Below are 45824 nucleotides of genomic sequence, written 5' to 3' on the forward strand. Positions count from 1 at the left end.
ACATTTTCATATTTTTAATCTATGTCAAAGATATGAGCCCTGATGGAAACGGCATCCTTTTGTGCCGGGGTTCGGCACAAAAGATATAGTGGACAGCAGGAAATAGCTCCTGAAAATTATCCTAAAAAAAAGCAACATTTCAATTAAACCTTTTTTCAAAACACATGTCTAAGCTTTTCAGGCTTGAAAACACTTGTACATACAAATGTTAAATAAATATTAAGCCCCTTTGTATTCGCATCAAAAAACTAAATTTGTAAACCACTAATTTCATATCTTAAACACATTTACCTTAAATTTTATGAAAATAAAACACCTAATTTACGCCCTTATAATTCTAGTACTTGGAGGTTTTATCACCTATCGTGTGATATCCAACAAAAAGAAAAACGAAGAATCTAAAAAATTCGGCGATAAAGACAGGCCTGCCAGTGTAACGGGAATTGTGATTAAAACTTCGGTTTTTGACAATAATTTATCGTTATCAGGATCAATTGAAGCCAATGAACAGGTAGAAATTCACAGTGAAATTTCGGGAATTGTGGAAGGAATTTACTTTAGCGAAGGTAGTAATGTAAAAAAAGGTCAGGTACTTTTTAAGGTAAATGATATTGAATTGAGAGCTCAGTTGAGACAAGCGCAGACAAAAGAAGGGCTGGCAGGCGAAAATCAAAGAAGAGCTAAATTATTGTTACAAAAAGAAGCTATAAGCCAGGAAGAATTTGATGTTGCCAACGCAGATTACGCTTCCGCGAAAGCACAGACGCAATTAATAAGTGCTCAAATTGCCAAAACTTCTGTAAAAGCCCCTTTTTCAGGAAAAATTGGTTTGCGCTCTATTTCACCCGGAACGTATATTACACCAACGGTTTTGGTAGCGAAACTTGTAAATACCGGTAAGCTAAAAATTACATTCTCCATCCCTGAAAAATATGCTGCTCAGGTAAACTCTGGTTCTGTTATCGACTTTTCTGTATCAGGATCGGATAAAGTCTATAAAGCAAAAATTTACGCCATTGAACCGGAAGTTGAAGTAGCAACACGTACTTTAAAAATTCGTGCCATCGCAGAAAACAGTGACGGAAAACTTTTTCCGGGAACTTTTGCTGATGTAAAACTCCCTTTGAACATCATTAAAGACGCAATCACAGTGCCTTCAGAAGCTATTGTTCCGATAAAGGACGGTAAAAAAGTTTACATTGCCAATATGGGCAAAGCGAAAGAAATTAAAGTAGAAGCAGCTACAAGAACTGATGCTTCAGTTTTAATTTTATCAGGATTAAAAGCAGGCGACACTTTAATAACAAGCGGTGTTATGTCTTTAAAAGATGAAGCTCCCATAAAAGTTAAAGTAAAATAATTTTTAAGTTATGAGTTTGGAGTTATAAGTTCTGAAATTATATTATCATTTCAGGAATACTAATCCATGATTCACAACTAACTAATTTATAATTCAACAAATGAGTTTATCAACCACAAGCATAAAAAGACCTGTTTTAACCATTGTACTGAATCTTTTGATTATTTTATTTGGTTTTATTGGTTATACTTTTCTGGGTGTTCGGGAATTTCCTTCGATCGACCCTGCGCAGGTTTCCATTCGTACCAATTATACAGGAGCCAATTCTGATATTATTGAATCACAAATTACTGAGCCTCTTGAAAAAGCAGTAAATGCTATAGACGGAATCCGAAATATTACGTCATCCAGTAATCAGGGAAGCAGTAATATTACCATCGAATTTAACTTAGACAAAGATCTGGAAGAAGCTGCAAATGATGTTCGTGACAAGGTTTCCCAGGCAGTCCGAAATTTACCGCAGGATATTGATGCGCCGCCGGTTGTTTCTAAAGCTGATGCAGACAGTGAATCTATTATTTCGATGACGCTTCAGAGTGACACCCGAAGCTCGCTTGAATTAAGTGATTATGCAGAAAATGTTATTTCACAGCGGCTGGAAACGATTCCGGGCGTGAGCGGTGTTCAGATTTGGGGACAAAAACGTTACGCCATGCGTTTATGGATTGACCCTGTAAAACTAACTGCCTATAAATGCACCGTAGCAGATGTTCGTAATGCATTAAATGCACAAAATGTTGAGCTGCCTTCAGGAAAACTGACCGGAAACAACACCGAGCTGACTGTAAAAACAATTGGAAATCTATCTACACCGGAAGAATTCAACAACATCATCATTCGTACAGAAGGCGATAAAATTATACGCTTCAGTGATGTTGGAGGAGCCGAATTAGGACCGGAAAATATAGAAACACAATTAACATCCTCCGGGCTTCCAATGATTGGTCTTGCGATTGTGCCAATGCCGGGAGCCAATTATTTAGATATTTCATCAGAATTTTACAAAAAATACGAATCCCTGAAAAAGGATTTACCTAAAGATATCAAACTTAATATTGCTCTGGATAATACTCAGTTTGTAAAGAAATCTGTATTAGAGGTTGCTGAAACTTTAGGAATCTCTATTGTACTGGTAATCATTATTATCTACCTGTTTTTCAGGGACTGGGCAATCGCTTTCAGACCTTTGATTGACATTCCGGTATCGTTAATTGCTACATTTTTTATTATGTGGATGCTCGGATTTTCCATCAATGTATTAACGCTTTTAGCCATTGTTTTGGCAACGGGTCTTGTGGTTGACGATGGAATCGTGGTTACCGAAAATATCTTCAAAAAAGTTGAAGAAGGAATGTCTCCAATTGAGGCTGCAATTAAAGGTTCTAACGAAATTTTCTATGCTGTAATTTCGATATCTGTAACACTGGCAGCTGTATTTTTACCAGTAATTTTTCTTGAAGGTTTCGTAGGACGCCTTTTTAGGGAGTTTGGGGTTGTTATTGGCTCGGCGGTATTGATTTCGGCTTTTGTATCCTTGACGTTAACACCAATGCTGAATGCATATCTGATGAAAGGCGGAGAACAGAAAAAATCCAAATTCTACATGAAGACGGAGCCATTTTTCGAAAAAATGAACAGCTCTTATGCAGAAAGCCTCTCTAAATTTATGGAGCGAAAATGGATTAGTTTTCCAATTCTTATTGTCTGTTTTGGAATGATATATCTGTTTTTTACCATACTTCCAAAAGAAACAGCACCGTTAGACGACCGTAGTTCTGTTACAATGAGAATGACAACGCCTGAAGGATCTTCTTATGAATATACAGATCGTTTTATGCAGGAGATTTCAAGGTTGGTAGACGATTCTATTCCGGAGAAAAAAGTAAGTCTGGTTATTACGTCACCGGGATTTGGTTCCTCATCTGTAAATAGTGGTTTTATCAGGCTTTCGCTAAAGGAACCAGACGAAAGAGTTCGTTCTCAAAAAGATATTGCTGATAAACTAACCAAATGGACCAAGCAATATCCGGACGCCAAAACCTCTGTAATCCAACAGCCCACTATTGCGGTTAACAGACGTGGAGGTTTGCCTATTCAATACATTGTTCAGGCGCCGACTTTTGAAAAACTAAGGGAGAAAATCCCGCTTTTCATGGAAGAAGTGGGTAAAAGTGATGTATTCTCCATTAGTGATGTTAATTTAAAATTCAACAAACCTGAAATCAATGTAAGTATCGATCGTGAAAAAGCCGAAAGTTTAGGAATTTCTATAATGGATATTGCTCAGACTTTACAGCTTTCGTTAAGCGGACAACGTTTTGGGTATTTCATTAAAAACGGAAAACAATATCAGGTTATCGGTCAGTTTGATCAGGAAGACCGTTCTAAACCGCTTGATCTGACTTCGATTTTTGTAAAAAACAAAAACGGAGAACTGATTCAGATGGATAACGTCGTAAATATTGAAGAGCAAAGCAATCCTCCTCAGTTATACCACAACAACCGATACATGTCGGCAACGGTTTCTGCAGGACTGGCACCCGGAAAAAGTATCAGCGATGGTATTGAGGAAATGGACCGAATTAAAGCAAAAGTTTTGGATCAGAGTTTTACTACTGATTTGAGCGGGGAATCGCGAGATTTTGTCGAAAGCAGTTCCAATACTTCATTCGCCTTCGGATTAGCGTTATTGTTGATTTTCCTAATTTTGGCGGCTCAGTTTGAAAGTTTTATTGATCCGTTAATTATCATCTTAACCGTACCAATGGCTGTTGCAGGAGCTTTATTTTCACTATGGCTGTTCAATCAGAGCTGGAACATTTTCAGTCAGATTGGTACTGTAATGCTTATTGGACTGGTAACCAAAAATGGTATTTTGATTGTCGAATTTGCCAATCAGCTGCGTGAACAGGGTAAACCAAAATTAGAAGCTATAATGGAAGCTTCAGAAGCACGTTTGCGTCCTATTTTAATGACCAGTCTGGCTATTGCGTTGGGAGCTTTACCAATCGCAATGTCGCTTGGAGCAGCTTCTACGAGCAGAATTGGTATGGGAGTTGTTATTGTGGGAGGAACTATTTTTTCTTTGGCATTAACCCTTTTTGTGATTCCGGCAATTTATCTGATGTGGTCGAAAGCGCGAAAACATTATCCTGAGTTCGATCATATTGACGAATACGAAAAAGAAAGTACAAAATAGCGCTGAAAAACATGAATTTTAAACTTAGGATTCATTGATTTCAGCAAAAGAAAATAAATATGAATAGTAGAAATTTATACCGCATTTTACTGATTCTCTTCTTTTGTATTGGCAAAACCAATGCACAGGAAGTCCTGACTATTGAAGAGGCTATGAAAATAGCTTTAGAAAATAACTTTGAAATTAAAATCGCCAAAAACAATTCGAAAATATCGGAAACCAATGTAACTGTAGGAAATGCAGGAATGCTCCCAACTCTTACAGCTTCAGTTACAGACAACAACAGTGTTCAGAATTCATCCCAGACACGTCAGGACGGGACTTCTGTCTCTCTGGATAATGCAAAGAACAATAATTTAGGCTACGGGGTAAGTCTTGGCTGGACGGTTTTTGACGGAATGAAAATGTTTGCCCGCTTAGACCAGCTGAAAGAACTTCAAAAATTAGGTGATTCAGAATTAAAAAGAACAATTTTAGTTAAAATTGGTCAGGTGAATTCGGCTTACTTTGACCTGGTGCAGCAGCAGCAGCAATTATCTGCTTTAGATACTACAATTGTGATTTCGACCAAAAGATTAGAGTTGGCACAAAACCGATTCAGCATTGGAAAAGCCTCTAAATTAGAAGTTTTGAATGCTCAGGTAGATTTGAATACCGATCAGGTTACTTTGTTAAGACAAAAAGAATCCTATGCTAATGCTAAAATTTTATTAAACCAGCATTTGGCCCGAGATCCGAAAATTGACTTTACGGTTGCAGATACGGTGACAGTCGATAATACTTTGGTTTTGGCTGATTTAATGGATCTGGCACAAAAACAAAATCCTGCCTTAGAATCACAAATCATCAACAAACGAATTGCAGAATTGCAGCTGAAACAGGTCAAAGCTGACCGTTATCCTGTGGTAAACCTGACTTCGGGCTATAATTTTGCAGAAACTCAGTCCAGTTTAGGATTTACCAGTCAGACTTCTTCAAGAGGTTTAAATTATGGTTTTAATGCGACACTCAATATTTTCGATGGCTTTAATCAGCATCGAAATGAAAAAGTAGCTAAAATCGAAATCGAAAACTCGCAAATTGCCATTGAACAGCAAAATCTGATTTTAAACACACAATTGAGCACTGCTTTTCAAACGTATTTAACCAATCTCGAATTAATTAACCTGGAGGAAGACAATGAAGCTATTGCCAGACAAAACATGCAGATTACTTTAGATAAATTTAAAATCGGAACCATTACAACGCTTGATTTCAGAACTGCCCAGCTAAATTACGTGAATGCGAAAGTACGATACAGCAATGCACAATATCAGGCAAAATTATCTGAAATTGCATTAAAAGAATTAGCCGGAAATATCAGTTTTTAGTTTTAATTTTGCTGAAAAATATTTTTTAAATGACTTCGTATAATCCAAAAGACTGGTTTAGTTTTATTTTTCAATTTAACAAAGCCGATACATTTCGAAAGTTAATTCCTGTAATGTTTTTTATTGGAATTTACAGCGCAGGGATCGCCTATCTTGAAATTGAATACTGGGAATTGCCTGAAAACAGTCATGTCAAAAATATTTCTTTAATGCATAGTATGTTAGGCTTTGTAATATCCCTATTACTGGCATACAGAACCAATACAGCTTATGACCGATGGTGGGAAGGGCGCAAAATGTGGGGCGGTCTGGTCAACAGCAGCCGTAATTTGGCTATAAAACTTTCGGTTATTTTAACAGACGAAAAAGATAAATCTTTTTTCAGAAAAATGATTCCCGGATATGCATCCATTTTAAATAAGCACTTAAAAGATGAGGAAACGGGAAAACAGCTTTTTGATGACGTTGATTTAGAAATTGATCATCATAAACACAGGCCAAATCAGATTGCTAAAATTATTTTTCAAAAAATTCAGGATCTTTACTCCACAAACAAAATTTCAGGCGATCAGCTTATCACATTAAATAATGAATTAACTTCCCTTACAGATATTTGTGGCGCCTGCGAAAGAATAAAAAACACACCAATTCCCTACTCTTACAGTGCTTTTATCAAAAAATTTATTTTCATATATGTACTTACACTGCCATTTGGATATGTATTTTCGCTAGGATACTTCGTCATCCCTGTCGTAGTTTTTATTTTTTATGTATTGGCCAGTTTAGAATTAATTGCCGAGGAAATTGAAGATCCGTTTGGTACCGATGCTAATGATTTACCAACTCAAAAAATCGCTGAAAATATCAAAAGACATGTCGAAGAATTGATTTAAATCAAATTTTTCCACATTAATTTACTTCCATCTATAATTTTGATTAAGGAACTTTAGAAAACAAAAAAAATAGTTTCCAACTCCCGCAATCAATCCTTATATTTGTACCCTTATCAAGAATACTGAAATCAACATGAAAATATCTTATAACTGGTTAAAACAATTCATTAAAACAGACTGGACATCAGAGCAAACTTCAGAATTACTTACGGATTTAGGTCTTGAAGTTGAAGTTGTCGAAAAATACCAATCCATAAAAGGGGGCTTAGAAGGAGTTGTTGTAGGACATGTGCTTACCTGCGAAAAACATCCGGATGCAGACCGGTTAAAAGTGACAACATTAGATATTGGTTTAGAAAATCCTATTCAGGTAGTTTGCGGTGCTTCAAACGTTACGGCTGGACAGAAAGTACCTGTTGCAACCATTGGAACAGTTTTATACGATAAAGAAGGAGGAGAATTCACTATTAAAAAAGGCAAAATCCGAGGTCAGGAAAGCCACGGAATGATTTGTGCTGAGGATGAATTAGGACTCGGAACAGGTCATGACGGCATCATGATTTTGGATGAAAAACTGATTCCCGGAACTGCTGCTTCTGAAGTTTTCAAAATAGTAAATGATGAAGTTTTCGAAATAGGTTTAACTCCAAACCGCGCCGATGCCATGAGCCATTATGGAACAGCACGCGATTTAAGAGCCGGCATGCTGCAGCGAGGGGTAAATGTAGAATTGATTACGCCTTCTGTTAGCAATTTCAGAGTTGACATGCGTACTTTAAAAATTGATGTTAGCGTTGAAGAGCCAGCTCTTGCACCAAGATATTGCGGTTTAACGATTTCGGGTATTACTGTAGAAGATTCCCCGGCATGGCTGAAAGACCGTTTAAAAGCTATCGGATTAACTCCAAAAAACAATATAGTTGACGTTACTAATTACGTTTTACACGAATTAGGTCAGCCTTTGCACGCATTTGATGCAGCGAAAATTAACGGAAAAGTAATTGTAAAAACACTTCCGGAAGGAACAAAATTTACCACTCTGGACGATGTTGAAAGAACGTTGCATAAAGATGATCTGATGATTTGCGATGAAAAAGGACCTCTTTGCATTGCCGGTGTTTTTGGCGGAAAAAAATCAGGCGTTTCAGAAGGAACTACTTCCATCTTCTTAGAAAGTGCTTATTTTGATGCCGTAAGTGTTCGTAAAACAGCCAAAAGACATCAACTCAATACTGATGCTTCATTCAGGTTTGAAAGAGGGATTGACCCAACTATTACAGAATACGCGCTGAAACGTGCTGCTCTTTTAATACAGGAGGTAGCAGGAGGAAAAGTTACATCAGATATAATAGAAGTATATCCTAAAAAAGTCGAAGATTTTTCTGTTTTACTAAACTTCAGCCACGTTTATAAAATCATTGGACAGGAAATTCCGAAAGATACCATCAAAAAAATATTAGTTTCCTTAGATATCAAAGTAAATAGTGTTTCCGAATCTGGACTGGGATTAACAATTCCGGCTTATCGTGTTGATGTTCAGCGCGAAATAGACGTTATAGAAGAAATATTAAGGGTTTTTGGCTACAACAATATAGATTTCTCTAAAAAATTCAATGCTACAGTAGCCAATTCGCCAAGAACCGAAGATTATAAAGTACAGAACGTAATTGCATCGCAGTTGAATTCTCAGGGTTTTCATGAGATGATGGCAAATTCATTAACTACAGCTGCTTATGCTAAATTATCTGCTGACCTAAAAGAAGAACACAATGTTACCATGCTGAATCCGTTGAGCAGTGATTTATCGACGATGCGTCAATCGTTATTGTTTTCAGGTCTTGAAGCAATTTCATACAACATCAACAGAAGAAATTCTGATTTGAAATTATTTGAATTCGGAAAAACATACCATAAGTACCTTAATGGCTATGAGGAACATAAACATTTAAGTTTGCTAATTTCAGGTAACAGAAATAAGGAAAGCTGGACAAATCCACAAAAAACGACCGATTTCTTTTTACTAAAAGGATATGTAACTGGTATTTTAAATCGTTTAGGTATAGACAAAATTTCAAATGTTCCGTCTAAGTCTGATGTCTTTTCTGAAGGGACTGCAAAAGTTTACAATAATGAGGTTTTAGTTGAAATCGGAGTAGTTAAAAAATCTATTTTAAAACATTTCGGAATCAAACAAGAAGTGTATTATGCTGATTTTAACTGGGATTTGGTTCTAAAAATCATTACAGGAAAAATCAAATATTCTGAAATTCCTAAATACCCGGAAGTGCGTAGGGATTTAGCATTATTGATTGACCAGAGCACCACTTATGAAAGCATCTATACACTGGCAAAACAGACAGAAAAAGGGCTTTTAAAGGACATAAATTTGTTTGATGTTTATGAAGGTAAAAATCTTCCGGAAGGTAAAAAATCATACGCTCTGAGTTTTACAATTCAGGACAATACAAAAACCCTTACCGATAGTCAGATTGATAAAATTATGTCTAAGCTGCAGCAGACTTTTGAAACTGAGCTTGGAGCAAGTTTAAGATAATTAAATAAAAAAACACCAGCAAGTTGGTGTTTTTTTATTTATGATTGGTTTGTTACTGCTACTTTTTGAAAATCTTTTTGAACAAATTTACAATAACCAAAACGACACAACCCAGAACAAGTCCGGTCACAAATTCTTTTAATATCGAAGGAAGTTTAATTTCTTCAGATAAATGATGGAAAAATGGAATGTAGTGTACAAAGATACCACCTGCAACTAACAGTAAAGCAATTGTACCAATTACAGTCAGACTTTTTATAATCAATGGCAGTGCTTTTACTAAAATATTCCCAATAAATTTTGATATGCTCTTTTCTCTTTTGCTAAATTTAATAAGCTTATAACCCGCTTCATCCATTCTCACAATAAGTGCTACAATACCATACACACCAATAGTTGCAATTAATGCAATTATTGAAGTTACAGCGATTTGCTGCATTAAAGGCTCTTCCACCACAGTACTCAAAGCAATAATTACAATTTCTACAGACAATATAAAATCAGTTAAAATAGCAGATTTTATTTTGCCTTTTTCCATAGCCAGAATTTGTTCTTCAGTATAAGTTTCCTCCGTTATACCTTCCGGTTCATGATGCTTGTGAGGAAATATAAATTCATAAATTTTCTCTGCACCTTCGTAAGCGAGGAATAGCCCTCCAAGCACCAGAATCACAATAATTGCAACTGGCAAAAAGGCACTTAATAAAAAGGCAATCGGCAGAATAATAATTTTATTAAGTAATGAACCTTTGCTAATTGCCCAAAGCACCGGAAGTTCCCTGGAAGAAGCAAAGCCCGATGCTTTCTCTGCATTTACAGCTAAATCATCGCCTAAAATACCTGCTGTTTTTTTTGCTGCAACCTTGCTCATTACAGCAACATCATCCATAATTGCTGCGATATCATCTAATAGTACGAAAAAACCTGATGCCATTATATTTACCTTTTTATTAATGTTAGAGGTGCGAATCTACTACTTTTTATGTTATTTTTTTTAACATAATCGGATTAAATTAGCTGCACTGCCCTAACAAGAACCAAAGAATTATAAAAACGATTACAGTACCAAAACATCCTCCTCCTAATTTTTTTGCGCCATAGCCGGCCAGCAAACCTCTAAATATATTGTTCATAATAATTTATTTTAATGTTACTGTAAATTTGAGAATTTAAAGCACTTAATTTTTTATAAGACTTTCAAAAAATCTTTCATTATTCACGGATTAAAAAAAAACACCAACATTTCTGCTGGTGTTTAAAAAATGCAACCATTTATATGTTTATTCTACTACAGGCTGTGACTGATTCCTAAAAACCAGTTTACCATCGAAAGCATCAATCAAAATAATACTTTCTGTCGTAATATTTCCTGCAAGAATTTCTTTTGACAACTGGTTTAAAACCTCACGCTGAATTACTCGTTTTACGGGTCTCGCACCAAACTCAGGATCATATCCTTTATCTGAAAGATATTTGATTCCCTCAGGAGTTGCATCCATTGTAATGCCTTGTAATGCCAGCATTTTACTAACACTTTTAAGCTGTAAACTCACAATTCTAGAAATATTATCAACTGTCAATGGCGTAAACATTACAATTTCATCGATACGGTTGATAAATTCCGGGCGAACAGTTTGTTTCAATAATCCTAAAACTTCAGTTTTTGCAGTTTCAGTTGCGGCTTCAAGACTTCCTTTCAGGTTTTCAAATTTCTCTTGTATAATCTGGCTTCCCATGTTAGAAGTCATAATAATGATGGTGTTTTTAAAATCTGCCAGACGACCTTTATTGTCTGTTAAACGGCCTTCATCCAAAACCTGCAATAGAATATTAAAAGTATCCGGATGTGCCTTCTCAATTTCATCTAATAAAATCACAGAATATGGTTTCCTGCGGACAGCTTCTGTCAATTGACCACCTTCATCATAGCCCACATATCCGGGAGGAGCACCTACTAAACGGCTCACACTATGGCGTTCCTGATATTCGCTCATATCAATACGCGTCATCGCATTTTCATCGTCAAAAAGATATTCGGCCAGGGCTTTTGCCAGCTCTGTCTTACCAACTCCTGTTGTTCCCAGAAATAAAAACGTTCCAACCGGTTTTTTCATATCCTGCAATCCTGCACGGCTTCTTCGAACAGCATCGCTCACAGCTTCAATGGCCTCTTCCTGTCCCACAACTCTTCTATGCAGTTCTTCTTCAAGATGAAGAAGTTTTTCTCTTTCTGTCTGAAGCATTTTCATCACTGGAATTCCTGTCCATTTTGCTACAACTTCCGCAATATCTTCGCGGGTTACTTCTTCCTTAATCAATGAAGTTCCTGATTGGTATTCCTGTAATTGTTTTTGTAAACCGTCTAGACGTTCCTGAGCTTCTTTTATCTTTCCATAACGAATTTCAGCCACTTTTCCGTAATCTCCATCACGTTCTGCACGTTCAGCATCGTGTTTAAAATCTTCAATTTCTAATTTAACTGCCTGAATCCCATCCACAATATCTTTTTCAGATTTCCATTTGGTGTAGATTTCATTGCGTTCTTCTTTAAGATTTGCCAAATCCATGTGCAGAATTTTAAGCTTAGCTTCTTCTTTTTCACGTTTAATAGCTTCAATCTCAATTTCCAACTGCATAATTTTACGATCCAAAACATCCAGTTCTTCCGGTTTTGAATTGATTTCCATACGTAATTTAGAAGCCGCTTCATCCATCAGGTCAATGGCTTTATCCGGTAAAAAACGATTAGTAATATAACGTTGTGAAAGTTCGACTGCTGCTATAATTGCTTCATCTTTTATCTGAACTTTATGATGCGTTTCGTATTTTTCTTTAATTCCGCGAAGGATTGAAATCGCACTTTCAGTATCCGGCTCGTCCACTAAAACCTTTTGAAAACGACGCTCCAAAGCTTTATCTTTTTCAAAATATTTTTGATATTCGTCTAAAGTCGTGGCTCCAATCGCTCTTAATTCTCCACGAGCCAAAGCCGGCTTCAGAATATTTGCCGCATCCATTGCGCCTTCACCCCCACCTGCACCTACAAGAGTGTGAATCTCGTCAATAAATAAAACAATATCTCCCTCTGCGGCGGTAACTTCCTTAACAACCGATTTTAAGCGCTCTTCAAATTCTCCCTTGTATTTTGCACCGGCAATCAAAGCGCCCATATCCAGAGAAAAAACAATTTTGTCTTTTAGGTTTTCAGGAACGTCTCCATCTACAATTCTGTGCGCCAAACCTTCTGCAATAGCGGTTTTACCAACTCCGGGTTCACCCACCAGCATTGGGTTATTTTTTGTTCTGCGCGTTAGAATCTGCAACACACGACGAATTTCTTCGTCACGTCCAATAACCGGATCAAGTTTTCCTGTGCTGGCTAATTCGTTCAGATTTTTAGCATATTTGTTCAGGGCATTATAAGTTTCCTCAGCTGAAGCCGACGTTACTCTTTCGCCCTTTCTAAGCTCTTCAATGGTAGCTTTCAAAGCTTTTCCGGTAACGCCCTGATCCTTTAAAATTTGGGCAACTTTGCTTTTTGAATCAAAGATCGCTAAAATCAAATGTTCAATAGAAACGTATTCGTCGTTCATTTTTTGTGCTATGATTTCAGCTTCATTCAAAGCTTTATTTGCATCTCTGGAAAGCATAATATCACCTCCGGAAACTTTTGGAAAACTTTGAATTGTGCTGTCCAGAATTTGCAAAAACAACGGCACATTTACATTAAGTTTTTTTAAAATAAAAGGTGCCACATTTTCATCAACTTCAAAAATAGCTTTAAAGATGTGTTCGTTTTCTATTTGTTGCTGCCCGTATCGCTGAGCCAGCTGTTGAGAAAGCTGAATGGCTTCCTGCGATTTAGTTGTAAATTTATTAATGTTCATATTTTTATGATTTGATGATTAATGTTTGAAATATTCGATATCATTAAAGTTAAGATTTATAGAGCTCTCTTTTTGATTCAAAAAAATTAACTTTGTATTCAAATAGACAAATTATATTCCACAGTACAAGAACAGACAAAATGACCGTTTAAATCCATATTTAACGATTTAACATGTCAAAAAGTCACAAATCAAGCCAATTATGAGTTTTTTCACTTCAATCTTCGGGAATTCAGAGCATACAGATTCTCCTAAAAACAATATAAACTGGACCAATTTAACTGATGTATTACAGCTAATGGAAATTGAAGCAATATCCAATGAAAAACCGGTTATAATCTTCAAACACAGCACAAGATGCAGTATCAGCCGAATGGCTTTAAAACAATTTGAACGAGAGTTTGATTTAAATGATACTGTGGATGCTTATTTTCTTGATTTGATTGCATATCGAGAGGTTTCAAATGAAATTGCCAGAAAATTCAATGTATATCACGAGTCCCCACAATTGATTTTAATTAAAAATGGAAAAGCTGTTTATGATGTTTCGCACGGCAGTATTGATGCCGAAACATTGAAAACTAAAGTTTAATTTTTTTAAATTTAAAATCAGAAGGGCAAGTTTTCTTTCTGCCTTTTTTATTTCCTTTAAGCTGTATTGAGTGAGCTATTATAAATAATTCATAATATCCATTAAGGTTATATCCTTTTTCAATAAATTTGACAAAAATTAAATCAATTGAAGAAATTACTCTTTTTAATATCTTTTTGTTTATTTTTAGGAAGCCTTCAAGGTCTATTTTCACAAACCCCTAAGAAAATAATAGTTGAAAACTCAGACTTTTCAGATGTCAACGAAGTAGAAATTCCCGGCGCACTTTTGCTGACCGGAAATGTAAAAATAAACCATGATGGCGTAGTCCTTACTTGTAATAAAGCGTATTACTTTCAAAAAGAAAATTACATCAAAGCTTTCGGCAACGTACAGCTTGTGCAAGGAGACACATTATTTCTGAATAGTAAATATGCCGAGTACAGCGGTAATGTCAAAAAAGCTTTCGCAACAGGAAATGCTATTATGACCTCTCCTGATGCAACTTTACAAACTGACACCATCAATTTTGACCGAAACGTACAGGAGGTTTTTTACAATACTAAAGGGACAATTATCAACAAAGACAATACCTTAGTCAGTAAATCAGGAAGATATTACGTAGCCCAGAAAAAATTTCAGTTTTTAACGGAAGTAACACTTACAAATCCGAAATATGTTATGAAATCTAATCACTTAGATTATTACAGCAATTCCGGTCACTCTTATTTGTTTGGTCCATCAACGATCACAAGTAAAACAAATTATATCTATACCGAAAATGGTTTTTACGACACGAAAAAAAACCTGGCTCACTTTCTCCGAAAATCGTACATAAAATATGATGACCGGCGCATTGAAGGCGACAGTTTATTCTACAACCGAAATACCGAATTCGCTTCCGCAACACGAAATGTAAAAATCACAGACTCTATAAACAAAGGAATCGTAAAAGGACATTATGCCGAATTATACAAACTAAAAGATTCAATGTTTGTAACTAAAAGAGCAGTTGCCATAAATCTGGTCGAGAAAGATTCAGTTTATATACACGGCAAAAAATTAATGGTAACCGGAAAGGAAGGCGAAAGAATCATCAGAGCTTTCAATAATGTTCGTTTTTATAAAATTGATATGAGCGGAAAATGCGACTCCCTCCATTCAAACAGTAAAACAGCACTTACAAAATTAATAGGGAAACCAATTATATGGAATGCAGAAAGTCAGATTACCGGCGATCTTATGCATTTGATTGGAGACAACAAGACCCGGAAATTAGACTCACTTAAAGTCTTCAATAATACGTTTATAATTTCGCGGGACACGCTTGGCACAGGATACAATCAGGTCAAAGGTTTAAACCTCTTTGGAAAATTCAGGGACGGGAAATTACATGATGTTGACATAATAAAAAATACAGAAGCTATATACTATGCCCGAAATTCGGCAAACGAACTTGTAGGAATCGACAAAAGTGTAAGCAGCAGAATTAATCTTATTATAGAAAATAACAGAGTTGACAACATCACTCTTTTCAAAAATGTTCAAAGCGACAGCTATCCAGAAGATGAGTTGGCGGAAAATGACCGAAAATTAAAAGGTTTTGTCTGGCGGGGAGATGAAAGAATTAAATCAAAAGACGATATTTTTCCTGCTGAAGAAAACGAACTAAACGATAAATTAGTCAAAGAAGGGAAAGCAGAAGATGCCAAACCAAATGTACCAATGAAAGTCAGAAAGGAAACTTTAAATTACGACAAGAAGAAACCTGCAGCAAAAACTAATAATTCGTCCACAAAAACTAAAAAATAGTTTCAAGTGAAAGTGGCGATATTAAAGCTTAACAATGAATCCGGATTTTATAAAATATCAGGCGCAAACTTCTCCATATCCACTCGGAATGGAAGTTTCACATGCCATAGGCTCTTATATTTACGACACCAGCGATAAAAAATATTTAGATTTTGTTGCCGGTGTTTCGGCCTGTACACTAGGGCATCAGCACCCAAGAGTCAATCAGGCTATAAAAGATCAGTTAGACAAGTATTCACATGTAATGGTTTACGGAGAGTATTCACAAAGCCCGGCCGTGCAGTATTGTAAATTAATAGCTTCACTCTTGCCGAAAACTTTAAACAAAACTTATTTGGTAAATTCCGGTACTGAAGCAATTGAAGGCGCCCTTAAATTAGCCAAACGTGCAACAGGTCGTAGTCAGTTGATTTCCTGTCACAATGCATACCACGGAAATACCATGGGATCCATGAGTGTTATGGGATTCGAAGAACGCAAACAAGCCTTTCGCCCATTACTTCCGGATGTTGATTTTATTACTTTCAACAACGAAAAAGATTTACAAAAAATAACAACCAGAACCGCTGCCATCCTTTTAGAAACTATTCAGGGAGGGGCTGGTTTTATTGAGCCAAATGACAACTTTCTGCAAAAAGTACGCAAACGCTGTGACGAAGTAGACGCCATGATGATTGTAGATGAAATTCAGCCTGGCTTTGGACGCACCGGAAAATTATTCGGTTTCCAAAACTACGATGTCGTTCCGGACATTGTCGTTATGGGAAAAGGAATGGGAGGCGGAATGCCGGTAGGCGCTTTTACGGCATCTGCAGAAAAAATGGATCTGTTGACCGAAAATCCAAAATTAGGACATATCACAACCTTCGGAGGCCATCCTGTCATTGCGTCAGCCTGTTTAGCGACTTTGCAGGAATTAACTGAGACTAATCTGATGCAGGAAACATTAGAAAAGGAAAAACTATTCAGATCACTTTTGGTACATCCTTTGATAACAGAAATTAGAGGAAAGGGGTTAATGCTTGCAGCCATGACCGAAAGTGCCGAAATCACCACTCAGGTCATTTTAAACTGCCAGGAAAAAGGACTCATATTGTTCTGGTTATTATTTGAAGGATGCGCCATCAGAATAACACCTCCATTAACCATTTCTGAAGAAGAAATAAAAGAAGGATGCGCTATAATTCTTGAAGTTATGGATGAAATTTTGAAAACAGAACAAGAAGCTTAATCAGGAGCTATTTCCAGCTATACGTTGCAATCTTTTTTGAAGCTGAAAAATGCTTCAAAAAAGGATTTCCACTTCTATCTGGGCTATGGCTTCCCGTTAAAAACAAAAATCCGGAACACTATTAAGTAATCTTTTACAAATCAAAAGATTAAAACTTAAAACAGAATAATTCTGTCCATATTGTTAATTAAATTGTTCAAAACAATAAATTTCCTTTCCTCACAAAATAATATGGTTGCCTAAATTTATAACAGGCTAATTTCAAAAACACAAAGTATGCAATTAAGCAACGAAGAAGAAGATTATAACCTATCCCTATCCAAATTTGAGTCGATGTTAAAAACCAACAAAGTACTCTTTTTTGATTCTGAAGAATTCGAAGAAATTATTCTTCACTATTTAGACATAGGCAAGGCTAATTTAGCAAAAAAAGCCTTAAAACTTGCATTAGACCAACATCCGAAATCTACAGGCTTAAAATTAGTACAAGTAGAAATGCTGGTTTACGATGACAAACTCGATATGGCAGAGAAGCTTTTGAACGAGTTGTATGCAATTGAACCTAACAACGAGGAAATTTACATCCAGAAAGCCAATATTTGTTCTAAGAGAGACCAACACGAAAAAGCAGTAGAATTGCTAAAAATTGCCCTGCAATATACCGACGATTTTGCTGACGTGTACAACTTAATCGGAATGGAATATCTCTTTATGGACAACCTTGAGATGGCAAAAGACAGTTTTATCAAATGTCTTGAAGAAGACTTGGAAGATCAGTCTGCATTGTATAACGTAGTGTATTGCTTTGAATTTTTAGACCAAAATCAGGAGGCTATTGTTTATCTTAATGAATACATCAACAAAAATCCGTACAGTGAAATCGCCTGGCATCAGCTAGGAAGACTTCATTATGGTGTAAAAGAGTATGAAAATGCAATTCGCGCTTTTGATTACGCAACCCTGATCGACGAAGAATTTCTGGGTGCATTCATGGAAAAAGCAAAAGCTTACGAAAGACTTAAAAAATACGCACAGGCAATAGAAAGCTATAACCGTACCATTGAATTAGATGATGCAACTTCATATGCCTTATTGCGAATTGGAAAATGTTACGAAAAGCTCGGAAATAATGTTCTGGCTCTGAAATATTACAACCAAACTGTTCATGAAGATCCTCTTTTGGACAAAGGATGGATTGCTATTACTGATTTCTACGTTCGTCAGAAAAACTTCCAGAAAGCATTATTTTTTGTTAACAAGGCTTTAGCCATCGACAATCAAAATCGTTTGTACTGGAAACGTTATGCAACCATAAATAAACAAATGAACTTTTTTGAAGAAGCTGAATTTGGTTATAGAAAAGCAGTAGAATTTGGCGATTATGCATTAGATACCTGGTTATTCTGGGTAGATATTCTTCAGTTTTTAGGAGAATTCGACAGCGCCATACAAACATTACTACAGGCTTCCGAATATTTTCCGGAAGAAAACGAAATAGAATACCGTTTGGCCGGATTGTATTTTATGGTACAAGACAATACAAAAGCTAAATTTCATTTAAGCAATGGCTTGCGTTTGAATTTTGACAATTACATTCTAATTGAAGATTTATTTCCTGTAGTATGGACAAAAAAAATGGTTAAAAATTATATTGAAAAACATAGGAAACAATAATGATTGATATTTTAAGAAGACGTTTTGGCTTATTAGGCCGCAATATTAGTTACTCCTTTTCCAAAGGATATTTTACAGAAAAATTTAATAATGAAAATTTTGCAGGTAATAGTTACGAAAATTTTGATATTTCTGAAATCAATCATTTTGAAGAATTACTTAAAAACAATCCGGACTTAAAAGGCTTAAATGTCACAATTCCGTACAAAGAACAGGTTATTCCTTATCTGGATAAGCTTTCAAAAAAAGCAACTTTAATTGGTGCAGTAAATACAATAAAATTCACCAAAAGTGGAAAACTAAAAGGATACAATACTGATTATTACGGATTTAAAAAATCATTAAAACCGTTATTAGAACCGCATCATAAAAAAGCGCTTATTTTAGGCACGGGAGGAGCATCAAAAGGAGTCGCTTATGCACTTGAAGAACTCGATATTCCTTATACTTTTGTTTCAAGAGAAGCAAAAGAAAATATTATTGATTACAATTTAATTAATGCAACAACTTTTGACAATTTTCAAATCATAATCAATTGTACCCCTGTTGGAACAAGCCCAAATATCGAGGCTTGCCCAGATCTTCCCTATGAGTTTTTCACGGATAAACATATAGCATACGATCTGATTTATAATCCTGCCGAAACTCAGTTTTTGAAAAATGCCAAAGATAGAGGAGCAGTAATAAAAAATGGTCTCGATATGCTTATTTTCCAGGCAGAAAAAGCATGGAAAATATGGAATAAATAAACAAGTACTATAAATAAAGAGGTTAAAACAATTTTCATAACTTAGTATTCTCATTTGTAGATGGTTATGAAAAAACAATTACTTTACTTCTGCATTTTTTCTATATATTCATTTGCTGTAAAAGCACAGGAAGGAGATTCCATTCATTCAGAAGGTCCTTTTTCAGAAGCAAGATATCACTACTTCCTGAAAACATTAGTTTTCTTTAACGAATATTTGGACACTGATAGTGGCTCATACAACACTACACAATTACGTTTGCTTTATCCTATTGGTAATAAAGCATGGAATTTAAGATTTGATTTTCCTCTTGTTTCAACAAATTCAGACACTTCAAACCAAACAGGCATTGGAGATATTGGCGCTGGCATAAGCTACATACCGTACATGAAACACAATAACGGCATCTCTTTAAGAGCCAGAGTAATTTCTAACTCAGCTTCAAGTCCAAGTTTTGGAACTGGAAAATGGGTCTTTATACCCGCTTTTTTTTTCGCGAGATATTTAAAAAATAAAAAATATTTATGGATTTCATCATTAGAATATCAAAGGAGTTTTGCTGGCTATAGTAATAGAAATGATGTCAATGTATTAGCACTTGAAAACTCCATTTTTTTATTTTTTGGCAGAAACTGGATTGCTGCTGATGCTGCAGTTCGATATAATAAAACTTTAGACGGATTTCAGAATAATGCTTATTTAGAGCTGGGCAGAAAAATTTCCAACGATGATTTGGTGTATATACATCCCAGCATCGCTTTTGGTAATCAAAAATCATATAATTGGGGTTTAGAAGTCGGTTTTTTGGTCTTGTTCTGATTTGTTATAAGAAAAATAAGTTTAAAAAACTTTTTTAATTTCCTGTTTTCTAAATTTTATAAGGAATCAAAATTTTTATATTTCTACTGGTATAATTAAAAAATCATTAAATCTCAATTATTCTATAATGCGAATAACAAGAATTTTATCCTAAAACATCTCATAAACAAACGATTTATTTTGTATTTAGAAACACCTTTACTATCTTTCGCTCTGTTTAAATAATCCTTATACATTTAAAGATGTTAGAAGAAAAGAATGATAACCTGCAGGAAGCAGATGGAAAGTCAGGAATCGAAAATAACGATTCTGTTCAAGATAATGTAACTCACAAGTCAGATTCTGATGCAACTCAGAAGCAAGATAGAAACGACGAAGTTAATGAGGACAGTAATCACCAAACTGCATTGGATGCAATTACCAATTCCAATGCTGAAGAAAGTGAAGATGAAACTTTAAAAGATCGTCATGATATTCCTATGAAGGACTACGATACTTTTTCAATGGATTCACTTGTTGATGAATTAAAAAAGTTTGTAAATACAGACAAAGTCATGTCTGTAAAAGACCATATAGAAGAAATAAAAAGATCATTTTTGCTTCAGTTTAATCATTTTATTGAAGAAAAAAAAGAAGAATTTAATGCTTCAAATGAGGACCCAAATGAAGATTTTCAGTACCACTCTCCTTTAAAATCAAAATTCGACGAGTATTATAATATATTTCGTGAAAAAAGAAATGCTCACTTTAAAAATTTACAAAGCAATTTAAAATCAAATTTAGAAACCCGACTTGCTATAGTAGAGGAACTAAAAGAACTTATAAATCCACAGGAAAATATTAAAGACACTCTTAAGCATTTCAATGAATTAAGAGAAAGATGGAAAAATGCCGGATCGATTCCAAAAGATAAATACAATCATGTCTGGAACAATTACCACTTTCATGTTGAGAATTTTTATGATTATCTTCATTTAGACCGTGAAGCAAGAGATCTGGATTTCAAGTATAATCTTGAACAAAAACAAAAAATAATTACTCGTGTTGAAGAGTTAGTTAACGAAGCAGATATAAGCAAAGCGTTTCGTGAATTGCAGGATTTACACAGAATCTGGAAAGAAGATATTGGTCCTGTATCCAGAGAACATCGTGATATAATTTGGAATAAATTTAGCGAACTGACAAAAAAAATCCATGACAAAAGAGAACTTTTGTTCGAAAGCCAAAGAGAAAACGAACAGAAAAATCTCGAAATCAAAAAAGAAATTATTGCAACAATTGAAGTTTTGGCTACTGAAAAAGTGGGCTCACATTCGCAATGGCTGGTACAAATACAAAAAGTTGAAGCACTTAGAAATGAATTTTTTGCTACAGGAAAAGTACCAAGCGAAGTAAACGAACAAACTTGGGCTGCATTTAAAACTGCCGTTAGAAACTTTAATACTTTTAAAAATTCGTTTTATAAAGATATCAAAAAAGATCAAAATGAAAATTTAAACAAAAAAATGGCACTTGTTGCAAAGGCCAAAGAATTAAAGGAAAGCACAGACTTTAATGCTGCTACTCCAATCATGAAACAAATTCAGGAAGAGTGGAAACAAATAGGTCATGTTCCTAAAAAATACTCTGACAAAATCTGGAAAGAATTTAAAGATGCCTGCAACCATTATTTTGACAAGTTAAAAGAACATAAAGCCGAAGAAAATAGTGAAGAAGTTGCTGCGTTTGATAATAAAAAAGCATATTTGGATACACTAAGGGCTTTCGAGCTTACCGGGGATCACAAAACAGATTTAGATGCGATTAAATTACACATCGAGACCTGGAAAGGATTTGGAAAAGTCCCTTTTTCAAGACGACATATCGAGGGCAAATTCAATAAAATACTGGATGCTCTTTTTGAAAAACTGAGTCTCAGTAAGAAAGATACAGAAATGATGCGTTTTTCCAACAGAATCGATTCTTTATCAGAAAGTAATGATACACGCAGGTTAGATAATGAAAAGATTTTCATCATGCGTAAAATCGAAGAAGTTCAAAATGAAATATTCCAGTTAGAGAACAATATTCAGTTTTTTGCAAATACAAAAAATGCAAAGAAAGAAAACTCCATAGTGCTTGAAGTTCGCAAAAACATTGCTATCCACAAGGAGAGCCTTGAAGTATGGAAAGACAAATTAAATCAATTGCGTAACCTGAGCCAGGAATAAGGTTTCATCTTTATAAATTCTAAAAGGTGTAATGAAAATTTTCATTACACCTTTTTTAATGTACGTTCAATAACAAATTAATAAAACAAATCTGTAAAATATTGATTATATTTGAAATAGACATTCTTTTATCAATTTTAACTTAATAATTTTATTAATTCTAATAACTATAAAAATGAAATTTACAAGAAAAGCCAATGCCAACTGGAAAGGATCTGGCATGGAAGGAACAGGAGCTATAAGCACTCAAAGTACAACCCTGAACAATGCTCAATTATCTTTTAAAACAAGATTTGCAGAAGGAGTAGGAACCAATCCGGAAGAGCTAATTGCTGCAGCTCATTCTGGCTGCTTTACCATGCAATTAAGTTTCTTATTAAACGAAGAAGGATTTGTTGCGGACGATTTATCTACAGAAGCCACAGTTACCTTTGAAGATGGTTCTATCACCTTAATCCACTTGGAACTGAAAGGAAGAGTACCTTCTATAACAGCCGAAAAATTTTCTGAAATTGCAGGTAAAGCAAAAGAAATTTGCCCAATTTCAAAACTCTTGAAGACCGAAATTACATTAAGCGTTAATTTAATTTAATCCAAGAGTCTGGTTTAGAAATAAAAAAAGCTCCGTTTTTCCGGAGCTTTTTTATTTATTCAGATACTGCTTTGCTTTTAACTACCAGCCTAAAACCTTCACCATGAATGTTTAAAATTTCAACATCCTCATCAGCTTTTAGATATTTTCTGAGTTTTGCAATATAAACGTCCATACTTCTCGAAGTAAAATAGTTATCATCTCTCCAGATTTTTGTTAAAGCTAATTCTCTTGGCATTAAATCATTTTCATGCAGAATCAGCATTTTTAGCAATTCATTCTCTTTTGGAGATAATTTTATTGGTTCCTCATCCTGAAATGTTAAAAACCTTAATTTAGAGTTTAAATGAAACTTACCAACATTGAATTCAAACTGAACTTGTTCTGCTTTTGTATCAGAGGATTTTCTTTGAATAATAGCTTTAATTTTCATTAATAAAACTTCAGAATCAAAAGGTTTGTTAAGATAATCATCAGCTCCGGCCTTGTATCCTTTTAAGACATCCTCTTTCATTGATTTTGCTGTTAAAAAAATAATCGGCACTTCGCTATTTTTTTCTCTGATTTCTTTTGCTAAAGTATAGCCATCCTTATAAGGCATCATTACATCAAGAATGCATAGATCGTAAACATCCTTTTTGAATTTTTCGAAACCTTCCATACCATTTTTTGCCAACGTAACTTCAAAGTCATTTAGCATTAAATAATCTTTAAGAACTGCACCAAAATTAAGGTCATCTTCTACTAAAAGTATTCTTTTATTAATATTTTCCATATTTTAATTTATTAGTGGTATTTTTATTATGAAGGTACTACCTTTTCCCTTTTCGCTTTCTACATAAACCTGACCGTTGTGATCTTCAACAATTCTTTTTACATAAGCAAGACCTAAACCATGACCCTTTACATTATGTAAATCGCCTGTGTGCTCTCTGTAAAATTTTTCAAAAACCCTTTTTTGAGCTACTTTACTCATTCCTAAACCATTATCCTTAACCTTTATCAGAATCATGTCTTTAACGTTCTCTGTAAAAACTTCTATTTCTGGAACATTTGGAGAATATTTTATCGCATTTTCTAAAATATTTACCAGTACATTTGTAAAATGAACTTCATTAACCAGACAAGTAGTCCTTGCTGCATTATAATGTTTTACAATTGTACCATTCTTGTCTTCTAAAATTAAATTAACATGCTCAATTGCATCATCTATGATATCATGAATTACATTAGGTTCTTTACTGATATCTAGTTCTTTTTTCTCGAGTTTAGAGATTCGGAGTACATTTTCAACCTGAGCATGCATTCTTTTATTTTCATCCCTAATCATTTGAAGATAACGATATACCTTTTCCTTGTCTTCTATAATTTTGGGGTTGCGTATTGCATCAAGAGCTAAATTTATTGTAGCAATTGGAGTTTTAAACTCATGCGTCATATTGTTTATAAAATCTGTTTTTATTTCAGATATTTGCTTTTGACGAATTAGCTGATTTAAGGCACTTGTATAAGCGATTATGATAATTAGTGTAAAAATTATAGACAGTATCGTAATACTTACCAACTGCGACAATAAAAATTTCTTTTTGTTCGGAAAAGTAACTGATAATTCATATTTGCTATTTCCTTCATTATCTGAAAAAATAGGAATATTATAAGTTGCATCTTTATCAAAATGAAACCCTTCAGATTTTATTTTTGTGGGACTCCCGCTATTATAAATTCCGAATTCAAATTTTGTCTTAACTCCATGCTTGGCCAGTTCATTTTTTAAAATGTTTCGCAACCTTTCTTTCGTAATCCTTTCATCTATTGGCAATGCAGCAGCATAGTCTTTATATGAAATTTGCAATTGAGCTTTATTTAAAATATCTAAATTGCCGTCTATTTCAATTTTTTTGTCCGGAATAGTACTCTGATTTAAATCTGGATTGTCAATGACACTATTGCTATTGTAAATTTCAGTTAACCTTTTAGAACTAAAACTCTTAAAACCATCCGAACTGAATTTTTTATTAAATACAGATCCATTAATATCATATTTTTCAGAACTAATACTGTTTTTATAAACTATAGTTTTGTTTGTTTTTGTATTTCTTTGAACAAATAAAATTTCTAATAAATCTTCTTTTTGAGGGATTTTCCCGGTACTGTCTTTTATATGATTGATTTTATCATAAAAGCTATACTCTTCCTGTTGTTCAAGCTCATCAGAGACATTGCTGATTACTTGGGTAACGTGATATTTAAACTGTTCATCATTATTTTCAAATGACGAATTGAACCAATATACCTGAACCAGAATTATACCAATTAAGGACAAACTCATTAACAAAACAAGTATTCTAAAAAATAATTTATTCATCGAAGCAAAATTAATATTTTAACAATATACTAAATAATACATTAACCAAATATTAACATTTAAGAATGATTTTGTTTAATATTTAAAATTTTAAGAATTTTAACAACTTCTTCTTTTGCTTTTTTAAGATTATCATTAGTTATAACAAAATTACTTTTCAGGATACGCTCTTCGTCTTTCCATTGCATTTTCATTCTGCTTAAGACCTGCTCTCTGCTTGTTTTATCACGATTAATAACTCTTTCAATTCTTATTTCTTCAGGAGCTGTAACTGTTATGATTATATCACAATCTTTGTATCGGCCGCTTTCAAACAAAATTGCGGCTTCATAAATTATATATTCATAGTTTTTATTCTTTTGAAGCCATTTCTCGAAATCTTTTTTTACCGCAGGATGTATAATTGAGTTTAACTGATTTAGCTTTTCACTGTTATTGAAAACAATCTCCGCTAATTTTGCGCGGTTCAGGACTTCATTTTCAAATAAAAAATCACCAAAAACAGCTTTAATTTCTGAGATTACAGGCTTTGACTGCATTATTTTTTTGGCTTCGTTGTCAGCGATATATACCGGAACACCGGCTTCTGCAAAAAAATTGGCAATAGTTGTTTTTCCGCTACCTATTCCACCTGTCAAACCAATAATCTTTGTCATATTATAATTTGAAAAACATATAAGGAAAAGCTTCCTGAGGTTTTCTCTTTAAAAGAATAATTTTTACAAAAGATTCTAAAAAGCCTGTTCCATAACCATAAAATTGTTTCCAAACAGCAATTACAGAAAGATATCCAATTTTAACACTCTTATTACTAATACCAGATGTAAGAAAAATTATAATGAAATATACAAAATATATTTGTAATAAAATATCAAAATTAAAAATTAACAATAAAAAAGCTAATAATAAGCCTAACATAAAAAAGGCAGGAAAGAAAAAAGTCAATTTATTATGTTCTGGGTACCAACTATTTAGAATAGGTCTTGCTTTCCCAAATTTGTTTACCTGAATTGAGAATTTCTCCCAGTCTATTCTTCGTTTATGATAAACAAATGCTTTAGGGAACAATCTGGTTTCGAAACCTAAATTCCATAGTCTTATAGACAAATCCGGATCTTCACCAGGATGAATATTCCCAAAGCCGTTTGATGCTTCAAAAGCTTTTTTTGAAATCCCCATATTGAAACTTCTTGGCTGGAATTTATCAATTTTTTCAGAACCACCACGAATTCCACCGGTAGTTAAAAAAGAAGTCATAGCAAAATTAATTGCCTTTTGTATGTCTGAAAAGCTATCCAAAGCCTTATCCGGTCCACCAAAACAATCAACATATTCCCTATCTAATTCTTTTCGAACTTCTGTCAGATAGTTTGAAGGAATAATACAATCAGAATCGAAAATAATAAAATAATTACCTATTGCTTTTATCATACCAAAATTCCTGGAATCTCCCGGTCCTGAGTTAGGCTTAAAATAGTATGATATATTTAGCTTTCCCTGGTATTTCATTACCACACTTTTGCAAGGAATTGATGATCCGTCTTCAATAAGAACAATTTCAAAAGCTTCATTATAATCGGATTTCGTTAAACTTTCTAAAAGCTCATCTACTTCATCGGGACGGTTATACACGGGTATAATTAAAGAAAAAACCATAATAGATTATGTGTGGAATTAGGTACAGTTTTTATAATTTCAAATTTTGCGCAAAGATAAGTTTTATTCATAAAAAAACCACCAACTTTAGGTTGATGGTTTTCATTTATAATGATTTAAATAAATTATTTGATACTTTCTACATGAACCATTTCATTTGCTTCTGCTTTATAATCTACTCCTGCTAATTCAAATCCAAACAGATTTAAGAAATCATTTTTGTACCCTTCTAAATCCCCAATAGCAGGCAATGTTTCTGTGGTAGTTTCTAACCATAGTTTAGCCACATCTGCCTGAACATCTTCGCGCATTTCCCAATCATCAATCCTGATTCTCCCTTTTTCATCTGTAGCAATTTCAGATCCGCTATACAATCTGTCTTTAAACAAACGCTGAATCTGCTCAATACATCCTTCATGAATTCCTTTTTCTTTCATCACTTTATACAAAAGAGAAATATACAAAGGAACAACAGGAATTGCCGAACTTGATTGTGTTACCAAAGCTTTATTAACAGAAACATAAGCTTTTCCTCCTATAGATTTCAAACTGTCTGCAATAGTAAACGCTGTAGCTTCTAAATCGTCTTTTGCACGACCAATGGTTCCTTTACGGTAAACTGCCTCAGTCAATTCTGGTCCGATATACGAATACGCAATTGTTGTAGCGCCATCAGCCAATAAATTTTCGTTTTTTAAAGCCTCAATCCACATAGCCCAGTCATCACCCCCCATCACTTCCACTGTATTAGCAATATCTTCCTCGTTAGCAGGAGCTATTGAAACCTCAGAAACTTTTCCTGTATGGAAATCAACAGTTTTATTAGTATATGTTTGTCCAATTGGTTTTAAAACTGAGCGATGTGTAACTCCTGTTTTAGGATTTGTACGTACCGGAGAAGCCAAACTATAAATTACAAGATCTACTTGCCCTAAGTCTGCTTTTATCAAATCTAATGTCTCTCTTTTTACTTCATTTGAAAAAGCATCTCCATTGATACTTTTTGCATATAATCCCGCTTTATGAGCTTCTGATTCAAAAGCGGCTGAATTGTACCAGCCTGGTGTAGCAGTTTTACCTTCAGCTGAAGGCTTTTCGAAAAACACACCAATAGTTGCTGCATCTGACCCAAAAGCACTTGTAATTCTTGAAGCTAATCCAAAACCGGTTGAAGCACCAATTACCAATACTTTTCTGGCTCCTTCAATAGGCCCTTTTGATTTGATATATTCAATTTGATTTTTAACATTTTGCTCGCATCCTTTTGGGTGTGATGTCAAACAAATAAATCCTCTCATTCTAGGTTCTATAATCATCTTGTAATTATTTATTGTATTAATTGAATTTCAGTTTTAATTTTTCAAAAATAGACATTTTATCCTTAACCCTTTTCATGTTTGCATTCATATTGTCTATAAAGCCAGGATTTAAAGCATTTTTCTTTGCAGATTTATAGTAATTGTAAGCAGCTATATATTGACTCTCATACTCGGCCATCCTTCCTAATTCACTATTATATGATGAGGAATCAAAATTTTCGAGAGTCTGCATTGTAAAGCTAATATGCTCTCTCGCATCCTCATACCTGCCGATATCAATAAGCAGATAAGTATAGTTCAAATAAGGTGCAGGATATTTCGGTTCAAATTTCATTGCCAGTTTATAGTGATAAATTCCTTTATCATAATTACTAAGTTTATTGTAGTAAATCCATCCCAAATGATTATGTGCTTTACCAAAATCAGGGTATTGAGATAATATTTCCTCAAGCAATTCCTTTCCGTCGGCAATGTTTCCGTCAGAGATCAGTGAATCCGCTTTTATAAATTGATTTTCGTAATAACTCAGGCTTTCCATTTTTTTGTATTCTTAATTAAGTAATTGCTTTGCATGATTCAATGCTGAATCAGAAATATTTGCCCCTGAAAGCATTTGAGCAATTTCTATAACTCTCTCCTGCTGAGACAATAATTTCAGTTCTGACTGTGTATCATCACCAACTGTAGATTTTGATACTTTAAAATGAGAATCACCTTTTGCAGCAATCTGAGGTAAATGTGTAATGGCAAATATCTGCATTTTACAGCTCATTTCTTTCATTATTTCGCCCATTCTGATAGCGATTTCTCCTGAAACACCAGTATCTATTTCATCAAAAATCAAAGTGGGTAATTTAGAATATTGAGCCAAAATGGCTTTTACCGTCAGCATTATACGTGACATTTCACCACCTGAAGCCACTTTTTTCAGTAAGCCAAAGTCAGCTCCTTTATTCGCAGAAAACAAAAACTGTAATTCATCTTTTCCATTTAGAAAATAGGCATCAGATGGAGTTAGTTCCATTTTGAACTGAGCATTTGGCATTCCCAAAGTTTCTAATATTGAAATTAACTGTTTCGATAAAACCGGAATTGCTTCTTTTCTATTTTGATGAATTTTAGCTGAAAGCAGATCTAACTCTTCTGTTTTTTGTTTAATTGATGTCAACAGAATTGCTATTTCTTCTTCAATATTACCTAATTCCAATACAGAATTTTCCAAGTTTGACTGAATTTGCAACAATTCATCAACATTAGTTACCTGATGCTTTTTCTGCAAATTATAAATCAACTGTAATTTCTGACTGACTAATTCCAATTTCTCGGGATCATTTAACAATTTATCAGCTGCATTTTGCAATTCTTTTGAAACATCATCAAATTCAATAGCTACACTTGTAACTCTTTCAAATAAATTTTGATACTCTGATGAAAAAGCTGCTATTTTCTGCAATGAAGTCTTAATCTCATTCAAATTATGAAAAACACCAAATTGCTCTTCATTTGCAATTGCAAGTGATTTATCAATTGATTCTTTAATTATTTCAACATTATTCAGTTTTTCAAAATCAGCCTCCAGTTCTTCCTGTTCTCCTGATTTTAATTTGGCGGCAACCAGTTCATTCAATAAAAAAGTATTGTATTCCTGCTCCTTGCCTGCATCACTTTGTTTTTTAAGTAATGCATTTAATTTTGATTTATCTGTTTTATATACTTTGAGTAATTTTTGATAAGAATCTATAATTTCTGAATTTTGAGCAATTGCGTCAATTATTTTAAACTGTACACCTTCATCAGAGAGTTCCTGGGTTTGCTGTTGCGAATGAATATCAATCAAAAACACACTCAGATTCTGTAATTCCTGAAGATTTACCGGGCTATCATTAATAAATGCACGTGATTTACCAGAAGGCAAAATTTCACGTCTGATAATTGTTTCATCTTCATAATCCAGATCATTTGCTTCAAAAAACTCTTGTAGATTATATTTGGAAATCTCAAACTGTGCTTCAATTACACACTTCTCTTCCTTATTCTTAAGTGATGTCAAGTCAGCTCTTTTTCCTAAAACCAGACCCAAAGCTCCTAAAATAATGGATTTACCAGCTCCGGTTTCTCCGGTTATTATAGAAAACCCTTTCGAAAAATCTATAGAAAGTTTTTCAATTAATGCATAATTTTTAATTGACAGCGAAGTAATCATATAGTTTTTAAAAGTAAAATTATTGAAGTAAATTCAGTTAGTATTTAATTTGAGACCATTTTGTAGTATTCAGAGGTGAAACCCTGTTTAAGTTTTCTACTAAATCTGTAATTATAATACTTGGTCCCCCTGAAAAAACAGATACTATCTCATCTGATTTTGCATCAAAAAATACTCTTGTCAAAAAGGCATTTGGCTTAACAGAATTTAATTTACCAATTAACATTAAGGACGATTTTATTTTCTCTTTTGCCTCTTTTAAATCCTGGCTCATTATATCTAAACCTGAAAAATAAAGGAAAGTAGTTTGTCTCAGGTCAGAATAAACCGGAGCAGCCATATCGTTTATCAGAAAATAACGATTTTGAAGACCATCGGCCTGAGTCCATCCTTTAGAACCTCCCTGCTGAGCTACATTGGCAATATTTTGGGCAGTTTCAAAATAAGGATTTCCTCCTGCAAACTGAAATGTATCACCATCCATTCCTAAAATCATATAACTGTAAAAGGAAATTACTGACACTAAATTAGATTCAAATGTAGTTGGATTGTATAATAAAGGTTCAAACTCAGTATACCTGAAATTAAAATCTTTATCGTTAAAATTAAAAACAGGTGAAGAATAAGTAGAATTATAGATTAACCTTGACGACTGTACTTGTATAGTTCCTGAAAACTGATCAGAATTATGAGAAAAAAGCGTAATATACATGGAACAGTTAATGCGCTCATTTTGTTTTAAAACAGCGCCCATCCAATCCGTTTTATTCACAAACTCAGAGAGAGAAGCCTGCAGCGTTTTATACACCTGAAGATTGGGGTTTGGCAATCTTTCCGTATTTATCGTAACCGTACAATTTAACTGTTGTGCCTGCCCAAAACTAAAAAACAAAAACGCTAAAAAAGTAACTAATTTATACATAAAAATGTTCTATAACTTTGTTTAAAATATCAACCGCAACAGACTCTTTTGATTTTAAGTCCATTGGTTCAATTCTAAATTCCTTATCTATAAAAGTAACTTTATTAGTTGGCAGTTGAAAACCTGCTCCTTTATCCTGCAATGAATTTAAAACAATCAAATCTAAGTTTTTTTTCTGGATTTTCAACTTAGCATTTTCGATTTCATTTTCAGTTTCCAAAGCAAAACCAATTAAAAACTGATCTTTTTTAATTTTTCCTAAAGAGAATAATATATCTTTTGTTTTTTCAAGTTCGATCGAAAATTCATCAGCGGCTTTTTTAATCTTCTGAACAGCAAACACTTTTGGTTTGTAATCTGCTACTGCCGCAGCTGCAATAGCTACATCTGTATCATTAAAATACAAATGGCAGGCATCGTACATTTCCTGAGCAGAAACTACATTAACAACCTCAATCAATGAGTCTTCAATCTTCAAATTTGTTGGTCCCGAAACCAATACCACAGAAGCACCCAGATTAGCTGCTGCTTTTGCAATATCATACCCCATTTTTCCTGAAGAATGATTTCCAATAAAACGAACCGGATCTATCGCTTCGTATGTTGGACCGGCTGTTATTAGTATTTTTTTTCCTTTTAACGGCAGTTTACTTTCTAAATCAGCTTCTAAAAAAGCAACTATATTTTCAGGCTCAGCCATTCTTCCTTCTCCAGACAAACCACTTGCCAACTCACCTTTTTCAGCCGGAATCATTATATTTCCAAACTGATTTAAAGCATTAAAACTGGATAAAGTAGAAGGATGTTTGTACATATCCAAATCCATTGCCGGAGCAAAATAAACAGGACATTTAGCAGATAAATAAGTAGCAATTAAAAGATTATCACTGTTTCCCGTTACCATTTTTGATAAGGTATTGGCAGTAGCAGGAGCAATTAACATTAGATCAGCCCAGAGTGCCAAATCAACATGATTGTTCCAGACAGCATCCTGATCGTCTTCATTAAAGAAACTGGAATGTACAGGATTTTTTGATAAAGTAGATAACGTAAGCGGAGTTACAAAATCCTTAGAAGCAGGTGTCATGATCACCTGGACATGTGCACCTGCTTTTATAAAGAGTCGTACTAATGAGGCTGTTTTATAGGCTGCAATTCCACCGGAAATCCCCAGTAAAATTTTCTTCCCGTTTAAAACTGACATTGTACTATATTATTTGTTTGAACCTCTGTGGTAAGTTTTACCGTCTAACCATTCCTGAACAGCTAAAGCGTGTGGTTTTGGTAATTTTTCGTAAAATTTAGAAACTTCAATTTGTTCTTTATTTTCAAAAACTTCTTCAAGACTGTCATTGTAAGTCGCAAATTCTTCTAATTTCTCAGTTAATTCTTTTTTAATTTCAGAATTAATCTGGTTTGCTCTTTTAGCCATAATGGTAATTGCCTCATACACATTTCCTGTTGGCTCTTCAATAACTGTTTTGTTGTAAGTTATTGTATTTACAGGAGCATTCGTCTTTTTTAAATCCATGACTTTATTTATTTAGTAAATTTTTGTAAATCTGTTTCAACTCTGGCATTCATTTCGTCTGCCTGTTTTTTATATTTTGTGTCGCTTTTAAACTTTAATAAGTTATTGTAAGCTACCTTTGCTACGTTTAAACGTTCCTCCATTTTTTGAGGAATACTGTTAATTGCCAATTGATATGCTGAATCATATTTATAAAACAATGCATCTTCCTTAAAAGGAGTTCCCGGATAATCTGCAATAAAGTTATCAAAAGCTACTAATGCCGATTTATAATCTGAAATAGTATTATAACCTTTAGCATTTTCATAAGCCTTTTTTTCAAGTTTTCCGCTTAATAACTTAACAGCTTCATTTGCCTGAGCAATATATTCTGAATTTGGATAGTTATCAATAAAAGCCTGTAATTTATCTAATGCTTTAACTGTATCTGTCTGATCTAAACTATATACCGGAGCTAATTTTGAATAACTGTAAGCTCCTAAAAATGCAGCTTCCTGAACTTTTTCACTTCGTGGATAACCGGAAACAAAACTTTCAAACTGGTAACCCGCTAAATAATACTGTTTTGTTTTATAATAAGACTGGGAAAACATATAAAACAGCTTTTCTGCCTGAGGCTTCCCTCTGTAGGAAGGCGCTAATTGCTCAAAAAGTCGAATTGCTTTGTTATACTTCCCTGCCTCATACATTTTTGTTGCAATTTCAAACTTTGCTGCAACATCTTCATTTTTCAATGCCTTCTGATAATCACTACAAGAGCAAAAAAGGGCAATAACAACTAACAGCGATACTATTTTTTTCATTTTCTTACTTTTATTATGATTTCTGAGACAAATTATGCCAAAGCAAAATCACACCGAAGTTTCGGTGGCAAATTTAGTTATTAATTTAGCTACTACAAAATATTTTTTGATACAATAAAATATGGAGATTTTTATTTTATTTTAATGCTGATTTTACAAATTTATCTAACCTTTCTGCCAGCGATTCATCAACCGAAACCAATGGCAAACGAACTGTATTATCAGCAATTCCTAAAGACTGGAATACATGTTTGATTCCGGCAGGATTTCCCTGTTCAAAAATCATATCAATACAATCAGACAAAAAGTATTGTGTTTTGAAAGCTTCATTTACTTTTCGGTTCAGACCTAAACGAATCATTTCTGAAAATTCTTTTGGAAATCCCTGACCAATAACAGAGATCACGCCTGCTCCACCTGCCAAAACTATTGGCAAAGCGATCATATCGTCTCCTGAAATTACTAGAAAATCTTTTGGTGCATTTTTAATCAATTGCAAAGCCTGAGCCATGTCTCCCGCAGCTTCTTTTATTGCAACAACATTCTCAAAATCATTTGCAAGACGAATAACTGTTGAAGGTGCCATATTGCTTGATGTTCTTCCCGGAACATTATATAAAATTACCGGAACCGGAGAAGCTTCTGCAATTGCTTTAAAATGTTGATAAATTCCTTCTTGTGTAGGCTTGTTATAATATGGAGAAACAGAAAGAATAGCTTCAAATGCTGAGAAATCCCTTGTTTTTAATTCTTCAACCACCTGCATCGTATTATTACCCCCAACTCCAAGAACTAAAGGCAATCTTCCGTTATTAACTTCAATCACAGTATTAATAACTAACTCTTTTTCAGACATGGTCAAAGTTGCATTTTCAGCAGTTGTACCCATAACAACAAGATATTCAACCCCTCCATCAATCGAAAAATTAACGATTCGCTGTAAGGCTTCGATATCAATTGAAAAATCTTTTTTAAATGGAGTGACAAGGGCAACACCAGTTCCTATTAATGATTGCATATTCTAAATTATATTTTTTATTTTATACTTCTTAAATACTTAAACAATTCAAAAACGAATAGCTTATAATTTTCTAAAGCTGTATTTATCATCCAACGATTTATATTTTTATCTATCGATGCAAATCCAACTTTAAATCTTGCTTTTGATTGGTTAGTAATGAGTTTCAAAATCGGTTTTTGAACATCATAATAACTAATTAAAAGATCAAATTCTGTTTCAATAAATTCAGCCAAAAAAGGCACTTTAACATCTCCTCTCCAGTCTACATGTTTTTTCCCAAAAGTCAGAAACGAGTATTCTTTCTTGTCCTTAAATTTATTTCTATACACAACAATTTTAATTCTTTCAGAATCAATTCCATTAGAAATCAATTCTTTTATCAATGCCTTTGAATGCCTGAAATTACTCTCATCAATCAACAAGCCAATTGTCTGTATATTACTGGTAAAAACTTCCTTTTTTACATTATGAAAATTATTTTTTAATGTTTTTTTTATGAAAAAATCCTTCAAATAATTTAAAAACATACTACTTTTACCAGATTACAAAATTAATTATTTAAGTCGCATTTAAGATGGCAAAACTAAAAAAGTATAACGGATTTTTAAAACTTTTTGTTATATTCTTAACACTTTTTTTAATATTTTCATGCAGCAATAAATACTACAACTTGACTAAGGTAGAAGGGAAACAGCTTCCTGTTACCGAAAAAGACAGTCAGACCCCTGAAATTGAAAATTTCATTAAACCTTATCGCGATCATATTAATAAAGACTTAGACAATGTATTGGCCTATTGTCCTGAAACACTTGATAAAAGCACAGGAAAATGGCAAACCAGTATAGGTAACCTAATGGCTGATATTTGTTTCCAAAAAGGAAATCAGGTTTTTAAATCCCGGGAAAAAAAAGACATCGATTTATGTTTTTTAAATCATGGCGGAATCAGGGCTATATTGCCTGAGGGAAATATAACAACAAGAACTGCTTTCGAAATTATGCCTTTTGAAAACAATTTAGTTGTCCTTGCTTTAAAAGGCGGTCAGATTCCTGAAATGACTTCTTATATTATTAAAGAGAAAAAACCACATCCCTTAGCCGGAATGACTTTTACCATTTCAAAAGACAATACTGCCAAAAATATTCAGATTCAGGGAAAGCCGCTTGAAACCAATAAAACGTATTATGTTGCCACAAACGATTATCTGGCAAATGGAGGTGATAGCATGAATTTTTTCCTCAAAGCTGTTCAGAAATATGATTTGGATTATAAACTCAGAAATGTACTGATTGATTATTTTAAAGAAGTGGATACGATTCCGGTTCCAAAAGATATTCGAATTAAAGAAGAATAATCAGATTAATCCAAAATAAAAATACAAGCGTTTTCGCAAAAACATACACAATGAAAAGAAGAGAATTTATCGAAAAAACCGCTGCCGGTACCGCTCTATTAAGTTTAGGTCTATCATTGAGCAGTTTTGAAACAAATGACATAAAACATCTGACTGTTTTACATACCAACGATGTGCACAGCCATATAGATCCTTTTCCGGCTGATGACCCACGCAACCCTAACAAAGGCGGAGTATCACGCCGTGCAGCACTCATTGAAACGATTCGAAAAGAAAATCCAAATGTGCTTTTACTGGATGCCGGCGATATTTTTCAGGGAACTCCTTATTTTAATTATTATGGAGGAGAACTTGAATTTAAGCTCATGAGCATGATGAAATATGATGCTTCAACCATTGGAAACCACGATTTTGACAATGGCCTTGACGGATTATATGCCCAAATGCCGCACGCCAGTTTTGAATTCATCTGTTCTAATTATGATTTTAAAAACACAATCATGAACGGACTTGTAAAACCGTATAAAATCTTCAATAAAAACGGAATTAAAGTTGGCGTTTTTGGATTAGGAATTGAGCTTGAAGGATTGGTTGACAAAAAAATGTACAAGGAAACCGTTTACAATAATCCTGTGGAAATTGCTAAGGACATGGCTCAATTACTAAAAAAAGAAGAAAAATGCGACCTAGTTATTTGCCTTTCGCATTTGGGTTACAAATACAAAGACGACGCATCAAAAATCTGTGATTTGAAATTAGCCGAATTGACACAGGACATTGACATGATTATTGGCGGACACACGCATACTTTTTTAGACAAGCCTACAATTGTAAAAAACAAAGCGGGCGAAGATGTTATGGTAAATCAGGTGGGATGCTACGGAATAAATTTAGGACGAATCGATTTTTATTTCGATAAGAATAAATCACATACCAATCAGGCAAAATCAATTATCGTATAATTTTTATCTCTTTAAAAATTTATCGATTTTATAAGTGTAACCTACAAAATCGATAAATTAAAATAAATTACGGCGAAAATTTATTAACCCTCGTTTAATTTGCTGATAAATTCTTCTTCAGATAATATTGGAATATTTAATTTATTTGCTTTTTCTAATTTTGCCGGCCCCATATTATCTCCGGCTACTACAAAATCTGTTTTTGCAGAAATGGAGCTTCCTACTTTTCCGCCGTTATCTTCTATGGTCTTCTTTAGTTCATCTCTCGAAAACTGAGCAAAAACACCAGAAACTACAAATGTTTTTCCAATAAATTTTTCGGTTGCATTCGGATTTATATTTTCAACAATTTCAAACTGAACACCATAATTTTTTAATCGTTCAATTATCTTTTGGTTTTCTTCATTCTCAAAAAACTCGATTACGCTTTTTGCAATTCTCTCTCCAATTTCATCCACTAAAATCAAATCCATTAATGAAGCTTTGCTCAGTGCATCGATATTTTTGTAATGTCTGGCTAGTTTTTTGGCAACAGTTTCTCCAACAAAACGAATACCAAGTGCAAACAATACACTTTCAAATGGAATTTCTTTTGATTTTTCAACGCCGTTTACCAGATTTTCAGCAGATTTTTGCGCCATTCTTTCCAGATGCAAAATATCTTCTACTTTTAATTCATACAAATCGGCATAATTGTGAACCAAATCGTTTTTGAAAAGCAATGTAACCGTTTCTCCTCCAAGCCCTTCAATATCCATGGCTTTTCTTGAAATATAATGCTGTACCCTGCCTATAATCTGAGGAGGGCATCCATAGAAATTAGGACAGTAATGATTCGCTTCTCCTTCGTTTCGGACTAACTCTGTCTGACATTCCGGGCAATGTGTAATGTAATTTGTAGGTTGTGAATTTTCAGGACGTTGTTCTAAATCCACAGCTATAATTTTTGGAATAATTTCGCCTCCTTTTTCTACAAAAACAGTATCATTAACTCGAATATCTAATTTTTCGATTTGATCAGCATTATGCAAAGAAGCTCTTTTTACAATCGTTCCTGCCAATTGTACAGGTTCCAGATTTGCAACCGGAGTAATAGCTCCTGTTCGCCCGACCTGATATGAAATCGACTTTAATTTGGTCGAAACCTGTTCAGATTTGAATTTGTAGGCAATTGCCCAGCGTGGTGATTTTGCTGTGTAACCCAGTTCTTCCTGATGGCGAAAACTATTTACTTTTACAACCACACCATCTGTTTCGTAAGGTAATTTGTGTCGATGAGAATCCCAATAATCAATAAAATCGAAAACTTCCTGCATCTTATTGGCTAATTTTGCTTCACTGGGTACTTTAAATCCCCAGTCTCTTGCAGATTGCAATCCTTCTATTTGAGAAGAGAAAGGTAAATTAGTGCTTGTTACCGAATATAATAAACATTCTAAAGGACGTTTGGCTACCTCAGCACTATCCTGCAGTTTTAAACTTCCCGAAGCGGTATTTCTCGGATTCGAATAAGGTGTTTCACCGATTTCAATCAATTCCTGATTCATTTTTTCGAAACCTTTTAAAGGCAGGATAATTTCGCCTCGAATATCAAATTTATCAGGATAATTTCCTTTTAATTTTAACGGGATTGATCTAATCGTTTTGATATTATTTGTTACCTCATCCCCCTGAAAACCGTCTCCGCGCGTTAAAGCCTGAACTAATTTTCCGTTTTCGTAGGTAATACTTATTGAGGCACCGTCATATTTTAATTCGCAAGTATATTGTAAATCCACATTTCCCAGCACCCTCTGAATTCGATTTTCCCAATCTAATAAATCTTCTTTCGAATAAGAGTTGTCCAAAGAATACATTCTGAACTGGTGTGCAATCGTTTTAAAATTTTTGGTGACCGTCCCTCCAACACGCTGAGTTGGAGAATGCTCATCAAAAAATTCAGGGTATTTGTTTTCTAAATCCTGAAGTTCTTTCAGTTTAAGATCAAAGTCATAATCAGAAATTGTTGCATCATCAAGTACATAATAATTGTAATTGTGCTGATTAAGTTCGTTTCGTAAATTCTGAATTGTCTCCTGAATACTCATAAATATTAAAAATAGTGCTAATTATAATGTATAAAAACCGAATCTCAAAATTAGGATTATTTTTTATTGCAGAATATTAAAATCCAAAAGTTTTAAAAAATCAAAAATCAAGTTGCAAATCATGCAACTTGATTTTCTTATTGTCCATTATTCATAAAAAAGATTTAAATAAAACCAGCTTCCAAATGGTTTTAAGTTCTATACTTTTAAAATTGATAATCAACAATCAAATTAAAACACTTAAATTTATTTCTGAATAATAATGAAATCAGAACGTCTGTTTAACAAATGTTCTTCTTCCGTACATTTAACCCCATTTTTACAATTATTAATTAACCGGCTTTCGCCATAGCCAATAGCACTCTCTATCCTTGAAGCATCTATATGTTGCGAAATAATATAATCTCTTGTTGATTTTGCCCTGTTGTCAGAAAGTTTCAGGTTATAAGAATCTTTTCCCCGCGAGTCCGTATGTGATTCAATTTTGATGCGGATGTTTGGGAATTTTTGCATGATAAAAACCACTTTAGATAATTCTTCTACAGCTAAAGGTGTTATATCATATTTATCGTAATCAAAATAAATCGGTTTTACATCTACCTTTTCAACCCCTTTTTTCTTCACCACCAAATCATCATAGTTGCTCAGTTCAAAATTGACATTTGGAATCTCTCCTTCGTTTTCTGATGTGGTTTCTACTGTTTTTTCATCGCTGGCATAATTGGGTTTTGCTGCAATCATTTTCACCGTTTTTCCGCACGGAACAGTCAAAGCATATTTACCTTCAAAATTTGTTTTTGTTTCGCCCAGAATATCACTAAAAGAATTGTATCCCATGATTACAACATCTGCGAGAGGCAGTTTTGTTTTCCGGTCAACTGCCATTCCTGAAATTGTCTGATTGCAATCCGGGTCTTTTTTTGTAAAAGAATAAATATCATCATCGCCCTTTCCTGCCTCTCTGTTAGAAGACAAATAACCAAAATGACCTGTTTTGTCTATTATAAAAGCAAAATCATCCTTATTACTGTTTATTGGCGCGCCCAGATTTTTGGGATCTGAAAAACTTCCGTCAGATAAAAATTTACTTTCGTAAACATCCAGATCTCCCCATCCGTAATGCCCGTCAGAAGAGAAATAAAGTACCCCTTTGCTGAAAAAAGGAAAAAGATCATTACCAATAGTATTAATTTTCGGGCCTAAATTTACAGGAGAACTCATTGTGCCGTCAGGGGCAATTTTCACATAATACAAATCGGTTTCCCCATATCCGCCAGGCATATCCGATGCAAAGAAAAGCCATTTACCGTCTTCACTCAATGATGGATGCCCAACGGAATACTCTTCACTGTTAAAAAATACTTTTTGTGGATTTTCAAGTTTATTATCCACAATAGAACCCTTAATAATTTGAAAATTATTAGTTTTTGTTTCGTCTATAACCAATTTATTTTTTTTGACGATATTGGTCGAATAATAAATTGTTTTTCCATCGGCATCAAAAGTGGCTGTCGCTTCATGATATTTAGTCATTACATTTGGCAAAAATACGGTCTCATTAAACAAACTTCCATCGGCAGCATTTCTTTCAGACACATATAAATTAAGGAAAGGCTGATTGTTCCAGGTGTACAACTTTTCACTGAATTTTGTTGTATCCCTCGCCGAAGTAAAAACAATTTTTTCCTGAAAAAATGTTGCTCCAAAATCAGATTTACTGGTATTGATATCCAGATTTTTAATTTCGTAGAGCGATTTCACTTTAGATAAGCTGTCCATTTGTTTTTTCTGGGTGAGATATCTGTTAATTTCGTTTTTATCCCCTTTTTTGTCCAGATATTCTTTTGTAACCCTGTTTGCTTCATCATAATCCATTACGGCTTTCATTGATTGAATGTAACGCAGATAATAGATGTCCGTTAAATTATTCCCTTGTACTTCATATAATTTTCTGTACCATTTAAGTGCATTTCGGGAGTCAGAAATAAAATAATAAGAGTCGGCTGCATTCTTAATGGTTTGTGTGGAAGGTTTTTTTATGTTCTGCAAGATTTCTTCATACGCTTTTGAAGCATCAGCATACGAGTAGTTTTTAAACAATGCATCGGCCTTTTTTAAATTAGTCTGAGCAAAACAAACCGTAAAGCTCAAAACCAGACTTAGGATATATAGTTTTTTCATAAGGTTTATTTTTTAAAAGAATCTTGGAGACTTGATTCTGCTTTGATTTTTGTTGAATTGATATTTCAGTATAAATTCATGCGTACCATCATTATACTTATTCAGTTGACTTGTTGTGTAATCAAAAGCATATCCGATGTAAAAGCTTTTTGATATCTGAAAACCTGCCAGAATACTTACAGAATCATCGGTACGATAAGAACCTCCGATAACGAATTTTTCGTAAAGCATGAAGTTTGCAGAAACATCAGCGGTAAGAGGAGCTCCACTCACTGCTTTTACTAAAAATGCAGGCTTGAATTTTAAATTTGGATTCAAATCAAACACATAACCACCCATTAAATAATAATGTAAACGATCATAGCTTACAGATTCCTGAACATCATCATAATAATCATTTTCGATAAAGCTTGGAATTGAAAAACCTAAATACCATTTATCGGTATAATAATAAATCCCGGCTCCAACTGCTAACTTCATCTGATTGTCAATATTTTGATTCAGCAGAACGTCATTAGGATCGTAATATTTTCCTTTAGTCCAGTCGATATTTAACATTCGCATACCGGCTTTTAAACCAAAGGCCAGTCTTTTTTCATAACCTAATGCAAGCGAATATGAAAAATTACCATCAAGGTATAATTCGTCAGAAGGGCCAATTTTGTCATTAACAGCACTTAATCCTAAACCAATCTTTTCGTTTCGGAGCGGTGCGTGAATAGAAAACGACTGTGTTTCGGGGGCTCCGGAAATGCCAACCCATTGTGAGCGATGTAGAAGTGTAGCTTCCAGAACACCGGTAGACCCGGCATAAGCCGGATTTACCGCCATAGTGTTATACATGTATTGTGTATATTGAGGATCCTGTTGTGCATTTGTACTAAATGTGATAATAGAGCATATTAAGATTAAATACGTTTCTAGTGATTTTATATATAGTTTCATAACGATACTTATTTAGTTAATTTAATTGACGTTAATAGTGATTATCTCATTATAGATAACCATCCTTTTTTAATTTTTCCGTCACCAATATCTATCACATAAAAATAAGTACCGGTTGGCAGCATATCCCCTCTGTTTATAACTCCCGATACATTAGCTGTTCCATCCCAATCATTTTCATAACCTCTTTTAATGTACACCAAAGCTCCATATCTGTTAAAGACTTTTAATTCATTATTTGGATAAGATTCGATACAATCAATTCTGAAAAGATCATTTGCTCCATCATTATTTGGCGTGAACTCATTGTAAACTGTTAAACAAATTGGCTCTATAGTCGCTGAAGCTGTGTTATTTGTTAGATCAATATCTAAAGGAGTCGAAATTTCGATAGTGGCTACATTTAGATAAGTCCCATTTGGTAATACAATTACTCTAATTTCAAGAGTTTCGCTTTCTCCCGGATTTAAAGTTGGAATTGTCCATATCTGAGAAGCATCATACACTCCTGTTGATGAAGAAGACGATACAAATTCATATCCGCTTGGAATTAAATCACTAACAAGTGTATTAAGAATAGTTCCCTGACCAACATTATTTACAGTTATGGTAAATACTATCTCCTCTCCAAAATTAGGAGTTGGATTACTAACCGTATTCGTTATGGTAAGATCTGAACATGTAGCTACTGTTACATTCAAAGTTTTTGTAGTAGTTTCATCGCATGTATTGATGTACGTTACCGAAACTGTTCCCGGACCAACATCAGACCATGAAATTGTTGCGGATCCATCAGCAGCACCACCACCGGAAGTTATTGTTCCGTTAGTAACAGACCATACATAATTTGATTTTCCGTTAGCTATTGAATAAGTCACTCCCTGAAAAACACATGGCGTATCATCTGTGGAAGTTATTTGCGCCAATGCATCATTTTCAAAACTAATCGCTATTGCCAGACGTGTCGCATTTGTACAGCCATTTGTCGTATTACTAAGCAATGTAGCATAATAAGTTGTAGCTGTAAGCGGCGTATTTGCTGCTAATGGTGTTCCTCCTATTGGATTACTATACCAAACTACATTAGACTCATTTACCTGAATATTGGCAATGGTAGGAGTTTTAGATAAACAAAACTTTTGCGCTGTATTTATTGTAGTAACCACTCCTGGAGTATTTACATTTACTGTAACAACTAATCGAACAGAATTTTCACAACCAGTTACACTTGAAATAGCTCCATAATAAAGTCCTGAAGTCAAAGCTGTTGTTGGTGCTAATGGTGTTCCTCCACTTGGATTGCTGTACCAAACAACATTTGATTCATTAACCTGAATATTAGCAACTGTTGGTGCATTCAATGAACAGAAGTTTTGAGTTGCCGAATTTGTAGTTGGCGTTGCTGACGGATTATTAATTGTCACATTTACCTGCAGTCTCGTATTACTTTGACAGCCTGTCATCGGATTCAAGATAGCTCCATAATAAATCCCGTTTACTAAAGCTGTTGTCGGAGCTAATGCTGTTACTCCTGTTAATGTATCATACCAGACTACATTGGATTCATTCACCTGAATATTAGCTACAGTAGGAGAACTTGAAATACAGAAATCTTGTGTTGTATCCGTAGTCGTTGGTGTTAATGGATTAGTAACAGTTATCGTAACCTCTAATCTTACAGCACTTTCACAACCTGTTACCGGATCTAAAATAGCTCCAAAATAAGTTCCGTTTGCTAAAGTGGTTGTTGGCGCAATTGCTGTGGTGCTGGTCAATGAATCGTACCAAACCACATTGGACTGATCTACCTGAATATTGGCAACTGTCGGCGCATTCGCTAAACAGAAATCCTGTGTTGCATCTGCTGTTGTTGGTGTACCAGGATCGTTGATTGTAACAGTAACCTGTAATCTCACAGCGCTTTCACAATTGGTTACCGGATCTAAAATGGCTCCATAATAAATTCCGTTTGCCAAAGCTGCTGTTGGTGCAATTGCTGTCGTGCTGGTCAAGGAATCGTACCAAACCACATTGGATTCATTCACCTGAATAGTGGCAACTGTCGGTGCATTTACTAAACAGAAATCCTGTGTTGCATCTGCGGTAGTCGGTGTGCCCGGATCGTTGATTGTTACAGCAACCTGTAACCTAACTGCGCTTTCACAATTGGTTACCGGATCTAAAATGGCCCCAAAATAAGTTCCGGTTGTCAAAGCGGTTGTCGATGCAATAGCTGTCGTGCTGGTCAATGAATCGTACCAAACCACATTGGTTTCGTTTACCTGAATATTGGCAACTGTAGGCGCATTCGCTAAGCAGAAATCCTGCGTTGCATCTGCGGTAGTCGGTGTACCCGGATCGTTGATTGTAACGCCAACCTGTAATCTTACAGCACTTTCACAACCTGTTACCGGATCTAAAATGGCCCCAAAATAAGTTCCGTTTGCCAAAGCGGTTGTTGGTACAATAGCTGTTGTACTTGTCAATGAATTGTACCAAACCACATTGGACTGATCTACCTGAATATTGGCAACTGTCGGCGCATTCGCTAAACAGAAATCCTGTGTTGCATCTGCTGTTGTTGGTGTACCAGGATCGTTGATTGTAACAGTAACCTGTAATCTCACAGCGCTTTCACAATTGGTTACCGGATCTAAAATGGCTCCATAATAAATTCCGTTTGCCAAAGCTGCTGTTGGTGCAATTGCTGTCGTGCTGGTCAAGGAATCGTACCAAACCACATTGGACTGATTTACCTGAATATTGGCAACTGTCGGCGCATTCGCTAAGCAGAAATCCTGAGTTGCATCTGCGGTAGTCGGTGTACCCGGATCGTTGATTGTTACAGCAACCTGTAATCTTACAGCACTTTCACAATTGGTTACCGGATCTAAAATCGCTCCAAAATAGGTGCCGTTTGCTAAAGCGGTTGTCGGCGCAATGGCTGTTGTGCTGGTCAAGGAATCGTACCAAACCACATTGGTTTCGTTTACCTGAATATTGGCAACTGTCGGCGCATTCGCTAAACAGAAATCCTGTGTCGCATCTGCGGTAGTCGGTGTACCCGGGTCATTTATGGTAATGGTTACTGCCAGACGAACTGAACTTTCACAACCTGTTACCGGATCTAAAATGGCCCCAAAATAGGTGCCGTTTGCTAAAGCGGTTGTCGGCGCAATGGCTGTTGTGCTGGTCAAGGAATCGTACCAAACCACATTGGTTTCGTTTACCTGAATATTGGCAACTGTCGGCGCATTCGCTAAGCAGAAATCCTGTGTCGCATCTGCGGTAGTCGGTGTACCCGGATCGTTGATTGTTACAGCAACCTGTAATCTCATAGCGCTTTCACAACCTGTTACCGGATCTAAAATAGCTCCAAAATAAGTTCCGTTTGCTAAAGCGGTTGTTGAGGCAATTGCCGTGGTGCTGGTCAGTGAATCGTACCAAACCACATTGGTTTCGTTTACCTGAATATTGGCAACTGTCGGCGCATTCGCTAAACAGAAATCCTGTGTCGCATCTGCTGTTGTTGG

34 protein-coding genes are annotated in these 45824 nt (G+C 34.6%); 15 read left to right on the top strand and 19 right to left on the bottom strand.

Annotated features, from left to right (window positions below; translation table 11 throughout):
* Nucleotides 1-301 precede the first annotated feature (301 nt).
* The 5 genes from GXM17_RS18815 to pheT all read left to right on the top strand — a co-directional run bounded on the left by GXM17_RS18815 (nucleotide 302) and on the right by pheT (nucleotide 9376).
* Nucleotides 302-1360: an efflux RND transporter periplasmic adaptor subunit gene (locus GXM17_RS18815; protein WP_163401091.1), complete on the top strand. Its 1059-nt coding sequence runs from the start codon at nucleotides 302-304 to the stop codon at nucleotides 1358-1360.
* 100 nt (nucleotides 1361-1460) lie between these two features.
* Nucleotides 1461-4559, top strand: a complete 3099-nt coding sequence (locus GXM17_RS18820) for an efflux RND transporter permease subunit (RefSeq protein WP_163401092.1) — start codon at nucleotides 1461-1463, stop codon at nucleotides 4557-4559.
* Nucleotides 4560-4618: 59 nt separating this feature from the next.
* A complete protein-coding gene (locus GXM17_RS18825) occupies nucleotides 4619-5929 on the top strand; it encodes a TolC family protein (protein WP_163401093.1) in 1311 nt (436 codons plus the stop codon).
* A gap of 29 nt (nucleotides 5930-5958) precedes the next feature.
* Complete coding sequence (locus GXM17_RS18830) at nucleotides 5959-6822, top strand: bestrophin family protein (RefSeq protein ID WP_163401094.1); 864 nt, start codon at nucleotides 5959-5961, stop codon at nucleotides 6820-6822.
* A 133-nt stretch (nucleotides 6823-6955) separates the two neighbouring features.
* Nucleotides 6956-9376 carry a phenylalanine--tRNA ligase subunit beta gene (gene pheT / locus GXM17_RS18835; RefSeq protein ID WP_163401095.1) on the top strand — a complete coding sequence of 807 codons (2421 nt, stop codon included), beginning with the start codon at nucleotides 6956-6958 and terminating at the stop codon, nucleotides 9374-9376.
* A 58-nt stretch (nucleotides 9377-9434) separates the two neighbouring features.
* On the opposite strand, the gene GXM17_RS18840 is transcribed toward pheT, so the two are convergent.
* Together GXM17_RS18840 and clpB are read right to left on the bottom strand one after the other, a co-directional pair.
* Entirely contained in the window at nucleotides 9435-10310 is an 876-nt protein-coding gene (locus GXM17_RS18840; RefSeq protein ID WP_163401096.1) for a DUF808 domain-containing protein, read from the bottom strand.
* A gap of 346 nt (nucleotides 10311-10656) precedes the next feature.
* Nucleotides 10657-13263, bottom strand: coding sequence for an ATP-dependent chaperone ClpB (gene clpB, locus GXM17_RS18845; protein ID WP_163401097.1), 2607 nt, complete (start codon nucleotides 13261-13263; stop codon nucleotides 10657-10659).
* 202 nt (nucleotides 13264-13465) lie between these two features.
* On the opposite strand from clpB, the gene ytxJ reads away from it, so the two are divergent.
* The 8 genes from ytxJ to GXM17_RS18885 all read left to right on the top strand — a co-directional run bounded on the left by ytxJ (nucleotide 13466) and on the right by GXM17_RS18885 (nucleotide 22942).
* Nucleotides 13466-13855, top strand: coding sequence for a bacillithiol system redox-active protein YtxJ (gene ytxJ / locus GXM17_RS18850; protein ID WP_163401098.1), 390 nt, complete (start codon nucleotides 13466-13468; stop codon nucleotides 13853-13855).
* 147 nt (nucleotides 13856-14002) lie between these two features.
* The gene (locus tag GXM17_RS18855) at nucleotides 14003-15667 is read left to right on the top strand and encodes an OstA-like protein (protein WP_163401099.1); all 1665 of its coding nucleotides are present in this window, start codon (nucleotides 14003-14005) and stop codon (nucleotides 15665-15667) included.
* A 34-nt stretch (nucleotides 15668-15701) separates the two neighbouring features.
* Complete coding sequence (locus tag GXM17_RS18860) at nucleotides 15702-16898, top strand: aspartate aminotransferase family protein (protein WP_163401100.1); 1197 nt, start codon at nucleotides 15702-15704, stop codon at nucleotides 16896-16898.
* A 276-nt stretch (nucleotides 16899-17174) separates the two neighbouring features.
* The gene (locus GXM17_RS18865) at nucleotides 17175-18572 is read left to right on the top strand and encodes a tetratricopeptide repeat protein (RefSeq protein ID WP_163401101.1); all 1398 of its coding nucleotides are present in this window, start codon (nucleotides 17175-17177) and stop codon (nucleotides 18570-18572) included.
* Entirely contained in the window at nucleotides 18572-19321 is a 750-nt protein-coding gene (locus tag GXM17_RS18870; protein WP_163401102.1) for a shikimate dehydrogenase family protein, read from the top strand. Before GXM17_RS18865 ends, GXM17_RS18870 begins: the two co-directional genes overlap by 1 nt.
* 66 nt (nucleotides 19322-19387) lie before the next feature.
* Nucleotides 19388-20140: a lipid A phosphoethanolamine transferase gene (locus GXM17_RS18875; RefSeq protein WP_163401103.1), complete on the top strand. Its 753-nt coding sequence runs from the start codon at nucleotides 19388-19390 to the stop codon at nucleotides 20138-20140.
* A 242-nt stretch (nucleotides 20141-20382) separates the two neighbouring features.
* Nucleotides 20383-22350, top strand: a complete 1968-nt coding sequence (locus GXM17_RS18880) for a DUF349 domain-containing protein (protein WP_163401104.1) — start codon at nucleotides 20383-20385, stop codon at nucleotides 22348-22350.
* A 175-nt stretch (nucleotides 22351-22525) separates the two neighbouring features.
* Nucleotides 22526-22942 (top strand): OsmC family protein, encoded by a 417-nt coding sequence (locus tag GXM17_RS18885; RefSeq protein ID WP_163401105.1) that lies wholly within the window; start codon nucleotides 22526-22528, stop codon nucleotides 22940-22942.
* Nucleotides 22943-22997: 55 nt separating this feature from the next.
* Here the strand turns inward: GXM17_RS18885 and GXM17_RS18890 are convergent, their stop codons facing one another.
* From GXM17_RS18890 to GXM17_RS18950, 13 genes are all read right to left on the bottom strand, one after another.
* On the bottom strand, nucleotides 22998-23717 hold the full coding sequence (locus GXM17_RS18890; protein ID WP_163401106.1) for a response regulator transcription factor: 720 nt from the start codon (nucleotides 23715-23717) through the stop codon (nucleotides 22998-23000).
* A 3-nt stretch (nucleotides 23718-23720) separates the two neighbouring features.
* A complete protein-coding gene (locus GXM17_RS18895; protein ID WP_163401107.1) occupies nucleotides 23721-25307 on the bottom strand; it encodes a sensor histidine kinase in 1587 nt (528 codons plus the stop codon).
* Nucleotides 25308-25366: 59 nt separating this feature from the next.
* A complete protein-coding gene (gene coaE, locus GXM17_RS18900; protein ID WP_163401108.1) occupies nucleotides 25367-25963 on the bottom strand; it encodes a dephospho-CoA kinase in 597 nt (198 codons plus the stop codon).
* 1 nt (nucleotide 25964) lies between these two features.
* Nucleotides 25965-26963: a glycosyltransferase family 2 protein gene (locus GXM17_RS18905; RefSeq protein WP_163401109.1), complete on the bottom strand. Its 999-nt coding sequence runs from the start codon at nucleotides 26961-26963 to the stop codon at nucleotides 25965-25967.
* A gap of 125 nt (nucleotides 26964-27088) precedes the next feature.
* Nucleotides 27089-28279 (bottom strand): enoyl-ACP reductase FabV, encoded by a 1191-nt coding sequence (fabV, locus tag GXM17_RS18910; RefSeq protein WP_163401110.1) that lies wholly within the window; start codon nucleotides 28277-28279, stop codon nucleotides 27089-27091.
* A gap of 19 nt (nucleotides 28280-28298) precedes the next feature.
* Complete coding sequence (locus GXM17_RS18915; protein WP_163401111.1) at nucleotides 28299-28820, bottom strand: hypothetical protein; 522 nt, start codon at nucleotides 28818-28820, stop codon at nucleotides 28299-28301.
* Nucleotides 28821-28832: 12 nt separating this feature from the next.
* Nucleotides 28833-30485 (bottom strand): DNA repair protein RecN, encoded by a 1653-nt coding sequence (gene recN / locus GXM17_RS18920; RefSeq protein WP_163401112.1) that lies wholly within the window; start codon nucleotides 30483-30485, stop codon nucleotides 28833-28835.
* 37 nt (nucleotides 30486-30522) lie between these two features.
* Nucleotides 30523-31407 carry a type IX secretion system protein PorD gene (porD, locus tag GXM17_RS18925; protein ID WP_163401113.1) on the bottom strand — a complete coding sequence of 295 codons (885 nt, stop codon included), beginning with the start codon at nucleotides 31405-31407 and terminating at the stop codon, nucleotides 30523-30525.
* Entirely contained in the window at nucleotides 31400-32611 is a 1212-nt protein-coding gene (coaBC, locus tag GXM17_RS18930; RefSeq protein WP_163401114.1) for a bifunctional phosphopantothenoylcysteine decarboxylase/phosphopantothenate--cysteine ligase CoaBC, read from the bottom strand. The genes porD and coaBC overlap by 8 nt, the downstream gene beginning before the upstream one ends.
* A gap of 9 nt (nucleotides 32612-32620) precedes the next feature.
* On the bottom strand, nucleotides 32621-32938 hold the full coding sequence (locus GXM17_RS18935; RefSeq protein ID WP_007807938.1) for a DNA-directed RNA polymerase subunit omega: 318 nt from the start codon (nucleotides 32936-32938) through the stop codon (nucleotides 32621-32623).
* 8 nt (nucleotides 32939-32946) lie between these two features.
* On the bottom strand, nucleotides 32947-33741 hold the full coding sequence (locus GXM17_RS18940) for an outer membrane protein assembly factor BamD (RefSeq protein ID WP_163401115.1): 795 nt from the start codon (nucleotides 33739-33741) through the stop codon (nucleotides 32947-32949).
* Between the two features lie 136 nt (nucleotides 33742-33877).
* Nucleotides 33878-34759 (bottom strand): 4-hydroxy-tetrahydrodipicolinate synthase, encoded by an 882-nt coding sequence (dapA, locus tag GXM17_RS18945; RefSeq protein WP_163401116.1) that lies wholly within the window; start codon nucleotides 34757-34759, stop codon nucleotides 33878-33880.
* 17 nt (nucleotides 34760-34776) lie between these two features.
* The gene (locus GXM17_RS18950) at nucleotides 34777-35289 is read right to left on the bottom strand and encodes a DUF6913 domain-containing protein (RefSeq protein ID WP_163401117.1); all 513 of its coding nucleotides are present in this window, start codon (nucleotides 35287-35289) and stop codon (nucleotides 34777-34779) included.
* Between the two features lie 47 nt (nucleotides 35290-35336).
* Here GXM17_RS18950 and GXM17_RS18955 point away from each other — a divergent pair, with 47 nt between their 5' ends.
* On the top strand, nucleotides 35337-36116 hold the full coding sequence (locus tag GXM17_RS18955) for a 5'-nucleotidase C-terminal domain-containing protein (RefSeq protein WP_163401118.1): 780 nt from the start codon (nucleotides 35337-35339) through the stop codon (nucleotides 36114-36116).
* 50 nt (nucleotides 36117-36166) lie between these two features.
* Nucleotides 36167-37078, top strand: coding sequence for a bifunctional metallophosphatase/5'-nucleotidase (locus tag GXM17_RS18960; protein ID WP_163401119.1), 912 nt, complete (start codon nucleotides 36167-36169; stop codon nucleotides 37076-37078).
* A gap of 83 nt (nucleotides 37079-37161) precedes the next feature.
* Here the strand turns inward: GXM17_RS18960 and ligA are convergent, their stop codons facing one another.
* From ligA to GXM17_RS18980, 4 genes are all read right to left on the bottom strand, one after another.
* Entirely contained in the window at nucleotides 37162-39165 is a 2004-nt protein-coding gene (gene ligA / locus GXM17_RS18965) for an NAD-dependent DNA ligase LigA (protein ID WP_163401120.1), read from the bottom strand.
* 246 nt (nucleotides 39166-39411) lie between these two features.
* Nucleotides 39412-41346 carry an OmpA family protein gene (locus tag GXM17_RS18970; protein WP_163401121.1) on the bottom strand — a complete coding sequence of 645 codons (1935 nt, stop codon included), beginning with the start codon at nucleotides 41344-41346 and terminating at the stop codon, nucleotides 39412-39414.
* A 12-nt stretch (nucleotides 41347-41358) separates the two neighbouring features.
* Complete coding sequence (locus GXM17_RS18975) at nucleotides 41359-42291, bottom strand: PorP/SprF family type IX secretion system membrane protein (protein WP_163401122.1); 933 nt, start codon at nucleotides 42289-42291, stop codon at nucleotides 41359-41361.
* Between the two features lie 41 nt (nucleotides 42292-42332).
* The coding region (locus tag GXM17_RS18980) for a T9SS type B sorting domain-containing protein (protein ID WP_163401123.1) at nucleotides 42333-45824 on the bottom strand (3492 nt) is incomplete at its 5' end.

Origin of the sequence: Flavobacterium fluviatile (genome assembly GCF_010645065.1) — a bacterium.
In the GTDB taxonomy this organism is placed as follows: Bacteria; Bacteroidota; Bacteroidia; order Flavobacteriales; family Flavobacteriaceae; genus Flavobacterium; species Flavobacterium fluviatile.

What these genes read in the sequence shown, in the direction of transcription:
- GXM17_RS18815 (WP_163401091.1), top strand. Translation starts at nt 302, where the DNA reads ATGAAAATAAAACACCTAATTTACGCCCTTATAATTCTAGTACTTGGA.
- GXM17_RS18820 (WP_163401092.1), top strand. Translation starts at nt 1,461, where the DNA reads ATGAGTTTATCAACCACAAGCATAAAAAGACCTGTTTTAACCATTGTA.
- GXM17_RS18825 (WP_163401093.1), top strand. Translation starts at nt 4,619, where the DNA reads ATGAATAGTAGAAATTTATACCGCATTTTACTGATTCTCTTCTTTTGT.
- GXM17_RS18830 (WP_163401094.1), top strand. Translation starts at nt 5,959, where the DNA reads ATGACTTCGTATAATCCAAAAGACTGGTTTAGTTTTATTTTTCAATTT.
- pheT (WP_163401095.1), top strand. Translation starts at nt 6,956, where the DNA reads ATGAAAATATCTTATAACTGGTTAAAACAATTCATTAAAACAGACTGG.
- GXM17_RS18840 (WP_163401096.1), bottom strand. Translation starts at nt 10,310, where the DNA reads ATGGCATCAGGTTTTTTCGTACTATTAGATGATATCGCAGCAATTATG.
- clpB (WP_163401097.1), bottom strand. Translation starts at nt 13,263, where the DNA reads ATGAACATTAATAAATTTACAACTAAATCGCAGGAAGCCATTCAGCTT.
- ytxJ (WP_163401098.1), top strand. Translation starts at nt 13,466, where the DNA reads ATGAGTTTTTTCACTTCAATCTTCGGGAATTCAGAGCATACAGATTCT.
- GXM17_RS18860 (WP_163401100.1), top strand. Translation starts at nt 15,702, where the DNA reads ATGAATCCGGATTTTATAAAATATCAGGCGCAAACTTCTCCATATCCA.
- GXM17_RS18865 (WP_163401101.1), top strand. Translation starts at nt 17,175, where the DNA reads ATGCAATTAAGCAACGAAGAAGAAGATTATAACCTATCCCTATCCAAA.
- GXM17_RS18870 (WP_163401102.1), top strand. Translation starts at nt 18,572, where the DNA reads ATGATTGATATTTTAAGAAGACGTTTTGGCTTATTAGGCCGCAATATT.
- GXM17_RS18875 (WP_163401103.1), top strand. Translation starts at nt 19,388, where the DNA reads ATGAAAAAACAATTACTTTACTTCTGCATTTTTTCTATATATTCATTT.
- GXM17_RS18880 (WP_163401104.1), top strand. Translation starts at nt 20,383, where the DNA reads ATGTTAGAAGAAAAGAATGATAACCTGCAGGAAGCAGATGGAAAGTCA.
- GXM17_RS18885 (WP_163401105.1), top strand. Translation starts at nt 22,526, where the DNA reads ATGAAATTTACAAGAAAAGCCAATGCCAACTGGAAAGGATCTGGCATG.
- GXM17_RS18890 (WP_163401106.1), bottom strand. Translation starts at nt 23,717, where the DNA reads ATGGAAAATATTAATAAAAGAATACTTTTAGTAGAAGATGACCTTAAT.
- GXM17_RS18895 (WP_163401107.1), bottom strand. Translation starts at nt 25,307, where the DNA reads ATGAATAAATTATTTTTTAGAATACTTGTTTTGTTAATGAGTTTGTCC.
- coaE (WP_163401108.1), bottom strand. Translation starts at nt 25,963, where the DNA reads ATGACAAAGATTATTGGTTTGACAGGTGGAATAGGTAGCGGAAAAACA.
- GXM17_RS18905 (WP_163401109.1), bottom strand. Translation starts at nt 26,963, where the DNA reads ATGGTTTTTTCTTTAATTATACCCGTGTATAACCGTCCCGATGAAGTA.
- fabV (WP_163401110.1), bottom strand. Translation starts at nt 28,279, where the DNA reads ATGATTATAGAACCTAGAATGAGAGGATTTATTTGTTTGACATCACAC.
- GXM17_RS18915 (WP_163401111.1), bottom strand. Translation starts at nt 28,820, where the DNA reads ATGGAAAGCCTGAGTTATTACGAAAATCAATTTATAAAAGCGGATTCA.
- recN (WP_163401112.1), bottom strand. Translation starts at nt 30,485, where the DNA reads ATGATTACTTCGCTGTCAATTAAAAATTATGCATTAATTGAAAAACTT.
- porD (WP_163401113.1), bottom strand. Translation starts at nt 31,407, where the DNA reads ATGTATAAATTAGTTACTTTTTTAGCGTTTTTGTTTTTTAGTTTTGGG.
- coaBC (WP_163401114.1), bottom strand. Translation starts at nt 32,611, where the DNA reads ATGTCAGTTTTAAACGGGAAGAAAATTTTACTGGGGATTTCCGGTGGA.
- GXM17_RS18935 (WP_007807938.1), bottom strand. Translation starts at nt 32,938, where the DNA reads ATGGATTTAAAAAAGACGAATGCTCCTGTAAATACAATAACTTACAAC.
- GXM17_RS18940 (WP_163401115.1), bottom strand. Translation starts at nt 33,741, where the DNA reads ATGAAAAAAATAGTATCGCTGTTAGTTGTTATTGCCCTTTTTTGCTCT.
- dapA (WP_163401116.1), bottom strand. Translation starts at nt 34,759, where the DNA reads ATGCAATCATTAATAGGAACTGGTGTTGCCCTTGTCACTCCATTTAAA.
- GXM17_RS18950 (WP_163401117.1), bottom strand. Translation starts at nt 35,289, where the DNA reads ATGTTTTTAAATTATTTGAAGGATTTTTTCATAAAAAAAACATTAAAA.
- GXM17_RS18955 (WP_163401118.1), top strand. Translation starts at nt 35,337, where the DNA reads ATGGCAAAACTAAAAAAGTATAACGGATTTTTAAAACTTTTTGTTATA.
- GXM17_RS18960 (WP_163401119.1), top strand. Translation starts at nt 36,167, where the DNA reads ATGAAAAGAAGAGAATTTATCGAAAAAACCGCTGCCGGTACCGCTCTA.
- ligA (WP_163401120.1), bottom strand. Translation starts at nt 39,165, where the DNA reads ATGAGTATTCAGGAGACAATTCAGAATTTACGAAACGAACTTAATCAG.
- GXM17_RS18970 (WP_163401121.1), bottom strand. Translation starts at nt 41,346, where the DNA reads ATGAAAAAACTATATATCCTAAGTCTGGTTTTGAGCTTTACGGTTTGT.
- GXM17_RS18975 (WP_163401122.1), bottom strand. Translation starts at nt 42,291, where the DNA reads ATGAAACTATATATAAAATCACTAGAAACGTATTTAATCTTAATATGC.